This window comes from Thermanaeromonas sp. DSM 22490 (assembly GCF_056378755.1).
The window spans coordinates 57,672-104,783 of record NZ_JBJHHE010000009.1; the positions used below are offsets into that span (position 1 = coordinate 57,672).

The following is a 47,112-nucleotide window of genomic DNA, read 5'->3' on the forward strand; positions in this document are numbered from 1 at the left end:
ACCATTTCTACCCCGCATTCGGCCAGCACCGTCTCCAAGGCTATATCCAAAAGGCCCATTCCCGGCGCCCCTACTTTAAGCTCCTCCCTGCGCAGGGCAGGTACTGTAAAGGAACTGGAAGCGGCCTTATCTTCCGTTGGCTGGGATAACTGGGAGTCCCGCCTCAATACGCCATCTCCGCTGGTATCCAAGAAAGCCTCCAGCCGCGTGATAAATCCAGCTTCGCCGGTATGCTCGTCCACCGTTAAAAGAAGAAAAGGTATTCCTCTTTTTTCCGCCTCCATCTCCAAAAAGGATTCGACTACCGAAGCCGGCCCGCAGGAAAAAGCCTCCACCATGATCAGCTTACCCACCAAACCGCGGCGCAAAAAATACAGCCCTGCCCCCAGAAGGCGGGCTTCAAAAGCCCACATTTTTTCCCCTTCAAAAACAGTATTAACTTCCCGCAGAGCCTCTTCTTCGGCTATCATTTCGTAAGTTAAAACCTGGCCGTATTCTCGCAGGCGGTCTACCAGACTATGTCCTATTATATCGTAAAGTATATAGGGGTGACCTAGAACTCCTATAACTTGATGCGAGTTGTACTCGGCTAAAGGATCGAAGCGGCGTCTCCCTTTTCGGCTGTGCCCGGCCAATCTCTGATAAGCCTCAGGAACCGTAAGGCGCTGGCGTGTAAGTAGGTGATAAGCCTTCTGGCGCTCCTGACCAGCTCGGATGGCCATAGCCGCCATCTCTGGAGTGGCCCCCAGGCGCGCTGCTACTTCTTTTAGACTCTGTTCCCATAACCCCGGCTTTTCTCGCTCATTCCACTCCGGGGCCAGTAATCTCTCTTCCTCCAGCCCCAGACCGTTTTTAATCATGGCCGCTGCCCCGATCAATTTGGGACAGCAATAATTTTGTTTTTCCACACTAGATAAAACTGGAATGAATAAATAGTCCACTCCCATTTCCAACAGTCTTTTGGCATGGGCAAAATAAAGTTTTACCGAGACACAGGGTTCATCCGTAGGGCAATAAACCATATCCGCCAGGGTCTTCCCGTCGCTGGGCGGGGACACCACCACCTCGGCTCCTAAGGCCTTTAAGAAACCCTCCATAAATGGAAAAAAATAATAATACGCCAGCCCTCGGGGTATACCTACTCGGTAAGCCACTACTTGTCACCCCCTGCTAAGCTTAATTATACTCTTCCGCTACCATAAGGCAAGCATTGCCAAGGATGGTTATGTGTTTTTGAGTATTTCCCCCAGAACTACAATTTATACCCTGTACTTGATCCGGGAACAGGCCTCGCCTAAAATCTTTACCAGGTCAGAATTTTTACTTACCTCAAAGGGGGCCAACCGGATGGGCAATCTCTATCTAGGAACTAGCGGTTTTAACTATTATCACTGGCAGAGCCGCTTTTATCCCCCAGAATTACCCCGAAAAGAATGGCTTAAATTTTATGCCCTTCACTTCCCCACAGTAGAACTAAACGTCACCTTCTATCGCTTTCCCCGCCAGTCAACCTTTATTAATTGGTACCAGCAAACCCCTCCCCATTTTATCTTCGCCCTCAAGGGCCATCGCAGCATCACGCATTTTAAGCGCCTGCAAGGCGTCGAAACAGAGCTAGAAAAATTCTTTCAGCACCTCGCCTACCTCCAGAACAAACTGGGAATTATTCTCTGGCAGTTTCCGCCTGGCTTCAAGGTCCAAAGCGAGGTCCTTCTATCCTTTTTTAAGTTGCTACAGGAACACCCCATAGCCCAAAGAGCGCGACATGCTTTTGAATTCCGCCATAACAGCTGGTTTAATGACCATATTTTTTCCCTCCTATCCACCTTTAGTTTTGCCCTCTGTTTCGCGGACAGCCCTCGGTGGCCTAGAGTTTATGAAGTAACCGCTGATTTTGTATACTTGCGCTTTCACGGCAGCCAAAAACTCTATAGTTCATCTTACTCCCGGGAAGAACTGGAGGAGTGGGCAGAAAAAATAAAGCACTGGCTGGGGCAGGGCCTGGACGTCTATGCCTACTTTAATAATGACGCCCAGGGATATGCCCTCGCCAATGCTCGAGATTTATTAGCTCTACTAGCCTAACCGTTCCTCTGGTCTAACTGGTCCTGGCGTTTTTTCTAAGGATTACATGTTCCAACAAGATGCTGCTTAAAGTCCCCACAATCACACCATTGCTCAAGGCTCCAGCTGCCCAGGCGGGCACCTTTACCCAATGGGATAAAGGTAAAAGCATTACTCCTATCCCTATAAGAAGGCTTAAGCCTATTATAAAGGTTTCCCTTAAAGAAGTTTCCTCCCGTAACATATCCTTTAGGCCGATTACCGCTAGAGAACTACCTGATACCAGTAATACGGCCGCAGCTACCGGTTGGGGAATGCTCCCTATAACCCTCCCGAAAGGTGGAAACAGTCCCATAGCTATATACATTATACAGGCAAGGATAAAGGGCCGGGGACACTTGTTATCCGTAACGGATACCAGCCCGACAGAGATGGCAAAGGGAATAGTTCCGACGCTGCCCCCAAGCCCGCTCATAATGTTGGCCACACCGCTGGCGGCGAGCCCCCTGTCATATTTATTAGCGGGTAACCCATCGCCCGTAGCAGCTTCCCAGGCTGAAATGCTGCCTATTACATTAGGTACCAGCAGTATACCCAGCAGGACTAACGAAAATAGGGTTCCAAAATCAAAGGTAGGACTGCCCCAGGGGAAAAGAGACGGTAGGGAAATCAGACCCATATCCCTCATCCCCGGGAGGGAAGATGAGCCAGTTATCAGGCTCAATAGCCACCCCAGGGCCACACCTACTACAATAGCTCCTTGCTTTAGCATTCCTCTGCCGTTCAGGGTGAGATAGACCACCAGTACCAGGACCAAGAGGCCAATGATAAAGAGCTTTATTCCGCCGCTAACAATGCCCCTAACCCCTACGCCCCCAATCTGTAATCCTAATACCGTAAGGAGCACTCCCGTAATACGCGGTGTAAAAAGGGACCGCCACTTAGTGATTAACCCTGCCCGTCCCATTATGGCCAGAATAACCCCCACAGCGATCATGGCCCCTTCGATATCGGTCCGGACCTGTACCAGAGGCTTCCCCGTCCCGGCCGCCATACCAGCCAGAAGTATATAGGCAGCCCACCAAGGAGCTGCCGGTCCTTCCACTAGCAATACTCCGTGGCCGAACTTGACCTGAAGCAAACTGGCCAAGCCGGTTAGAAAAAAGGTTATCTGGCTTAATCTGGCTATCTCCAAAGCACTCATTCCCAGAGCGTTGCCCACGATAACAGGTACGGAAATAATGACTCCCAGGTGAAAGACAACCCACTGGAGGGCGTAAAGCCCAAGGCCTGATTTTTCCTGCAAAGTGCCCTGCCTCCTCATCAGGCTTCTGTATATCAATCTGCACTGATAACCCTGGGCTTTTTAACTATCATGAAAATAACGATGGCCAGAGCTATCCCATACATGACGAGGGAAATGGGCGAAGCTACAAAGATTGTAGGATCTCCCCGGCCCATAATTAAGGCCTGGCGCAAAGAACGCTCCATGATGGGCCCCATTACCAGGCCGATGAGAAGGGGAGCAGGATCATATTCGTATTTTCGCATTAAATATCCCACTACTCCCGCGCCCAGCATTACCCATACATCAAATATGTTATTGTTATCAGCATAGGCCCCTACAATGCAGAACAGCAAGACTACAGGCATCAGGTATTTGTAAGGAATGCGAGTGATGCTGGCCCATATTCCTACCAATGGTAAGTTTAGAATTAATAGCATTATATTGCCAATATACATGCTGCCAATTACTCCCCAAAAAGCATTCGGGTGTTCACGCAGGAATAGGGGGCCGGGTGTAACTCCCACCAAGAGCATACCGCTTAAAAGGACAGCAATGGCAGGGGAAAAAGGTATCCCGAGGGAGAGCAAGGGTACCATGGCCCCGGCGCTGGCAGCATTGTTAGCCGATTCCGGGCCAGCCACGCCCTCGATGGCTCCGTTACCGAACTCCCGTTTGTGTTTAGAAATACTTTTTTCTAAACTATAAGAAGCAAAAGAGGCAATGGTCGCACTTGGGCCCGGAATAAGGCCTATTAAAAAACCCAAAAAACTTCCTCGGAAGATAGGTGGCAATGCTCTCTTGATTTCTTCCTTAGTCGGATAAAGATCCCGCAGGCGAACATTGGCAACGAGTTCTACCTTCTCTTCTGGCTGGCTGGCTAACCATAAAATTTCGCCCACTCCGAACAAACCCGCAGCGATAGCAATAAAACTTAAGCCAGTACCCGCCAGAGCCTGGTTAAAGGTAAACCGGTTGACCCCACCCAGGGGATCCAGTCCCACAGTAGACAGCAAGAGCCCTAAAGCTATCATCAAAAATGCTTTTATACCGCCCTTGCCCGAAAGATTGGAAAGCAAAATAATACCCACTACAGTCAAGGCAAAGAATTCAGCCGGTCCAAAGGCCAGGGCTGCTTTAGCCAGAGGAGGAGCGAAGAGCTGCAATAGGATTATCCCAATAGTTCCAGCTACAAAGGAACCTATAGCGCTGACGGCCAGGGCTGCACCGGCTCTTCCTTTTCTGGCCATCTTGTATCCTTCTAAACAAGTAACTACACTTGCCGGCTCTCCCGGTACGTTTACCAGTATGGAGGTAGTGGAACCGCCATACATGGCACCATAGTAGATTCCCGCTAGCATAATCAAACCTGCTGTAGGTCCCATTTTTACAGTTAAAGGCAATAGAAGAGCCATAGCCGCAGCAGGTCCCAGACCCGGTAGGACCCCTGTCAATGTTCCCACCACTACTCCTATAAAGCAAGCGAAGAGGTTATAGGGAGTAAGGGCTATTTCCAACGCAGAAAGAAGCGACATAATCAACTAGTGCCTCCTTTAGATGAAAAGGCCTCTGGGAAACGAAACTTGCAGCCATAAAGCAAAAATTAGATATGCGCCCAAAACAGCACCTGCAGCTATTCCGATAGCTTTGCTCCATTCTTTAACTCCTAGCAATCTACAGCACAGGCATACTAAAATAAAACTACTGGTAAAAAAACCCACAAATTCCATACCCCAAAGTACGAGAGCGTTTAGCAGCACAAGAGTTATGATTTTGCCTTCAGCGCGCCCATTATCACTTTTTTCTTCACCCTGCTGTTGTGCTTTTTTAGTGAATATGTTAGTAATTAATAGCCAGCCTGCCATGGCTATAACCGCTATGGCTACAAGCAAGGGGAAAACGGCCTCTCCCGGAGAATCCAGGGTCCCTAAATCATACTGGAAAGAATAAATCAGAAAAAATATTCCAATACCCGCTATTACCAGGCTGCTGGCAACTCCCTTGCCCAATTTATCAACTCCCCCAGTTATCTTAGGGGGACACCCCCCTACAGGTGTCCCCCAACTTACATTACTAGAGTGCTACTGCTTCTTCATACCAATCTGTTCCATTAAGGCTGCCAGTTCCTTATCCTGATCAGCAATAAACTGGTCAAACTCTTTAGCTCCGCGGAACTCAATATTAGCGCCCATCTCTTCGGCAAATTTCTTGAACTCAGGGTTCTCTGCTACTTTCTTAAAGGCTGCCTCCAGTTTCTTAATAACCGGTTCAGGTGTACCGGCGGGTACCGCAATACCACGCCACAGGGAAAGGGTAAGGGGAATGCCTTTTTCTTTGAACGTTGGTACATCAGGTAAAATCTTAAGCCTTTCCTCTCCTGTAACAGCTAAAATTCTTACCTGACCTGCCTTCACTTGAGACATAATCTCTGCCGGTAATTGAACACTGGCTTCAATCTGGCCACCCAGAAGGTTAGTTACTGCCAGACCTTGTCCAAAAGGTACATGGGTAAATTTAGCACCCGTCTTATTTTCCAGCGCCACAGCCGCCAGGTGGGTAAAGCTACCTTTACCCGAATTGCCAATCCTGATTTTACCAGGATTTTTCTTGGCATACTCTACAAATTCGTTTATATCCTTCCAAGGCGCATCGGCTTTAACGGCTAGACTCACGGGTTCTGTAGTAAGTTCGGCTACCCCGCTAAAGGCGGTATAGTTGAAATTCATGTTACCGGCATGGTAGGCAGTGTTAATAGAATTGGAGTTCCACACCATTGAATAACCATCCGGTTTCTGTTCCTTCACATAGCTATATCCTACAGCGCCGCCAGCACCGGTCCGGTTGACCACGGCAATAGGTTGTCCCAGTTCTTTACCAGCCAGCTCTGCCACTTTACGAGCCAGCAAGTCAGCTCCACTACCAGGACCAAAGAGAACAGTCATTTCAATAGGCTTGGTGGGAAAATCTATTTTTTGTTCTTTAGCCTGTCCTCCAGGTGAAGCCTGTTTGCCTCCACAGCCGCTCAGTACGACTAAACCCGCTAGGAGCAGACCTGTTATTATCATCAGAAACTTTTTAGACATAAGCGTACCCAGACCCCCTTAAAGTAGTTTTAAAAACTTGAGTATGGCTTAAACTAAAAAACTTCTAGCTACCTATGGATTGATCACCACCTTCATAGCCCCGTCTTTGCGGTTTACAAAATAATCCAGACCCTTATGGAACTCCTCCAGCGGGAAGGCATGGGTCATTATGGGCTTAGCGTCAATTTTACCCTGGGCCATCAACGACAGGGCGCGCTGGCAGTTACGGTTACCTTCCCCGCGAACCGTTAATAGGCTGATCTGGTTTATAACCGCATAGTCCAAGTTGATCGTAACGGGTTCCTTATAGAAGGAAACAAGTACCACTACTCCGCCTTTTTTGGCCGATCTTATAGCCAGCTCTAGGCTCTCAGAATTTCCGGCACATTCAAAGACCCGCTCGGCTCCCTTGCCTCCGGTTATAGCCAGGATCTTATCTAGAGGAGCAGGCTCTTCGCGTACATTTATGGTATGGGTAGCACCGAGCTGACGCCCTTTAGCCAGGCGATCCTCCCTGGTTCCCACCAGGATAATCTTTTCCGCTCCTAAAGCCCGGGCGCCCTGGACTACAGATAGGCCAATGGGACCAGGACCGATCACCAGCACCGTGTCACCGGCAATGTATCCCCCGCTCACATCAATGGCGTAAAGGGCGCAACCTGCAGTAGTGACGTAGGTGGCTTCATTGAAAGAAATATTATCGGGAATTTTATAGACCGAATTAACATGCTGAACCGCGTACTCCGCAAAGCCGCCGTCTACAGTCATGCCAGAGGTCCGGTGACCCTTGTCCAACCGGCCGTAATTGAGACAAGCAGTATATTTGCCGTCGATGCAGTTTTCACACCGCCCGCAGCCTTTATGGGCTTCAATAGCCACCCGGTCACCTATCTTAAATTCATCCACTGTCTCTCCCAGCGCTACCACTGTGCCGGCCCACTCGTGACCGAAGGTGAACTCGCCATAGGGGGGCATCTTAGGCATACCCTTGGTAATGATCTTGACGTCTGTACCGCATATGCCGCAGGCAGCCACCCTGACCAAAACCTCTCCCGGCCCCGGCTTGGGCACTGGCTTTTCCACCAAGCGGACATCGTTAGGCCCGAACAATACCAGGGCTTTCATCTTTTCTGGAATTTTAAATTCCATAATAACACTACTCCTTTCCCATACAGGTTCTAGGTACTCGTAACTTAATTAACTCCCTGCCTGCATAAGGCGATCCAAAATGTTTACTGCCATATTCACGAACCCAGGGTCGTTAATGTTGGCATCTACCTTGACCAGGCTGATGCTGGGCGAGAGGTTTTTCTCCAGGGCCTTGACCAGGGCTGCATCCGCTTCCGGGTCATGGAGGGGACCGCCAGCCCGCCCGTTTTCGGACCAGCCTCGCAAGGGGATGAGGACCACTACCGGGCCGCGGGCCGCATTCAGTTTCTCTGCGAGCACCTTTCCCACCTGCTCCAACTCTTCGGCCGTAGCCCTGACATTAGTGTTATAAGGATTATGATAATGAGTGGGCCGGCCCCGGTACTTGGCCGGAATGGTCTCCGCCGGGCCAAAGCAGAAATAGTCCAGACCTCCCGGAGCAATAACCTGGGGAATTCCTTTCTTACCTGCTGCTTCCAGCCTGGGCCTTAAGGGAGTATAAATATCGTCTCCAAAAATTTCACCGATAAGCTCATGGGTGGTGAGGTCAAGTACACCCTGTACCCAGCCATCTTCGATAAGCTCTTCCATGGCCGACCCGCAGGCGCCCGAAGCATGAAAGGCGATTACCTCATAGCCCTTTTCTTCCAGGAGGGCCCTGGCCGTCGTAACAGCAGCATTGGTGTTACCGAAGGCCGTGGTAGCAATTACCGGTTTATCCCCTCGCTCAAGGGGCATGCCGTGCTGGGCCATACCGATGACTGCCGCTGCTGCATTGCTCAAAATAGTCCGGCTGACAGTGTTAGGGCCACCCAGCAAGTCAGCTACCGAGAAAAACATCATTATGTCTTTATACTGTACGTAGGGCCGCACATTGCCGGAGGCCACGGTAGAAACAATTACTTTGGGCACCCCTACCGGCAGGCTACGCATAGCTATAGAGGCGATGGCCGTACCCTGGTTGCCGCCGATGCCTAAAACACCCTTGAGTTCCCCTCTGCGATAAAGGTCCTGAAGAACCTGTGCCGCTCCCCGACCCATAGTCTCCATCATGGCGTCGCGGCGCAGTTTCCCCAGTTCAGCAAAATCCACCCCGCCCAATCTGCTTATGACCTCGCGCGGATATTCGGCCTTAAAGCTGTGAGGAAGGTAAGTACTTACATCCAGCACAGGAGCAGCAAATCCCCGGGCCGCAATGAATTCCTGCAAAAAACGCGCTTCCGCTTCTTTAGTATCCACTGTGGCTATGATAGCGATGGCTGGCATGGACATCAATTTATCCTCCTCAGGCCAGGGCCCAGGCTTCTTTAATTACTCGTTTGGCATTGGCTATAATTAATTGCGGAGTTTCACCCGGTAAAAGGGGGCGTACTTCTGCGCTAAGAACCGGCCGCTTGTCAGGACCAATCAACCCTAGATCTGCCAGCAAGCGGAAGTAGGCGCTTACTTCAGCTACGTCAATTTCCCCCTCTTCTACGCCGAAACGCGGCTGCAAGTCCCCATATATGGGGTGCCGTCGGTCCTTCATAACACAGTTGCCGATATGGAAGGCCATAAGGTAATCCTTCACCAGCGGCAAAGCCTCCTCCGGTTTCTCTCGCAAAAGGGGGAAGTGGGAGAGATCGGCCAGGAGCCCGAACTTGGGAAAGTCCGGCCTTAGCTGGCGGGCAACGTCCAGGGCATCTTTAAAGTGTCCAATCAAGGACTCCTTATCAATATCCCGGTCAAAAATCTTTAACGTGATGGCCGGATCCCCCATGTCCTTAGCGTACAAACAAATCTGGGCCAGGGAATCCACCAGGAGCTTCTTGGCCTCCTCCCTTTTTTCCGGTCCAGGATCCTTACCAGCCGGGATCCTGACAGCAGTGGCCCCCAGGTCCAGGGCTTCTTTGAGACAATTCAAAACCTGTTTGATAGCCCTTTTGCGCTCCTGAGGGTCAAAGGAATTAAGGTTTAATTTCTGGCTAAACATAGCCGGCTGGGTAGCATAGCACACCTCCATATGGGCTACTTTAAGCATGTGGGCAGCTTCCAGCCGGACTTTAACATCCCGGATCCACCCCACTTCCACGGCGGTAAAAAAGTCATCCTCAGCAATACGCTGTAAAGTTTCTAAAATGGGTCCCGTCCCGTTGACTGTTTCAGGAAAAGCTTTAAAATGTACAATACCTACTTTCATGTACCGGTAAATGGAGCCCTCCAACCCTTAACGCCCCCTTAATGTATATAACTTTCTTTATTCCCGCGAAATAACTGGCAATTCTGGACATATGTTATTCAATAAAAACTACCTTAAAGCCTTAAATTGAGCCATTAAGCATGCCACCCTGGCATTGTCCTCCAATACATCCGCCAGGTAATATGCTTTCCGAATATCCGGCCCCACTGTTACAAAACCATGCCGCAGAAGGACTGCTGCTTTGACATCCCGGTCCTTAAAGGCAGCAACTACCAAGCGCGCCAGTTCTTCCGAACCTGGAGGCTGGAACTCTACTACAGCTATCCGGCTTAAACCCGCTTCAGCTGCAGCAGTTACTACTGGCAGCTCGCCGAAGGTCGTGGCATAGGCGGTAGCATAAGGGGAATGGCCATGAATTACGGCGTTAACCTCCGGTCGCTCGCGATAGATGCCAAGATGAAATCTTATTTCTTTGGACGGACGGCCATCGCCCTCCAGTATATTCCCTTCTAAATCCACCAGCAAGAAATCCTTTTCCTCTACCTCACCAAAGCACCGCCCGCTACCTTTGATCAGCACCCTGTCAGGCACTCCAGGAAGGCGAGCGCTGGTATTACCGCTCGTACCGGAAGAGAGTCCTCGGTCATACAACTTCCGCGTTATGCTAACAAGTTCTTGTTTAAGCTGTTCCAATTCCCTGGCCAAAGACAACTTCGCACCCTCTCCTTGTACTCTCCTTGTATTCCTTTGTTCCCCGTGTCGTTATTGATTACGTTAAACGATCTCAATGTTTATGTGGGTAGGGCGCAGCCACGTTAAATCTATTCTCCGGCTGCGCCACAATTTCCCACAATTCCTCATTCTTTAAAGGCCTGCATGTGTTAAGCCCTTTCGGGGAAGTCGCGGTTTTGCACTTTGAAGGGGAATTTCTTAACTTCGTTGATAAAGGCGGCCAGGTGCTCCGCTTCTTTTTCAAAGAGCTTTAACCCTTTCTCCTTGGTGCCCCGGAAGGGATTACCGATGGTCGCATGATCGGAATACTCATGGTGTTCCATGGGCACTATGATGTTTTCGGAACCCCGGAATTTGACAGTGGGTGTGCCGTCAATCTTGGAAAATTCAGGTCCCATCCATCTGGGAGCGTGGGCAGTATCTTTAACTGCGCGGCTCATATCTACCAGGCTTTCATCATAAGCCATTACTTGGGCGGTTTCCATCTCACCAGCATGCCAGCCCGGTGTCTCCTCCGGTGGTCCTTCGAGGATGCCTTTAACCACTTCACACTCTCTTTCGGTAGGCGTCTTGTACCAGGCCACAAAGGCACCTGTTTGGTAGCGAATCTTGCGAAGGAGTTCGTCGATAGGTTTGGTGTTGGAACCATGGTGGGATACGTAAACTATCTTGTTAGCACCGTGGTAGATAAGGCTGCGGGCGATATCATAGAGGACGCGGCGGAAGGTTTCAGCTGCCAAGGTAATGGTGCCGCAACCTTCTCCTACTTCGCCCATGTGGTGGGGAGAATAGCCAAAGGGCAACAGCGGTGTGTAAGGAACGTTGGCCAATTTGGCCGCCCGTTCGGTTACTGAAATAGTGGTGAAGCTGTCCGTGCCCAGGGGAACATGGGCGCCATGTTTTTCACAGCTCCCCACCGGTACCAGGACTACATCTGTTTCTTTGAACCACTCTTGAGCTTCTACAAAGGAACATTCCAGTAGATTATGACGTTTGGCCATAACCAGAAACCTCCAAATTATTATATAGTTTTGGTTTTACAAGCAAATTTTGGCTAAATATTTACTAGCAGTTTTAACAAGAATAACGTAGTATTTATAGAGCTATGATATATGCTAGGCCGATTCTCTTACTACCAGCCCGGTAGGAAGGGTAGTAACAGCTGGTACCTCCCGGCCCGCAAGCAGGTCCTTAAGCAGGCGCATGGCGGTAACTCCTAAATCATATACAGGTACGGCGACAGTGGTTAATCGGGGCAATACATAAGACGCCAGGGGAATATCATCGAAACCGACTAAAGCTACATCTCGAGGTACTGCCAGACCATTATCAGTCAAGGCCTTTAGCGCTCCAATGGCCATTAAATCGTTGTGGGTGAAAATAGCTGTGGCTCTAAGGTCAGCAAGCCCAAGAAGTCGTTGCACTGCCTGGTAACCACCAGCCGGGCTAAAGTCACCTGTCACAACCAGTGCAGGATTATATTCTATCCCAGCTTCTGCCAGCGCCTTGCGGTAACCGTCTAGGCGGTCCCTGGCAGTAGTGGAAGTCTTCGGCCCGGCAATACAGGCAATACACCGATGACCACGAGAGATCAAATGGCTTACTGCTATCCTAGCCGCTTCCACATTGTTAATCTGTACCGACGGAAATTCAGCAGAATGGCGCCCGATCACTACTGTAGCTATTTCTTCCCGCCGGAAAAACCGGTCATGGCTGGCGTCTTCTACCACACCTCCACCGGTGAAGATAATGCCGTCTACCCTTTTCTCCCTTAAAACTCGCAGGTACCTCAATGTCCGTTCCCGGGAACGGTCAGTGTTGCAGAGGATAATAGTATAACCTTCTTCATGGGCTACATCTTCAATCCCCCGAACTATCCCCGGGTAATAGGGGTTCGCAATATCCGGCAGCATTAATCCTATGGTTTTGGTTTCATTGAGTTGTAGGCTACGCGCCGCGGCGTTGGGACAGAAACCTAGTTCAGCTACTGCTTCTAACACTCGCTGCCGCGTCTCGGGGCTTATAGGGTGGGGACTGTTGTTCAACACGCGTGAAACAGTGGTTACCGAAACCCCTGCCCGCTTGGCAACATCTTTGATGGTGACCATCGCTTCACTCCCAGGAAAACGTTTTCCTTAGTTGACAGTGTAACATGGTTTAAAATGACTGTCAATAACTAATTTTTAATGTGTTACCGGACTGTGATATTGTCATAGTGTAAGTATTATCCCATTTCGGAGAGAAAAGCAATAAGCCTACTACCAGGCCTAATAACGGCGATAAGTCTTCTATATTTTACATCCCCGCAAACCCTTGGTATTCTAGGATCTAGAAAATTAACTAGGGCAAGGGGGAAACAAAGGATGACCACCAAACCCCTTATGGCTGCAGGCATCAGCCAGGGCCTGGGTCTGGTGCAAGGCATGGTATTAACTTTGGTTTTGGCCCTCGTAGCCAAAGAACTCGCTACTCTGCCAGTCCTCGGTATCATGGGAAGCATGGTACTGGCAATTGTGTTAGGTTTTTCCTGGCGCTCTCTCATGGGGATACCGGAAGCAGCCACCGTAGGCATTAATTATACCAGTAAAAAGATACTGCGTTACGGCATTATCCTTATGGGACTGAGGCTGGATATTCCCAAAATCCTCGCTGCCGGGCCGCAGGTAATTTTGTTAGATATTTTGGCTATTCTGATTGCTATGACAGTTATTTCTCTCCTAGGTAAAAAAGTCGGCCTTAATAAAAGGCTAGCTACCCTAATTGCCGTAGGAACAGGTATTTGTGGTGCTGCTGCCATTGCAGCTGCTGCTCCTGTAGTCAAGGCGCGCGATGACGAAACAGCCATATCAGTGGCCATCATTGCCCTGCTGGGAACTTTATTTACCATTATCTATACGCTTCTTTATCCCTTACTTAACTTGACGCAGCTCCAGTATGGCCTTTTCGCCGGTAGTACCCTTCACGAGCTGGCCCATGTCATTGCTGCCGCCCAGCCCGGCGGCGTCGCCAGTGTTGATCTCGCCCTTCTGGTAAAACTTGGCAGGGTAGCTCTCCTGGTCCCGGTAGTCCTGTTGCTAGGAGTTATTTTTTCCTCTGACAATAAGAGGGAGGCCACCCGAAACTGGCGACAGCTACCAGTACCCTGGTTCATCTTGGGTTTTCTGGCCTTAAGCGCCATCAATACTGCCAACATCTTGCCGCCTTTCCTGACCGCGGCCCTGCTTCAGGGAGGGATTTTCCTCCTCACCATGGCCATGGCTGGCCTCGGGCTCAACGTTAGCCTGGACGTGATTAGAAAAGTCGGCACCAAAAGCCTGGGAGTTGGTCTCGCAGGTTCCTTGATACTTAGCATTACAGGCTGGCTGGTTATCTCCCGCCTGCTTGGTTAGGTTAATATTTACAGCCAGCCCCTAGGCCAAGCCACTAAGTTAATCCAATACTTTAAAAGCCTCCTTCGATAGTAAAAGATCTAAAAAAGCCTCAGCCGCTGGACTACGAAATTTATGACGGCTATAAGCCACGCGCAACATGCGTTTAAAATCCACTCCCTGCAATCTTAGTTCCCGGAGCAGGTTATTCCTGCTTTCTTTTTTAATAGCTAACCGCGAAATAATAGCTACCCCCAGGCCAGCTTCTACAGCTTCTTTAATGGCCTGAGTACTACCCAATTCCATGGCTACCTTCAAGGACCAGAGCTCCACCCCCACCTTCTTTAATCCTTCTGCAGCTACTTGCCGGGTACCAGAGCCTTCTTCCCGAAGGATAATACGTTCTGATTTCAATTCGTCGAGGGTAATCTCTCCCCGTTCGGCCCAAGGGTGCTGGGGTGAAACGATAATCACCAGTTCGTCCTGGAAAATATCTTCTTGAATTAGGTCGGGATGCTCTACCCGGCCTTCAATAACACCCAAATCTAGCTCGTGGGCCAAAACTCTCCGGATAATTTCCTGGGTGTTAGCGATCTGTAAGGTTATTTCCACTTCGGGATATTTCTGCTTGTAATAACCTGCCACACGAGGTAAAAGGTATTCACCAATAGTTAAGGTGGCGCCTATTATCAGTTTCCCCTTTATCTTCCCGCTGACCTCGGCTACCGCTTTCCTGGCTTCATCGTAAAGCCGGCCAAGTTGCACCGCATACTGGTAAAGTACTCTACCGGCTTCGGTAAGCGAAACATGGCGGTTGGTACGGTCCAGTAAACGGGTACCAAAGTAGTCTTCCAAGGTCTGGACATGAATACTGATGGCCGGTTGGGTCATATGCAGTACCCGGGCAGCCCGGGAAAAGCTCTTTTGTTCCACTACAGTCTTAAACACCAATAACTGAGTATCGAGCAAAGCTGATCACCCTGTACTAGCGGATAGTTAATTTACCAAAAAATAAAAAGGAGCCCACCTCTAAACAGTAAGCCCCTCCTCTTTCCTTAAATTGGTGATGTAAGCAAGAAGATTTAAACCTTTACGCCGTAAAAACTCTCCGCGCCCACACATTAAGTTTAGCACATTGAAATTCTTGCCGTCAAGGGGAAGACGGTCTGAGTTGTGATCCGTCTGTGATATTGTCAGGGTGAAATCCTTCAGTGAAAATGAAAGTCACGAGCAGGGAGAGGATTACTTTGTCACAGACAGAACTGAACCGCATCCAAGCTGTAGAACAAGCTTTAGGGGCCGAATTTAGCGCTTCAAACCTTACATCGGGGTTAGCAGACCGTAAAAACGCCTCTCCCTCTCAAGAGAGTCCTTTACCTCTAGCAGCCAGGCTAATATAAACTTCACTCTGTTTAAGGGCCTCGGTTAAGACATCATCTACTCGCTGTTGGCGGGCTGCTTTTTTAAGATATTCCAAGTCGATTTCCTCAGCATGAAGCGCCAGGAGCTTGGCAGCCCACTGAGCATCCACTTGGCTTTCCCAAAACTTCGCTGCAGCTAGCCTGTCCACTACCAGATCCTCAACGCCAATTATAAAAGCCTCCATACCGTTTATTTCCACAGTGACCAATTTATCCATGGAACCAACTAAAAACTCATCGGGAATTTCTAGGGCCAGGTCCAGCTCTTCATGATACCAATGCCGTTCACCGAACCGACGTAAAAAACCCATTTCTTCCAAAACAGCTTTGGCCTGCTCTCTCCCGTTAACCACCAGGTCCATATCTTTAGTGGCATATCCACCTAAAGTATAAAACTCCAGGGCTCGGCCACCTACTAGGATGGGTTTAATCCCCATAGGTTTGAGAGCTTCGGTTAGTACGGCTAATACCCCCAAGGATTTTTTCAGGGAATCTTTTTCCCGAATCAAGGTAGCCAGGATGTTTTTAAGCCGCTCGTTCATTTAAAGCGGTACCTCCGCGAGCCAACCTTTTCTATGCGGCCGCTAGCCAGGACCTTTTGCCAGCGCTGCTGGTCTAGCAAGAACAAGATAATATCTTCTTCCACATCGCGAGGTTTGCTCGAACGAGGGGTCTTGCCCATCCGCGCTGCCCAGCTAGTGTAAAGCTGTAATGATTTCTTTTTTAACCGGTTAATATAGTCATCATAAATTACCTTACGCAATTTTTTCGTTCCTTTACCCTCGGTATTCGTAAGCGAAGCAAATAGGCTTACAGGTATATTATAACCCTTCTGGAAAAAAGAACAAGCCAGTCTTCCCCTGGCGTATCCCCAGTTTTGTTCCGAGGCCTGCTTGGCTTCCGCTCGCTCCAGAAACCCTCGCGGGCCAAACTAGCGCTTGGCTCAAGGCTCCGGCAGGCTTCCCGGCAAATTCGGCCTCCTGCCTCAGTTGCCGGCCTCGGGCATCCATGCCCTCGGGCCTGCCTCCGCCTTTCGCCAAGCTTAAGTTTGGCTGCCGCTCGGGTTTAGTCGCTCGCTTGAAGCCTAAGCAGGCCACCCCAGCGAAAAGTGGGGATAACTCAGAGTCTTCCCATCTCAGGTTAAAGATATTGCTACGAGCCTATTTGCCAGCCGGCGTCAAAGGCTTTCAAATTGATTTCACATAATTGAGCTGGCACCGAAGCGGCCAGGGCTTCCTCCCAAGCTGCTCGCGCTATAGGCAACCGGCGTGCTAGCACCCCAAGGAGAACCATATTTAATGCCTTAACACTTCCCGCCTTCCGGGCCTCCTTTAGGGCTTCCACCACTATCATATTTTTTACCCTCTGGCCCAAAGCCTCCAAGAGGCCGGTTGGGTAGGTAGCTGCCCCAGTCAGGACTGGCAAGGGAGGAATTTCCTGGTCGTTTACAATTAGAACTCCTTGAACCTTAAGGTAAGGCAACCAGCGATAAGCTTCCAACTTCTCAAAGGCTACCAGGTAATCAGCCGTGGCTACTTCCACCACCGGCGCGTATACTTTGGGGCCAAAGCGTACCTGGGTCACGACGCTTCCTCCCCGCTGGGCCATACCGTGGATATCCGATACTTTCACCTCGCCGCCCAAGGACATGGCGGCGCGAGCAAGAACGCGGCCAGCCAGCACCGTACCCTGGCCACCCACGCCCGCCAACAGAATACTGGTAACTTCCTTGTTCATTGATTCTCACCTGCCTTGGAAATGGCTCCTGCCGGGCACACTTGTGAACACAGGCCACAACCATTGCATTGCACCTCATCAATGACCGCTGTTTCCTCTTTAAAAGAGAGGGCAGGACAGCCCAAGTCCAGACAGGACCGGCAGGATATGCAGTACATGGATTCTACCCGGTAGGTACCTGTCCTTTTAGCCAGCAGAGCGCAGTCCCGCCGGGCGATGATCACCGAAGGTTCCGGAGCGGCCACCTCTTGACTTATGGCCTCCCGGGTCTGGGCCAGGTCATAGGGGTCCAGTATTTTAACTCGCTTAACTCCCAAGCCCCGGACTACCTGTTCCAGGTCCGCTTTACAAGTAGGAGTGTGGGAGGCAGTAAACCCGGTGCCCGGGTGATCTTGATGGCCGGTCATGGCCGTAGTACCATTGTCCAGGATAATTAGAGTGCCTGTACCCTGGTTGTAGACCATATCTAATAGGCCCGTCATCCCCGAATGCAAAAAGGTAGAATCCCCTATAACCGCCACCAGCCGGCGGCCAAATTCTACCCCGCGCGCTTTTTCCATTCCCAGGGCCACGCCTAAACTCGCCCCCATGCAGATGCAAGTATCCATAGAATTCAGGGGAGGTGAGGCACCTAGAGTATAACATCCTATATCCCCGGCCACGTGCAGCTTTAGTTGGCGCAAAATATAAAATACGCCCCTATGGGGACAACCCGGGCACATAAGGGGCGGGCGCCCGGGGAGGTTGGCAGCCGCTTTTACGCCTGGCTCTTTTAAGAGTTCAGTCTCCACTAAAGTAACGTCTATCTCCGCCACCTTAGCTCCTATTTTCTCGGCCACTATACGGGGGCTGAGCTCTCCCACCCGCGGGAGCAGATCTTTACCTGTAACTGACAAGCCCCAGGCCCGAATTTGGTCTTCCAGGAAAGGCTCCAATTCTTCTACCACAAAACACATTTCCACTGCCGCTACAAAATTGCGGATCAATTTCTGCGGTAACGGATAAACAAGGCCCAGCTTCAGGACCGAAACTCCCGGCAGGGCTTCCTTTACGTACTGGTAAGCCATACCCGAGGTGATAATACCTACCCGCCGATCTGCCCATTCTATCCTGTTTAGGGGCGTTGTCTCGGCATAGGCTTCCAGTTTCTTGCGCCTTTCCTCCACCACCTTGTGCCGCTCGCGGCCGAAGGCCGGCAGCATTACGTATTTGGCCGGCTGTTTGGTGTATTCTTTGAGGGCAACATCTTGGCGTTCACCTAGCTCTACCAGGCTCTGGGAATGAGCTACCCTGGTAGTGAGGCGCAGCATTACCGGCGTATCAAAAGTTTCACTCAAAATAAAAGCCTGCTTTACCATCTCCTTGGCTTCCTGGCTGTCGGCCGGCTCCAGGCAGGGGATTTGGGCAAAGCGAGCATAAAACCGGTTATCCTGTTCGTTCTGGGAGCTGTAAAGGTTCGGATCATCGGCCGAAACCAGTACCAGGCCGGCATTGACGCCAGTATAAGCCAGAGTCATAAGGGGATCCGCTGCCACATTTACCCCTACATGTTTCATGGCCGCCAAGGCCCGGCCGCCGGCAATGGCCGATCCTATGGCTACTTCCAGGGCTACCTTCTCATTTACTGCCCATTCCGCATATACTTCCGGATACCGGGCTAAAGCCTCAATTATCTCTGTACTCGGTGTACCGGGATAGGCCGCCGCTACCCGCACACCTGCTTCCCAGGCGCCGCGGGCTACAGCGTGATTCCCCAGCATAAGATCGCGCATAAATTTAGTTCCACTCCTCTCTTTAACCCAGGACCAGTCCGTATTAAACCTACTTTAATTTAACCCGGGTGACCTATTTCGCCATAACATAATTAAATTCCTCCTCAATCCCACCAAATAGAAAGGTCCGGAAAGCCGGACCCTTGCTTTCATTCTCCGCTGAAATAACCTTACTTGGACCTTAAATCTATTATGCGCTGGGCTTTGCCTTCGCTGCGCGCTATAGAGCGGGGCTCCACCAGGCGAACCCGAGCTTTTAGCTGGAGCACCGTGTAAAGCCGTTCAGCTATTTTTTCCTCCAGTGCCTCCAACTCCCGGAAACGATCGGTGAAAAAGCGCTCGTCTACCTCTACCCGCACTTCCAGTTCATCCAAAAAGCCGCGGCGAGAAACTACCAGCTGGTAGTGGGGGGCCACTCCTTCTATCTCCATCAAGACGCTCTCCACCTGGGAGGGGAACACATTTACTCCCCGGATAATCAACATGTCATCAGTACGGCCCATTATTTTGGCCAGGCGAGCAGTCGTGCGGCCACAGCGGCAGGGTTCGTAATTAAGGGAAGAAATATCCCGCGTGCGGTAGCGTAACACCGGAACAGCTTCTTTGGTCAGGGTGGTGATGACCACCTCGCCGGGTACCCCTGGCGGGCAGGGCTCCCCTGTAGATGGATCAAGGATTTCCACCAGGAAATGGTCTTCAGCTATGTGCTGGCCGTCCCGGTATTGGCACTCGCCGGAAACACCAGGCCCCATAACTTCTGAAAGACCGTAATTATCAGTAGCCAGTAGGCCCCACCGCCTTTCGATCTCCTGCAGCATCTCCCGGCTAGAGGCTTCACCGCCGAAAAGCCCCAAACGGACCGGAAGAGAGCGGGGGTCCACGCCTTCTTCTTCGGCTACCTCAGCCAGGTGAAGGACGTAAGAGGGTGTACCCACCAGCACGGTGGTACCAAAATCCTGCATGAGCATGATATGTCTCCTAGAATTACCGGCCGCCGCCGGGACCACCGTAGCCCCTACTCGCTCTAGGCCATAATGCAAGCCAAAGCCTCCAGTGAAAAGCCCATAGCTAAATACTATTTGGGCTACATCCCTATCTGTCACCCCGGCACAAGCAACCATCCGCGCCACCACTTCGGTCCATATCTCCATATCCCGGCGCGTATAGCCCACCACCACCGGCTTGCCCGTGGTCCCCGAAGAAGCGTGCAGGCGCACCACTTCCTTTAAAGGAACGGCAAACAGGCCAAAAGGGTAATTATTCCGGAAATCCTCTTTAGTGGTCATGGGCAAAAGTCTTACATCTTCCAGAGTGCGGATATCGCTAGGCCGCAGGCCCCTCTCATCAAGGGCCTGCCGGTAAAAGGGTACTCGCTCGTAAACATATTCTACTATAGCTTTAAGCCGTTCCAACTGCAAAGCCTTAATATCTTCTCGTGGACGACACTCGTTTTCGGGGTCCCAGATCATTACTCAACCTTCCTTTAAATCTAAAAATCTCCTTACTCTAAGTCCAACCCGGCTGCTGGCTTCTGGGCCCACCCCCTGGCAGCTGCCGCTGACTTGCCGCTGTCTTTCCCAAAAACGCGCTCCAAATGTTCCCTGGAAAAAGCTGGAGTAAAAAGACTTACCAGGGGTACCACTCCCAAAGGTAAAATCATGGCTAGGGAACCGATGGCAGGGATCAGGCTGCTGTCCAGGCGGTAATAAAAAGATAATCCCAGGGAAATGGCTACCCCGCTTAAAAGGCCCGCCCAGGCGCCAGCTTTAGTGGTCCGCCGCCAGTAGAGGCCATAAAGATAGGGCGCCAGGAAAGCGCCAGCCACAGTACCCCAAGAAAGGGACATGAGCACCAGGATAATGGTGGGTCTCAAAGCTATATAAATGGAGAGGCCGATAAAGGCCACACATAAAAAGCGTAACCAAAATAACACCGCCCTTCGGGAGACTTGCGGTACCACCCCCTGTAAAAGATCAATGGCCACCGCCGAGCTGGAAACCAGTACTAGTGAGGCCAGGGTGGACATGGAAGCAGCTAAAACTAAAAGGATAAGCATTAAAGCTACACCCTCCGGGAGGAAGCGGTCAATGATTAAGGGCATAATAAGATCGGGGTTTGGTTTCCCGTTTAAAAGGGGCATCTGGTTGTTAAGGAACAGGCGGCCAAAGGCCCCTGTGAAGTAAGCGCCGCCAGCAATAATCAGGGCAAATAAGGTGGAAACTACAGTCGCCGGCCAGATGGAGCGCTCATCTTTTATGGCGTAAAACTTTTGTACCATTTGGGGGAGCCCCCAAGGGCCCAGGCTGGTGAGGGCTACAAGGGAGAGCAGGGCTACCCAGTTGGGACCTACAGGCGAGACCAGCCGTGGATCAATGGCTTGTAAACTCCGTATCCCTTGCAGCAGCCCCCCTACCGGGGCAGCAGTTACCACATAAAAAATAAGAAGAAATACTCCCGCCAGCATAATCAGGCCCTGAATAAAATCGGTCAAAGTAACAGCAAAATAGCCGCCCATCACCAGGTATACTGCCGTAAGTCCTGCCATTAGAAGCAAGGCTATATTAAAGTTTACCTGAAAGACTTGCTCAAAAAGATAGCTTAGACCCATGTATACAGAAGCAGAATAAGGAACTAAAAATACAAAGATAAGCAGGGCCGCCACTGTTTTTAATCCTGGGCTGTCGTAGCGTGCGGCCAAGAACTCCGGCATGGTCATGACGTTGAGTCGCGCGGTCATGGCCCGGGTAGGACGTGCCAGTACCTTCCAGGCCAGAAAAGTTCCGATCAGGGCATTTCCGATGGCAATCCACAGGCCCGACAATCCAAAGCCCCATCCCACTTTGCCTGCATATCCGATAAAAATTACAGCAGAAAAATAAGTAGTACCGTAAGCAAAGGCCGAAACCCAGGGGCCGATGGTGCGATTGCCTAAAAAAAAGCCGCCGACATCTTGCGAACGCTTGAGGCTCACAAGGCCGATGGCCAGCATGGTCATTATATAAAGGCCTAAAATCAAAAACTTCATCCTACCGTCCTCCCGTCCTTAAAATGTTTAATAGCTTAACATATTCCACAAAGAAAATAAAATTCCTGCCCGTTGGCCATATTTTCTGGCCTGCTCTACCCTTCCGCTGCCAACAACGCCGCTCCCAGGGCCCCCATGATTTGGGGCTCTTCCGGTAAGCGTAAAGAGGTACCCAGTTTTTCTTCCAGGCTCCGGACCACTCCTATATTTTTAGCCACCCCGCCCGTCATGGCTACGGGCTCCTGCCAGCCCACACGTTCTGCCATGGCCGCTACCCGCTCAGCTACTGAATCGTGCAGGCCGCGTATAATCTCCACTACCGGCCTGCCCTCGGCCAGGAGCGATACCACTTCTGATTCGGCAAAGACTGTACAGGTATTGCTTATGGGCGCGCTTTTTTTAGCTTTTAGGGAAAGCTCTCCCATCCTTTCTATTTCTACCTCCAGGGCCCGGGCCATTACCTCCAGGAAGCGTCCCGTTCCTGCAGCACACTTCTCGTTCATGACAAAGTCAACCACTTTTCCGCTAGGCCCCAGGCTGATAACCTTGCTATCCTGGCCGCCGATATCAATAACGGTAGCCGTATCCGGCCATAAGTGGTATACGGCCCGGGCATGGCAGGTTATTTCCGTTACTTTGCGGTCGGCAAAGGGCACGCTTACCCGGCCATAGCCGGTGGCCACGATAGCTTGAATATCAACTCGCCTTAAGCCAGCCTTGACCAGAGCTTCCTCCAGGGCCTTTTCGGCCACGGCAGGCCCCCCTCTGCCAGTGGGTACCACCGCAAAGGAAATTAACTTTCCCTCCCGGACTATAACCGCTTTAGTGGAGAGGGAACCCAAGTCCAGCCCCGCTGTTACTGTCATTAACTTAACCTCCCATTAGGTTAACCAGACTGCTGCTATCCCAATAACTCCAAAAAGCCCTCCAGCCGCGTCCGCACCGCGCCTTCGGCATATTTTTGTAAGTCCACACAATCGCCATCCAGGTTTAAAAAGGCCACCCCTGCTTCGCGCAAGGCTTCCCGGAGAAGGAATAGGCCGGCACTGCTCTGGCGGCAGCCCCAGTGGGCAAAATGGATTACCCCGTTGGCCTTATAGTCTTCCACCATTTTTAAAACCGCTTTTACGCGCCGCTCCATGGGGCCCAGCCCATGGTGGCTTAGCACCTTGCGCGCCAGGCTGAAGAAGGGGCGCTCTGGAGCCAGTTCCTCCCAGTAAACATAATTCATCTCTTCAAAAACTACCACCGCGCCGCCTTCTTCTTCCAGTATCCTGAATATCTCATTGGGGTAATAGGGACGCAGGTGGAGCCAGAGAAGCCTGGCCCTCTCTCGAGGAACCGCCCATTTTTTCTGCTGGCGGCAATTATTCAGTTCGGTGTATAGTTGGTCATATATTTCTCCGGCAAAGGGCGCTCCGAAACTGGTTAACATAAGATAAACAAAGCCATGGGCTTCATCCCCCCGGATTACGGCGGGTGGTTTCCGGCGTATTTCCGAAATGCGCAGCAAGCCCTCCCGGGCCTTATTGGAATGCACCAGAGCCGACTTAAGCCTATCTATGTCCGGCTCTAATTTTAAATGCTCGGCCAGGGAGAAAAATATATGTTTTAGCTGGCGGGCCACATAAGAGGCTTCGGCCGCTCCGTCCCGCTGAGGGACGTCCAGCAGATAAAAGGGGCGCTGCAGACGGTACGCGGTGTAGGCCAGGGACTGAGGCGCTATATCGCACAGGTGGGAGCTGCAAACCACAGCATCCGGCCGGGGGAAATAACCGGCCAGCTCGCAACCCACGGCCAAACGATGAAAAGAGCAGCCATCACTGCTAAACCAGTGGCTTTCGGCTGCCCGAAAAGCTTCGCCCGCCAGGCCCAAGCCCACAGCCACGGCCGCCGCCGCTTCCGGCGCAAAAGGTATAACACCCAGGCCGTAGAGCAATTCGGAAGGAAAGAAGACATTGTGCCATACCACGGGGCCGCGCCTAAGATAGGCATCCGCCGCCTGGTCTATGGCTTTAAGGGCCAACTGCCGGGCAGCCTCCCAGGGAAAGGGTCGCCTCTGGGAAGCTATAATCTGCTTCACTATTTTGATCACCCAGGGCGAATGGAGGGCCTTGCGGCGCAAAGGCTCGGCCAGAGCTGAACGCAACTTCTGGTAAAGGTCCACTCTTTTTGCCACCTCACAGCATCTCCCGGAAAGCTTCAATACGGGTGGCCCATTGACCCCGGTTGCCGCCGGTATAATCGCCTTCCAGCTTGAGCAGCGGTACCCCCAGCCCTTCCAGTTCCTTTTTTACCAGCGCTAAGTCCACCATAGCTACATCGCAAAATTTCATTACGTGATAGATGGCTCCTTCAATCCTGTATTTATTTACAATTTCCCGCAAGTAAGCCCTTCTCCGGTCCTTGTCGCTAATCATACGCGGGCAGGGAGGCTTATGTAAATAAGCTTTCGCCAGGTAAGCGTAGGGCTCGGATTCTTTTTCCGCTGTTACCCCCAATAGGCGCCGGCAGTTGCAGGCATCTTCATAAACGCTGATCATTCCTGCTTCCTCGATAATTTCCAGAAGGGCTTCGGGCAAAACACTCCCTATCAATAATAACCTGGGCCGGGATAAGTCACTGCTTAAGGTACCCGATCTTGCCTCTTCCAACGACCTTGGGTCTCCGTGGTTTACCAGGAACAGGAGTTCTCGGCTCTTCAGGGACAACCGGCCGGCCGCTCTCTCTTCCAACAGTTTCTCACACAAACGGCGTCTCCGGTTTTCTTCTTCAATGGCCGACCACAAGGCCTCTTCATCTATAGGCCGGTTAAAACAGCTCGCTAGTTCAACTGCCAGTTCCTTAAGGCGTTCTGTCCAATACCTGACCGCTAGTGAATCGCTCCCCCGGGGCACGTCCAGGGTAAAGACCCGCTCGGATAGTTGGAGGCGTCGCCAGATGTTGTAAAGATGTATCATGGCGTTGCAAGAAGAAATAAAAATCACTCCCGCCAGGGGAGGATAATGGCCGCCCAAGGCATTTTCTAGAATCGCCTTAACATAAGGACAAACGTTGCCGGTAAAATAAGTATCGGCCCGCGGAGTTTTACCCGGCGGGGGTAGTAGACGGTAGGGCGTAAACTTAAGCGCCCGGATAATCTCCACCGGGGTATAGCTGCAAAACCAGCCGAGTAAATTGCTGCTAGTTTCTCCCATAAATATTATCCTCCGCCCTCATGCTACTCGAGCCTTACCGCTTTTGTCAACGTTTTTTCGCTAAATCTATTTCGCTAAACAGCGGAGACCATCTCCGCTTTCACTCCGCTTCCACTCCCCTTTTAGTCCAGTCGTAGCGAAAGATATTTTCGTAAATATTAGGTCTCGGGCCAAAAGGGCAAGGATAATCATAAGCGCTGGGCCAGAAGCTTCCGGGCACGCTGGATGGCCTTTTGGACAGCTTCCTGGGCCGGGCCGCCCGGTAGATCGCGCCGGGCCACACAGCTTTCCACTGCCAAATAATTAAAAACATCCTCTTCAAAAACCGGTGAAAAGGACTTAAGCTCCTCCAGGGTCAAATCCTGAATAGCACAGCCCCGCTCCAGGCAATGGAGCACCAGGGCGCCCACCACCCCATGGGCCTCGCGGAAAGGGACTCCCTTCATGACCAGGTATTCGGCCACATCGGTGGCATTGCTAAAGCCCTGTTTTGCCGCCACCCGCATGCGCTCTTCTTTGAACTTGGCCGTGGACAGCAAGGGGGCCATAACCATAAGGCAACCTTTTAAAGTGTCAACCGTATCAAATACGGCTTCTTTATCCTCCTGGAGGTCTTTATTGTAGGCCAGAGGAAGCCCTTTCATTACCGTTAAAAGTGCTAAGAGGTGGCCGTAGACCCGGCCGGTTTTTCCCCGCACCAGCTCGGCCACATCGGGATTCTTCTTCTGGGGCATCATGCTGGAGCCCGTGCTGTAGGCGTCGTCTAGCTCCACAAACCCGAATTCTTCCGTACACCAGAGAATAATTTCTTCGCTCAAGCGGCTCAAATGCATCATAATGAGGCTGGCAGCGGCCAGGAATTCCACGGCAAAATCGCGATCGCTCACCGCATCCAAAGAATTGGCCGAAATATCCTTAAACCCCAACTCCCTGGCCACCATCTCCCGGTCTATGGGCAGAGTGGTCCCGGCCAGGGCGCCGGAGCCTAAAGGCGAGATATCCAGACGCTTCAGGCAATCTTCCAGGCGTCCCTGGTCCCGTTCCAGCATTTCAAAATAAGCCAGGAGGTGGTGGGCCAGGGTGACCGGCTGGGCCTTCTGCAGGTGGGTATAGCCCGGCATGATGGTAAAAAGATGCTTTTCGGCCAGATCCACCAGTACCTGCTGTAGATTGGCCAGGAGGCGGGCTATTTCCCGGATCTCATCTTTCAGGTAGAGGCGCAGGTCCAGGGCCACCTGGTCGTTCCGGCTGCGGGCGGTATGTAACTTTTTACCAGCCTCGCCGATCTTCTCCGTAAGGAGCTTTTCAATATTCATGTGAATATCTTCCGCGCTTATATCGAAAGATACCCGGCCGGCTTCTATATCTTTAAGGATTTCCTCCAGTCCCTGGATTATTTGCTTGGCTTCCTCCTGGCTGATAAGCCCTACGGCAGCCAGCATCCGGGCGTGGGCTATAGAGCCCTGGATGTCCTGGCGATAAAGCCGTTGATCAAAAGAAAGGGAGGAATGAAAATCCTCCACTAACCTGTCGGTTTCTCTGCGAAAACGTCCTCCCCAGAGTTTCATACTTTCCTCAATCCCGTTCTGGCCTCCATCATCGCTCTGACTTTAAGGGGCAGTCCGAAGAGATTGATAAATCCGGTAGCATCCTTGTGATCGTAGTCCCCGCCGGCCCCAAAGGTGACCAGTTCTTCACTGTAGAGGGAATAGGGAGATTTAATACCTGCGACGGTGCAGTTGCCTTTATAAAGTTTTAAGCGCACCGTGCCGGTCACGGTCTCCTGGGTGCTGTCGACAAAGGCATCCAGGGCCTTCTTCAAGGGAGAATACCAGTTGCCATCGTAGACCAACTCGGCGTATTTAGAGGCTACTATCTCTTTAAAGTGCATGGTCATGCGATCCAGGGTAAGGCGCTCCAGTTCCTGATGGGCGATATAGAGGACGGTACCACCGGGGCATTCGTAAACGCCGCGGGACTTCAAACCCACCAGCCTGTTTTCTACTATGTCGATAATGCCCACGCCATTGGCCGCGGCCACAGCGTTCAGTTTCTCCACCAGGGACACGGGGTCCAGCCTCTCGCCGTCGACAGCCGCCGGCACCCCTTTTTCAAAATCAATAGTGACATAAGTGGGTTTATCCGGTGCCTTCTCCGGCGGAGTGATGATTAGGTAGAGGTCTTCCTGGGGTTCATTCCAGGGATCTTCCAGGTCGGCGCCTTCGTGGCTCAAGTGCCATAAGTTGCGGTCCATGCTATAAGGCCGGTCTTTGCTTACCGGTACCGGAATACCCCGCTCCGTAGCATAATCGATGGCTTCCTCCCGCGAGCGTATAGACCAGAGGCGCCAGGGAGCAATTACTTTCAGTTCGGGCTTTAAGGCTTTAACGCTCAGTTCAAAGCGCACCTGGTCGTTGCCCTTGCCGGTGGCGCCGTGGGCCACGGCTGTAGCCCCTTCCTGCTCAGCGATCTCCACCAGGCATTTGGCAATAAGGGGCCGGGCAAAGGAGGTTCCCAATAAATATTTTCCCTCATAAATAGCTCCCGCTTTGAGGGTGGGCCAGATAAAATCCTCTACAAACTCCCGTTTTCGGTCCAGGATGTAAACTTTGCTGGCCCCGCTTTTTATAGCCTTTTCTTCCAAATTATCCAGCTCTTCCCCCTGACCCAGATCTACAGCCACTGCAATTACTTCATAGCCATAAGTTTCTTTAAGCCAGGGGATGATTATCGACGTATCCAAGCCCCCGGAGTAGGCCAGCACTACCTTTTCCGCCACAACTAAAGCCTCCTCTTTTTTAAAATATGGTTAAAGCAAAGCCGCCAAAATAGCTTTATGGGCGTGCAAGCGGTTTTCGGCTTGGTCCCAGACAGCCGATTGGGGCCCATCCATAACCTCGTCGGTAATTTCTTCTCCCCGGTGGGCAGGCAAACAGTGAAGCACCATAGCATCTGGTTTGGCCATTTTAAGGATTTCCATATTGATCTGGAACCCCCGGAAGGCCTGGCGCCTCTTTTCCGCTTCGGCCTCCTGTCCCATGCTGGCCCAGACATCGGTATAGAGGATATCAGCGCCCGCGGCTGCCTCGCGGGGATCGTTAGTCACCGCAATGTGGCTGCCGTTGTCCGCCGCCATCCTCCTGGATTCCTCCACCACCTGAGGTAAGGGCTCGTAGCCTGAAGGGCAGGCGATGGTGATATTGAGACCCACCCTGGCCCCGCCGTACATCAGAGAATGGGCCACGTTATTGCCGTCGCCAATGTAGGTCAAATTCAAGCCTTTAAGTCTCCCTTTCCATTCCCGGATGGTCAACAGGTCTGCCAGTACCTGGGTAGGATGGAGAAAATCGGTCAAGCCGTTGATTACCGGTATGGTGGCATAACGCGCCAGTTCTTCTACCTCGTCGTGGGAATAAGTTCTGATCATGATCCCGTCAAGATAACGGGATAATACCCGGGCCGTATCGGCAATGGTCTCGCCCCGGCCCAGCTGCAGGTCATTTTTGTTCAAGTAAAGGGCATAACCGCCCAGCTGGTACATGGCTACCTCAAAGGCTACTCGCGTACGGGTAGAGGGTTTGGTAAAGATCATGCCCAGGGTCTTGCCCGCCAGTAAAGGATGGGGTTCCCCGCGTTTTTGCTTGGCTTTAAGATCCGCAGCCAGGTCCAGAAGATAGAGTATCTCTTCCGTAGTAAAATGCTTCAGGGAGATAAAATCGCGCCCTTTTAAGGAAGAGGCCTGTTCCTTCACCCCTACAGCTCCTTTCTTCATAAGCTATTGACATTATTTTACTCTCAGTCAATGAGCTTGGCAACATGGACAATCATTGGCGCAAGCAATCCCTCAAAGCCGTCTTAAGTATCCTCAACGCCGCATCAATTTCTTCTCGTTTTACTGTAAGGGGGGGCAAGAAACGTAAGATCCGGCCATGGATGGCATTTATAAGGAGCCCCCGCTCCAAGCAAATTTTGGCTATTTCCTCCGCAGGGCCGTCTATTTCCATGCCCACCAGTAGTCCCCGGCCCCGGACCTCTACTACCTGGGGAAACTCCATAGCCAGGGATTTTAGTTGTTCCATCAGGTATTCTCCCTCGTCCCGGGCATTATCTATCAGGCCCTCTTCTAAGATGGTGCGCAGGGCAGCTATCCCGGCCGCCGTGGCCAGAGGATTACCGCCGAAGGTGGAGGCATGATCGCCCGGGGCAAAGGCGGCGGCCACTTCCTCCTTGGCCAACATGGCTCCGATGGGGACCCCGCCAGCCAGAGCTTTAGCCAGGGTCATGATATCCGGCTTCACCCCATAATATTGATAGGCAAAGAGATACCCGGTGCGACCTAAGCCACACTGGACTTCGTCAAAAATTAAAAGAATCCCTTGTTTATCGCATAATTCCCGAACAGCTTTCAGGTACTCCGGGTCCGCAGGGTAGACGCCCCCCTCTCCCTGGACCGGCTCCAGCATTATGGCACAAGTGCGGCCATCCACAGCGTTCCTCAAGGCGTCCAGGTCGTTAAAGGGTACATAGCGGAAACCGGTCGGCAGGGGTTCGAAGCCCCGGTGAAACTTTTCCTGCCCGGTGGCGGTAAGGGCGGCCAGAGTCCGGCCGTGGAAGGAGCGGCGCATGGTGATTATCTCGTAACAGTCCTCTCCTTTGTGCAACTTGGCATATTTCCGGGCCAGTTTAATGGCTGCTTCATTGGCCTCGGCTCCACTGTTGCAAAAGAAAACTTTGTCCAAGTCCGAGTTTTCCACTAGTATTTTGGCCAGCTCCACCTGGGGCTCTATCCAGTAAAGGTTGGAAACGTGGAGGAGCCTGCCCGCCTGTTCCCGAATGGCCTCCACCACCCGGGGATGGCAATGGCCCAGGGAGTTGACCGCCAGCCCCCCTACAAAATCCAGGTATTCGCGGCCGTCGGCATCCCACACCCGGGTGCCTGCGCCTCGCACCAAGGCGATGGGATAACGGCCGTAAGTGCGCATAACATATTGTTCACCTAAGGCGATAATCTCGGCGTTAGTCATAAAACCGCCCCTCTCCTACGATTAAACTCCATGTATACTCTTTAAGGTACCACCATGGTGCCGATGCCCTTATCCGTGAAAATTTCCAGCAAGATGGCATGGGGAAGGCGGCCGTCAATGATATGGGTGGTGGCCACGCCCCCCTCCAGGGCCCGTATGCAACACTGCACTTTGGGTATCATACCCCCGGAAATGATGCCGGCCTCAATGAGCCCCGGCACCTTGCTCACCTCTACTGAGGAGAGAAGGGAGGAAGGATCTTGGGGATCCGCCAGTATACCTTCTACATCAGTGAGAAGCACCAGCTTGTGGGCCTTTAAGGCTACGGCCAGCTCTCCGGCTACATAATCAGCATTGATGTTGTAACTTTCTCCTTCCGGCCCTACGCCTATGGGGGCCACTACGGGTATGTAGCCTTCAGCAATAACCGTTTCAATAATGCCGGGGTTTATTTGTTTTACCTGGCCCACGAAGCCCAGGTCGGCTCCATCTTTAACTTGTTTTACGGCCTCGATGAGATTCCCGTCTTTGCCGCAGAGGCCTATGGCTTTGCCTCCAAAGCGATTGAGCTGGGCCACGATTTCTTTATTGATTTTTCCCACCAGGACCATCTCCACGATCTCCATGGTTTCCGCATCCGTTACTCGCTGGCCCTGTATAAATTCCGATTTTTTGCCCAACCGCTCCAGCATCTGGGTAATCTCCGGCCCCCCGCCATGGACCAGGACCGGCCGCATACCAACTAGATGCATCAACACTATATCTTGCATAACCGCCCTTTTTAGCTCGCAATTTAGCATGGCGTGGCCGCCGTATTTTATGACCACGGTTTTACCATAAAACTTGCGGATATAGGGTAAAGCTTCGATAAGGATACTGGTTTTCTCTAAAGGGGAAAGTTCCAAGGCCAAGGCACCTCGCTCCGCCCAAAAATAAAAGAAATTTATGTCCGGTAAGAAGCATTAATCTTGACATAATCATAGGTGAGATCGCAGCCAAAAGCCTCGGCTTTCGCCTGCCCCAGGTTCAGATCCACTATGATCCTCACTTCCTCGGCCGCAAGTATAGCGCTAGCCTTTTCTTCACTGAAAGGTGCCGGCTGTCCTGCGGCAGCCAGCTGTTCCCGGCCAGCAGCACTTTCAATGAAAATATCCACTTTCTCTGGGTCCAGGTCGGCCCCGGAATACCCGGCAGCACAGAGGATACGACCCCAGTTGGCATCGGCGCCGAAAACAGCGCTCTTCACCAGGTTAGACCCGGCAATGGCCCGGGCAATTTTTTGGGCATCCTCCTCGGTCTTACCCCCGCGCACTTCTACTTCGATAAGCCGGGTGGCTCCTTCTCCGTCGCGGGCAATTAGCCTGGCCAGGTAGCGGCAGACATATTCCAGGGCACGAGTAAACAATTCATATTCAGCCTCGTCTACCGGCCCCACACCGGCCTGACCGTTGGCTAAAATAACTACCATGTCATTGGTGCTGGTATCGCCGTCTACCGTCACCATGTTGAAGGTGGTGTCCACCGCCGCCACCAAAGCCTTCTTTAGCTTCTCAGGAGGCACTTCCGCATCGGTAGTCAAAAAGGCCAGCATAGTGGCCATGTTAGGATGGATCATCCCCGACCCCTTGGCAATACCGCCTATAGTTACCTCTTTACCTCTCAAAGGAAAGCGCACGGCGATCTCTTTAACCCGCACGTCAGTGGTCATAATAGCCTCGGCCGCAGCCAGGCTCCCGTCCGGAGATAGCTCCTGCGCTGCCTGGCGGATACCGGCTGTAACCTTCTCCATGGGTAGGAGCACGCCGATAACCCCTGTAGAGGCTACTACCACCTCCTCCGGCCAGCAGCCCACCGCTTCGGCTGTAATTTCCGCCATGCGCCGGGCATCCCTCAACCCCTGCTGGCCAGTACAGGCATTGGCATTGCCGCTGTTTACTACAATAGCTCTGGCCTTACCATGGATAAGGTGCTCCCTGGTAACCTTCAAGGGCGCTGCCTGGACTTTATTGGTGGTGTACACGGCGGCGGCGGAAGCCACATTATCGCTCACAATTAGGGCTAAATCTCTTTTGGCCTTTTTTAAACCGGCATGAACTCCGGCTGCCCGGAAACCCCGGGGAGCCGTTATACCGCCCGGTATAATTTCCCATTCCATGGAGTTGTTTTCATCTCCCTTCCCAATAAGCCTCCCCTCAACAAATTGAGGGGGATTGCTGCCCCCTTGGCGCTCTCCCTTTTCCCAAATTTACGGGCAGAGGCCCGGGTAGTCCAGCCCGGTGGTTTCCGGCCAGCCGAACATCAGGTTTAAGTTCTGAATGGCCTGGCCGGAAGCCCCTTTGGTTAAATTATCAATGGCTGAAGCCACGATCACCCGGCCAGTCCGCCGATCCACCGCCAAATTTAAATGGCAGAAGTTGCTGCCGTAAACCCAGCGGGTATGGGGCCACTGGCCCGGCGGGAGCAACTTCACAAAGGGCGCCTCCCGGTAAAATTCCCGGTAAGCCTGGCGCAAATCTTCTTCCCGCACTTCCCCTTTTAAGTTTACATAAATAGTGCTCAAGATGCCCCGGCTTATGGGCAGGAGGTGGGGAGTGAAGGATACGCGTACTGCTTCACCGGCCAGCCGGCTCAATTCCTGTTCGATTTCCGGCGTATGGCGGTGGACGGTCACGCCGTAGGGATGAATGTTCTCATTGCATTCCACAAAAAGGCTAGTAATCTGCGCTTTGCGCCCGGCGCCGGAAACTCCTGATTTGGAATCAATTATGATGCTCTGCGGATCTACATAACCCGCTTTGAGCAAAGGGGCCAGGGCCAGGATGACACTGGTAGGATAGCACCCGGGATTGGCCACCACCCGGGCAGAGGCAATTTCCCCTCTATAGATCTCCGGGAGCCCATAAACCGCCCGGGCCGCGAGTCCCGGGTTGGTATGCTTAATGCCGTACCATTCCTCGTACACCCTGGCATCCCGAAAGCGCAGATCCGCCCCCAGGTCGATGACCCGGATACCCCTTTTCTCCGCCTCTTCTGCTACCGGGACCGCATGCCCGTGGGGGAGGGCCAGGAAAACAACTTCCGCCCGCGATAGCACTTCTTCCGGGCTTAAATCCTCGCAAATAGCCTCGCTAAAGCCCTGCAGAGAAGGGTACACGCCAGCCATGGCCTGGCCGGCAAAGTTCTGGGAGGTGAGGGCCACCAATTCAATATGAGGGTGGCGCACCAGGAGGCGTACCAGCTCCGCCCCTGTATAACCTGTGGCACCGATAATGCCTGCTTTAACCATCGGGGACACTCCTTTAACCCGCTTGCTGTATAATTATACGCCTATAGTGCATAAAAATGCAATAGGAAATTTGACGGCTTTTTTCGGGACAAAACCCACTTGGCCTCCGGCCGTCTTTACGCGGTAATAATCAGCAGCTGGCGTCTTATCCAGACCCCAAACCTCTTCTTCATCCAGGATGGCCAGCTTCTCCCCCACCGCCAGCTTTTCCCGGGGTATATATTGGGTACCCTGCCTTATGTGCAGAGCGGTCTCCTCCTGGACCTCCCCTTCCCCTAAAATTATAGCCTTCCAACGGGGTTCCCAGCGGTAAACGCGGGCCAGGGATCTTTCCCTACTGGTAAGGGGCGGTGCCCCGGGATCCGGTCCCTCCCAAAATATGCGTTTTTCCCTAGTCTTGATGACCAGCCGTCCTTTTTCCCGGGTAAAATCTACTTCTACTTTATCTTTAACGCCCTGCCAGCCTTCGCCCTGACCCAGCCATTTTTTCTGCCAGCGCTCCTCATTATTTAAAACCTTGCGCCATATCTCCTGATAAGCGCCGTCCTGGTGAAGATAGATAGTGTAAAAGCTAGTACAGAAATAGGCGCCAAACCTTTCGTCCAGAAGTTCCCGGATTAAAATGCCCTGTCGGCCGGGTTCCAGTTGGATGACCTTGAGTTCCTGTAAGGGCAGGGTAGAAAGCCGCGCCAGCAAACGGGGCTGGCCTCCCGCCAGAGAAAAGATACCCAAGATTCCCTGATCTTTAGAAAGGCTTACCCCGATAATAACCTCCTGGCCGGGCTCCGGTGCCACATCCCCTTCGGCTCTGAAATGATAAATTTCGCCCTTCTCTCCCTTAAGGAGCTGGTGCAGAAGATCCTCTGCCTCCACCTCCTTGAAAGCCATCACAGCCAGGGCCCAGGCTTCATAGGCTGTGGGCAATATTGTCAGGGGTTTTGGTCCAGAAAAAGGCCCGTAAAAAATAATAAAGGCCAGGCAAACAAGGCCGACCACTACAATCACACCTCTTTTACCCATAGAGGCTCCCCCCAGTCCGGCTTTCCGTAGTCCTCTCCTCCTAAAGAATATGTATTCCGGCAACAGGGTAAAAAGGATATTTCTTTTACCACCACAACCCGCGTAAATGCCGGGGGTAGAGGCTCTTTAAATGGCCTCCTTCGGCCCGGGCCCAGCCCAGGGGAAATCCCTCTACCGTGACCAGAACCCAGCCCTTCTCCCAGGGACCGGCAATCGGTTCCCCCCTCAAGTAGGCCCGGAGTTCCTGGCTTTCCACCGGCAGGTGCCAGACGCGGAGAGCCTGTTCCGCTCTTAAGCCCATAGCTAGAGCATGGTCCGGCTCAAAACGCCCTTTCCGCAAGTTACCTAACCACCAGCCCGGCCGCAAGACCCTTAAGCCTTGCCAGGCGCCGGAAGGGAGGGGAACCCTAAAAATTTGGCCGCCTCGCTCCCAAAGTCCATCTTGGGCGGGAAGATCCTTAAGGTTATGGCGGCAGAATTCCTCATATAGCTGCCTAACCTCGGGTACTAACCTATCAGCCTCCCACGGGCGCACCGGTACCTCCTCGCCCTTTCGCCGCAACAAGGCATAGAAATGCCCCTGCCCCGGTCCCCGGTGGGGCCAGAGCCGCACAGCCTTCTTGAGGCGTGCATCAGCTCCCTCTATCCACTCCGGGTGGCCGGAATCGAAAAATTCGTTCCCGGGCGGTTCCACCACCTCAAAATCTTGGCGGCTGGACAAAAAGCGGGAAACCACCCCTTCATTTTCCTCGGGGGCAAAGGAACAAGTAGCGTATAAGAGCCACCCGCCAGGCCTTACCAGGTCGGCAGCTTCCTTAAGGATAGTCAATTGGCGCTGGGCAAACCGCTTTACCAGGTTAACGCTCCAGCGGCGAACTGCTGCGGGATCTTTGGCCAGTACAGATTCGCCCGAGCAGGGCGCATCCACCAGCACCCGGTCGAAATAGTTTGGCCACTTCAAGGCTAGGTTCCTCGGCGTCTCGTTTAGTACTATAGCATTGGTAACGCCTAGGCGCTCCAGGTTCATGGCCAGCACGGAAGCCCTGCGGGGATCTACTTCGTTGGCTACCAGCGCGCCCGTATTTTGCATGCGGGCCGCCAAGTGAGTGGTTTTTCCCCCAGGCGCGGCACAAAGATCCAGGACCCACTCGCCAGGCCGGGGATCTAACAACACCGCCGCCGCCATGGCCGCCGGGTCCTGCAGGTAGTATAGACCTGCTGCATGGAAGGGGTGCTGGCTGGGTTTTGCGCTCCGATCCCGCAAAACAAAACCCTCCGGGCACCACGGAACCGGTGTTACCCCGAAAGGCGTAAGCCGCAGGAACTCTCCCGGTGCAAGTTTTAGAGTATTTACCCTCAGGCCCAGGCCCGCGCCTACCTCCAAGGCCCGGCAAAAATCTTCAAACTCCGGCCCCAGCCAAACCGCCAGGCGCTGATAGAATACAGCTGGTAAATCATTTTTTCCCATCTTGGCAAAACAAGAACTCCTCTCGGATTTTAGCCAGAAGCTCCGCCTTTAGAAGCACATCAACCGCTGTCCAGGCCAGGGCTTTAGCGGCCAAGAGAACCAGCTTCTTCCCCGCTTCCCCCCGGGCTGCCTGGGCAAATTCCCGGGTATGGGGAGCCAGTTTTCCCGGGCCCAGGGCTAAATAGGGATGAATGGCCGGTACCACGCGGCTGACATTGCCCATGTCCAGAGAACCCCGGATGCGGCGAGGCGGTTCAAACGCAGTTATACCTAAGGCCAAAAGATTTTCTTTAAAAGCCTCGGCCAAGGCTTTATTAGTAACCATGGCCTCATAGGATAGCTCGTAATTCCTATAGGTGAAGGTGGCTCCTGTAGCCAGGCTGGCGCCCCGGGCGCAATTTTCCACCCGCCGGATTACTTCTTGTAAAGCCTGCCGGTCCTCCGCCCGGATATAAAAGCGGGCTACCGCCCGCTCCGGAACAATGTTAGGCGTTAGTCCTCCCTCTACGATGATCCCGTTGATTTGATCATTATTTTTAAGATAAGGCCTCACGCTATTGATACTAGTAAAGAACTGGATTACAGCCTCCAGGGCATTGATGCCGGCCTGGGGGCTGGAAGAAGCATGGGCCGCCCGGCCGCTAAAAACAAATTCCAGGGCCTCCAGGGCCAGAGAAGATACTTCCATCACGTTGGCATCCCCGGGATGAAACATGAGGGCCGCATCTACTCCCTCGAAGGCCCCCTCTTCTACCAGGACCACCTTGCCTCCGTTGCTTTCCTCAGCCGGCGTACCAAAGACCAGGATTTCCCCTTTCAATGCTTCTCTTACCGCTTTAAGGCCCAGGGCCGCCCCTACGACCCCCGCTCCAATTAAGTTATGGCCACAGGCATGGCCCAGCTCAGGTAAGGCATCGTATTCCGCCAGCAAGGCTACCCGGGGTCCCGGAGCATTGCATTTTAAAACAGCGCGAAAGCCGGTGGGAAGCTTAGGCAAAGGATAGGTTACCTCCAAACCATACTTGGCCAGGGTTTGGGTCAGGAGGCCGGAGGCAAAGAATTCCTGATGGCCTATTTCCGGATGATCGAAAATTTCTTCCGCCAGCCGGATAATTTCTTCTTTGGAGGCTTCAATGGCTTGGGCTATGCGGTTTTTTAAGGTACCCATAGGATATCTCCTTTGTTCCTCTGGGCATACTATGCTCAGGGCATTTCCAGGAGGTGATAAAGGGCTATGCCTTTAGTAATTTGCGACTGCCAGTGCAGCTTTGGCCGGGATGGCCAGTGCGAACTGGATAAAGTTCTGGACTTGGGGCTACCGCCTTTTTGCCCTTACAGGCCAAGCCGCCCCCACACTAACAGGGGCAACCCCCAGCACGACCCTATATTTTAGACGCTCCTTTACCGGTGGATATTCTTACATTATTATAGCTAATTTTTCTCCGCACTGGCGGCAAGAAGCCTTTTCTGTTAACCCCGTCGGGGAAACCACATAACCCTTCCGTCTGATCACCAGGTTGCCACAGGCTGGACAATAGGTATTACTGGCCCGGGGATCCTCTACATTCCCCAAGTAAACATAGGGCAGATAGCGCCGGGCCATTTCCCAAACCCGCTGCATGGTCTCCAGAGGAGTAGGCGGCTGCCGCAGCTTATAGCGCGGGAAATAACGAGAAAAGTGTAAAGGCGTGTCCACCCCTAGCTCAGCCCTCACCCATTTCACCAGTTCTTCCAACTCACTCAGATCATCATTCAAGCCCGTCACTAGCAAGGTAGTTATCTCTACATGACAGCCCGCCTTTTTGGCCTGGACGGCTGTGCGCAGGACCGGCTCGTAGTCGCCGTGGACCACGCGCCGGTAAAACTCCCGGTTTAAGCCCTTGACATCAATATTTAAAGCATCGATTACCGGCAGGAGCTCCTGCAGGGGCTCCGGCTGAATAAAGCCGTTGGTCACCAGGACGTTTTTTAAACCCTTCTCCCGGGCCAGCCTGGCCGTATCCAGCACAAATTCAAACCACACTATAGGCTCCGAGTAAGTATAGGCCAGGCCTATGCACTTTATTTCCTGGGCCTCCTCCACCAGCAAGTTAGGGCTTAAAGGGAGTACTTCCGGTTCGCCATGGGCTATCTCCCAGTTCTGGCAGAACTCGCACCCCAGGTTGCATCCCACGGTGCCCGCGGAAAGGATGAGACTCCCGGGGTAAAAATGATAGAGGGGTTTCTTTTCAATGGGGTCTACGGCCAGGGAGGAGCAGAGGCCGTAATTGCGGGTATAAAGGCGCCCTTCCCGGTTTTCCCTTACCCGGCAAAGGCCCCGGCGACCGGGAGTTAGGAGACAGGTATGGGGGCAAAGGCGGCATTCCACTCTTCCCTCTTCTAACTTTACATAATGTCTGGCCTCCTGCATAAACTTCACCCCCTGTGACCTTGTAGTTAATACTTTTAGCGATACCGGGTGACGCGGAAGCGCTCTATCCGGCAGGGCTCGTCCGGACCGATACCCGCCTTGCGCTTGGCAATGGCCAGCTGTTCTTCAGGGGTATCTATTCCTTCCAAATCGGGTAAAAGCAAACCTCGCCTGCGGCCGCGGGAAACAATCACGCCGTAGGTGCGCGGGTCCAGATCTTTAAGTCCCTCCACCGGTTCCGGCTCGCTCAAGATATCCACCGAATACTCCAGAAAAGGCAACTCTTCTTCCGTTACCGGTGGGAAGCGGGGGTCTTCCAGCCCAGCGCTTAAAGCGTTGTAGATAATTTCTTCCCCTATGTTGGCCCGGGTGGGGCTGATGGTACCGATGCATCCCCGGAGTTCGCCGAACTTCTTAATGGACACAAAGACCCCCGCCCGGCCTCCCAGCTCTGGAGGTAGAGATTCTGGTACCGGGAGAACTTGTCCCGTGCGCAAATAATACTCCAGGCTCTCTTTAGCCAGGCGTACAGGTAAGGGCATCTCCCGCTCCCCTTTGGGCCCTTTATCCTTAAATAAGCTGCGCGAGGGATCCTCTTCCCCGGGGATAATGCGGGCTACTAGATATCCCACTCCGAAAGGACCTTCATAAGAAAGAACTTCTCCGGTAATCTTATAACCATCCACGGCCCCCAGGGCCATAATAAAGGATCTCAGGCCGCACTCTCCGGCCCGTTCAGCCAGGTCTTCGGGCAGGGCGAGCAAACCCTCTACATCCAGGGCAGCCAGCAATTCTTTGACCCGCCGGTCAAAAACTTCTCCTTGGGGATCATAACCCGCCGGTGCCCCGGGCAAGAGGCGGTGGGAAAGATCTCCGCTGGCCACCAGCAAAACCCGGCGCCGGCTGGCCTTTACCGCTCGGTTTAAGGCCATGCCGAAAGTATAAAGCTTCTGCCGGTCCATCAAGGCCATGCCCAAAGCCACCAAGGGAACATTAATGCCCGCCTGGCGGAGATAATAAAGAGGCACCATCATGCCGTGATCCAGCTCTGGAGTTAAACCATAACGTTGACTGGCCTTTTCGTCCAACCACACTACGGGGACACCGGCCTGCCGGGAGGCGTCAACCACAGCGCGGCTGAACTCCAGGTCCAGGCGGTAGCTGAACTTTACTTCCCTGGCCCCAAATTGTGCCAGGCTGCCCCCCAACTCCGGCGTAGCCCATATTCCTACAGCATCCCGAAAAATTGGCCCATGGGGAGAAATGATAACAACTACCTCGGGCTGGCGAGCTGCCAGTTTGGCTGCCAGCTCTTGGGCAGCCGCCACCGTAGCTGCAATCTTCGCCAGCTCCCCCCGCCCTACTTCCGGCACCATAATGGGCGGGTGGGGCATAAAGGCCACGTCCAGCAATTGACCCATTTCCATCACCCCTCTTAATATGGCTCGAGAGCCCACCTTTAATGTAAGTACTTCCAGGTTTACTTTACCACATTTCCCAGCAATCGGGCAGGGGGAGGAACTTAAATGTCCTCGGCCAGATATTTGGCAATACCGGTATAGATAGCCAAGGCCATCTGGCGCTGGTAAGAGGGAGTGGCTAAAATCTTTTCCTCGTTGGGATTAGAAATGAAGCCTACTTCTACAATAACGGCCGGAATTTTTTGTGTGCGCAGCACAAAGGCATCCAGGCCTAAGGCCTCTCTTTCGGTGTTCTTAAGCAGGCGGCGGATTTCTTCCTGTATAGCTATGGCCAGTTTCTCGCTTTTTTTCGAGCCAGGATTAAAAAAAACCTGTGCCCCGTGTTCCCGAGCATCAAAGGCATTTGCATGGATGGAAACAAAAAGATCCGCCTTAACCCTTTGAGCTAGCCGTACTCGTTCCACCAAGTCATCTCCGCTTTCCCCTTCCGGGGCACTGGCATCCTGGCGCGTGAGGAAAACCCGGGCCCCGCCCTGGCGCAAAAACTCGGCCAGCCGCTGGCTTATGGCCAGGACAATATCGGCTTCCTTGGTGCCGTGGGGGCCCCTGGCACCAGCATCTATACCTCCATGCCCGGGATCCACCACCACTACTTGATTGGCCACGGCCCAGGAGAGGGCTTTTACCGCTTTCCTGGCCTGGTAGTATCGCCAGGTATAACTCCCGGCAAAAATAAAAATCCCTATAGTTAGCAACATTCCTATCCCCGCAAAGACCATTCGCCTGCTCCTGCCCGCCATGCCTTACCCTCCCCTCCCTTATGCATATGAAAAAGGGCAATCCCTTAGGCCAGGCAACAATTTCCTCTTTTTCCCCGGTCACTCCTCCTTTAATTAAATCCTTGACATTCGTCTAATATAAGCCTACAATAAAAGTGGTCGTACCACTGACCTCATATACCCTTATGTGAGGATAAATAATTTTTGGGGAGAGGGGGAGCCTAAGTGGAAAAATTTTTTGTACACGCCAAAGAAGACACAGTCGGTGTAGCTGTAACGGACATTCAGGCTGGTGAGAAAGTAACCGGCTGGGTAATGGATGATGACACCATTGTTGAAGTCGAAGCTAAAAGCAACATCCCGCTCGGCCACAAAATCGCCCTTAAGGACATAGTTCCCGGTGAGACGGTAATTAAATACGGCGAGCCCATAGGCAAAGCTGTCGCTCCCATCGTCAAAGGCGAGCATGTTCATGTGCATAATCTCAAGACTGCGAGGTGGTAATAATGATCAACACCAAATTCCTGGGTTACCGGCGGGAAAACGGCACTGTAGGCGTACGCAACCATGTAGTAATCCTGCCTTTGGATGACCTTTCTAATACCGCCGCCGAAGGAGTTGCCAAACTAATAGAGGGTACTATAGCTTTACCGCACCCCTATGGCCGCCTCCAGTTCGGCGAGGACCTGGAACTCTTCTTCCGTACCCTCATCGGGACTGGATCCAATCCTAATGTGGCTGCCTGTATTGTCATTGGTATCGAACCTAATTGGACCAACCGGGTAGTAGAGGGTATTGCCAAAACGGGCAAACCCGTAGCCGGCTTTAGCATCGAAGGTTACGGCGATCTCAAGACCATAGAGAGAGCAGCGCGGCAGGCGGTAGAGTTCGTCCAGTATGCCACCGAGCTGCAGAAAGAAGAGTGCGACATATCCGAACTGATCCTGAGCATTAAGTGCGGCGAATCCGACACCACCTCCGGCCTCGCCGGCAATCCCTCTCTGGGTAATGCCGTGGACCGCCTGGTGGACATGGGCGCGACCGTGATCTTCGGTGAAACCTCGGAACTCACCGGAGGTGAGCACCTGGTAGCAGCGCGCTGCGCCACCCCTGAGGTTCGCGAAGCCTTCATGAAGAGCTTTAACTCTTATAACGAGTTTATAGTTTCCCAGGGCGTAGACCTTCTCGGTTCGCAGCCCACTGAGGGCAACATTAAAGGCGGGCTGACCACGATTGAGGAAAAAGCTCTAGGCAACATTCAAAAGCTGGGCAAGCGCTCTCTCATTCAGGGCACCCTGGCGCCGGCAGAAAAACCGCCGGGTAAAGGCCTATATTACATGGAGACCTCTTCGGCCGCAGCGGAGTGCATTACCCTGCAGGTAGCGGCCGGTTCAGTGCTGCACTTCTTCGTGACCGGGCAAGGCAACATAGTCGGTCACCCCATCACACCGGTGATAAAGATATCCGCTAATCCCAAGACAGTGACTACCATGAGCGAACACATCGATGTAGACCTTTCCGGCCTCCTGCGGCGCGAAATGAATCTGGATGAAGCCGGCACCAAAATCCTGGAGTGCATGCTACGCACCTTAAACGGCCGCTTTACCAAGGCCGAAGCCCTGGGCCACAAAGAATTCGTTCTCACCAAGCTCTACCGCAGCGCCTAAAATTTTATAGACTTCCCAAGTAATAACGCGCCAGACGAAAGGATCTGGCGCTTTTTATTTTATCATTAACAGCTGGCGCCGGCTATTTTTAGAAAGTCAAGTTTAGTTTATAATGATATTTGATGTTAAATTAAGGGGTGTATCTTAGGTGAAAGGAGGCACTCTGTTGGCGCAACGAGAAACTTCCTGGTCATCGGAGCCGAGCCGCAAGGCTGATATAATCATCAAACTCTCCGAGTTTGAGATCCCACCCACCCAGGATATCCTGCTCGTGGGTAAGAAAGCACCTATCGGTCCCGAAGCGGCAAGGCGAATGGTAGATGCAGTATCTCCAGAACAATACGAAGTAGTCCGCCTGGACCATGGGGTCTTTGAAGCCGTAGTAGTAAAAAAATCCCTTCTCAAACTTCTCCCTAAGGAAAAGCTCTTGCCGGTAGTGATCGATGAGGGAAACCGGATAGCAGATGCCAGTATGGTGATAAAGGCTCAAGTGCACGTGTCTATCCAAGTTACCAGGACGGTGGACCTCTAGTGTCTGCTGTTAAAGACCTACTCGGCACAAAACTTTACACCATCGACCCCTGGTCTAGTGTGAAACAAGCGGCTACAATTATGGAAGGCCACGGCATCGGTTGCCTGCCTGTAGTGGAAGAAGGAAAACTGGTAGGCATAATAACCTCCAGGGATATAAAGAAATCTCATCCCAACAGACTGGTAGCCGATGCTATGACGAGAGAGGTAATAACCATAAAACCTTCGGCTTCCTTATGGGAAGCACAGAATTTAATAAAAACCTATAAAATCGAACGACTGGTGGTTGCCGATGGAGATAATGTTATCGGCATCGTTACCAATACCCACATTATGTCAGAATTAGCTAAACATGTCGATATTCTTACCGGTCTCAATAAAGCTGAACTGTTCTATGAGGAAGCTGCACATTTGTTAGAAGAAGGCCACGAAATTGCTATAATCTTCCTGGATTTAGATAATTTTGGCTTAATTAATAAGAAATACGGCCATGTTTACGGAGATAAAATCCTCTGTCAAACCGCCGAATTTTTAAAACGGGTTGTGGATAATAACCGCACTACTTTATGTCGTTATGCCGGTGACGAATTCGCCATCCTCACCATCCAACCCCTAGCAGAAGCCGAAGCACTGGCCAACCATATAGTTAAGGCTTTTAAAAATAAAAGATGGCCCTTGGATATAAAACTTACCATTTCTGCCGGAATAGCCGGCGGTCGCCGCTCAGGGGTTCGCGATCCCAGTAATGAACCAAGTTGTATCGTTAGAAATTTGGTAAATTTGGCCAGTTTAGCTTCAGCCAAAGCCAAAAAACTAAAAATACCAGTAGTACTCGCAGATCCCGTCAAGTTCAGGAAAAACTATAGCCACTCCCACGGATAGCCCCAGGCGGAGGGAAATATATGGCTACAATAATTGAAGTAGAAAACTTGAGAAAGGTCTTTGGGTCCCTGGTAGCGGTGGATAATATCTCTTTTACGGTAGAAGAAGGCGAAGTCTTCGGCTTTTTGGGGCCGAACGGCGCCGGCAAGTCCACTACTATAAAAATTCTCTGCACTTTACTCAGGCCCACCAGCGGCCAGGCGTGGCTGGCAGGTTATGACGTGGTGCGGAATCCCGATGCCGTACGGCGATCTATCGGCATCGTGTTCCAGGAAAATTCCCTGGATGACCGCCTGACAGCCCAAGAAAACTTATATCTGCACGGACTCCTCTATGGCGTACCCCGACAGCTTTTAAAACGGCGCATGAATGAGGTTCTGGATATGGTAGGCTTATCGGGCCGGCAAAGGGACATAGTCCGCACTTTTTCAGGCGGTATGCGCCGCCGGCTGGAAATCGCCCGAGGCCTTCTCCACCAGCCCAAGATCCTCTTCCTGGACGAACCCACCGTAGGTCTGGACCCTCAAACCCGCAAGGCCATCTGGGAATATATTCAGTGCTTGCGGAGAGAAAGAAATATAACCATTTTCATGACCACACACTATATGGATGAAGCTGAAAACTGCGACCGCATCGCTATCATCGATTACGGCCGGATTCAAGCCCTGGAGACACCCGATAATTTGAAACACCAAGTGGGCGGTGATGTTTTGATCATTGTTCCCATAGATGGAGTCGACCTGGTCCCCATAATCGCTGAGCGCTATGGCCTAAAGGCCCAAGTAAGCGATGAAGGCCTACGGTTAAAGGTAACCAATGGTGCCGCTTTCATCCCCCACTTGGCGGCCGATCTGCGCGGCCAGATTAAGAGCATCAACTTGCGCCGTCCTACCCTAGACGATGTTTTTTTACACCTCACAGGCCGCGCCATCCGGGAGGAAAAGGCTTCCACCACAGAACGTATTCGCTTAAGCCCTCATGGTCGTTACCGTCGTCGCTAAACACCCTTTACAGGAGGAGCATTTTTCGCTTATGCAGACAGCCCTAAGAGCCATATACACCATCTGGTATCGTGAAGTTTTACGCTTAGTACGGGAGCGGAGCCGCATCATAGGCATGATAGGTCAACCGCTGCTCTACCTGCTGATTGTGGGGCAGGGCATCTCGTCCGCCATGGGGTTCCGGGGCGCACCGCCAGGGCTACCCCTTAATTACGTCCAGTTCATGTATCCCGGCATCCTAGCTATGTCTGTGCTTTTCACCTCGGTTTTCTCTGGTATCTCTATCATTTGGGACCGCGAGTTCGGGTTTTTGAAAGAAGTCCTGGTGGCTCCGGTGCCTCGCTGGGCTACAGCGGTGGGCAAGGCTTTAGGAGGGAGCACTGCGGCTATGGTCCAGGCCAGCATACTTCTCATCTTAGCCCCTCTAGCCCAGGTTTCTCTTAACTTTCTTATGGTAGTTAAACTCCTGGCCACCCTTTTCCTCATCTCCCTAGCCCTTACCTCCTTCGGTGTAGCCATTGCCAGCCGTATGGAGACCATGGAAGGTTTCCAGATGATCATGAATTTCCTTATTATGCCCCTTTATTTCCTAAGCGGAGCCATGTTCCCCATGCAAAGTGTACCCCAATGGATGGCTTTCTTGATGCGCCTGGATCCCCTAACCTACGGTGTCGATGCTTTAAGGAGCATTCTATATACGGGTGCCGATCCCCAGATACTGGCCTTCCTGGTGCGGTATGACCTGAAGCTAGATCTCTTAGTTCTAATCATGGTGACTTTAACCTTGGGAATCTTCGGTGCCTGGTCCTTCAGCCGGCAGGATTAACTTCGACTACTTACGCTCCTCCTAGAAGCCACCCCCCTTCCGTCCACTACAGACTAAGGTTGGGAACCTTTAGTTCCCCATAATCCTTTTCTTCCCTCTCGCGCCTCCTTTTGTAACGTACTAAAAAGCTCGGCATATTTAACGTTGGGGGGAACGGTCATTACCTGGGCATAGCCGTTAAGTAAGAGCTCAGCATTAAACATCTTGGACCGCACTTCACTCTCAGAACTATCTTGAGGCCGCTCCAGCCATACGTAGGCCAGAAGGCGTCCATATTTATCTCGTTCACCTACGTCTAGCTCCAAATAAACGGTCCTGCCGCCTAAGCGCTTCTTAGTATAGGCTGCTGCTTCTTTGCCGTAGGGTTCTACCTTCCCCATGCTTTCGGGAGAATTCACGCCTATAAAGCGGACCTTTTCCTCCCGGCCATCAGGCAGGCGCACGTGAATAGTATCGCCATCAATCACCTCTACAACCGCGGCAGGGATAAAGTCCTTTTCGGGCGCTTTTCCCGTCAAGAAGGTACTGTAACTTATCAGGCCCAGTACAGTAATTAGCAAAAATATGGGAAATGGGGACTTTAAAACTCTCGCCTTCCCACTTCTATAACTCCTTTTACCCATAAGATTTGTTCTGCTTCTCCCTTCCTTTCGCAGCTCCCTGTTGGTGGGCTATCAGCACTAAAATAAGTAACACTATTTCCCTTTACGGGTATAACTGCAGAAACCTCCATAGATGCTGCTCACTTCATGAATTACTACAAAAGCTTGGGGATCCCAGCATTTTACCTGCTCCTGTAATTCTGGTAACCTCTTACGGGGAAGGCTTAAGTTTAAAATAAGATGCACGCCTTCTAATCCATACCCTTCTGTAACCGTAACCCCGTAACCAGCTGTCCGGAGGGCTTCAGCCAGTTCTAAGGGATTATGCAAAGTAATTACTTGCACTGTTACCTGGCCTAAGGCCACCTTTTCCTCAATAAAGCTACCCACAAGATTACCTGTAGCAAAGCCCAAGGCGTAAAAGAAAATGCTTACAGGATCGCTCAGTCGCTCCATAACATATTTTAAAGTCGTCACATAAATAGTAACCTCAAAAAGCCCTATGCCAGCTGCGTAAAAACGTTTTCCCCGGACGATCAATAACATGCGTAGGGTAGCCATACTAACATCGGTTACCCTGGCCAAAAACATAATAAAATAACCCCCCAGCACAGCCCACACCTGTGTCTCCCCCTTACCGCTATAAGTCATCCTATAAGGAGGTATTCACTCCGAAAGAAATAAAATCCTTCCATCTACCCCTATCTTAACCTGGTAAAATGTTGCTTTGGAAAACCTCCGGGCAAGGGAAACACTGGCAGGATTTTCTTTCCACCTGGCGAATTTTATCTTATAAACTCTGCCCGTGGAGGAATAGGCTAGTGGCCGAGAACGCTAATATTATAGATATGCTTCGTACCGTTATTCGCGACGAACTAAAACCGATAAACGATCGTTTAGACCGCCTAGAACAGGGCCAAAAGGAGCTCTCCCAGCACTACCAAGAGCTCGCCCAGGGCCAACAACAACTATTCCAAGGCCAAAAAGAGCTGTCCCAGCGCCAGGAAGAGCTCGCCCAGGGACAACAACAGCTATTCCAGGGCCAAAAAGAGCTGTCCCAGCGCCAAGAAGAGCTCGTCCAGGGCCAACAACAACTATTCCAAGGTCAAAAAGAGCTGTCCCAGCGCCAGGAAGAGCTCGCCCAGGGACAACAACAGCTATTCCAGGGCCAAAAAGAGCTGTC

The 47,112-nt window shown here is 52.2% G+C and carries 45 protein-coding genes and 1 pseudogene (1 of these 46 cut by a window edge); 10 read left to right on the top strand and 36 right to left on the bottom strand.

What is annotated here, in order from left to right:
• Nucleotides 1–1,154: the 5' portion of an acyl-CoA dehydratase activase-related protein gene (locus tag AC1BI1_RS07655; RefSeq protein ID WP_476716702.1), read on the bottom strand. Its footprint begins 1,060 nt before the window's first position; 1,154 of the gene's 2,214 nt are visible here — the first part of the coding sequence; the start codon lies at nucleotides 1,152–1,154; its stop codon lies off the left edge, out of view.
• Nucleotides 1,155–1,347: 193 nt separating this feature from the next.
• On the opposite strand from AC1BI1_RS07655, the gene AC1BI1_RS07660 reads away from it, so the two are divergent.
• A complete protein-coding gene (locus AC1BI1_RS07660) occupies nucleotides 1,348–2,085 on the top strand; it encodes a DUF72 domain-containing protein (RefSeq protein ID WP_476716703.1) in 738 nt (245 codons plus the stop codon).
• Between the two features lie 13 nt (nucleotides 2,086–2,098).
• Here the strand turns inward: AC1BI1_RS07660 and AC1BI1_RS07665 are convergent, their stop codons facing one another.
• From AC1BI1_RS07665 to AC1BI1_RS07710, 10 genes are all read right to left on the bottom strand, one after another.
• On the bottom strand, nucleotides 2,099–3,370 hold the full coding sequence (locus AC1BI1_RS07665; protein ID WP_476716704.1) for a uracil-xanthine permease family protein: 1,272 nt from the start codon (nucleotides 3,368–3,370) through the stop codon (nucleotides 2,099–2,101).
• Between the two features lie 32 nt (nucleotides 3,371–3,402).
• Nucleotides 3,403–4,884: a tripartite tricarboxylate transporter permease gene (locus AC1BI1_RS07670; RefSeq protein WP_476716705.1), complete on the bottom strand. Its 1,482-nt coding sequence runs from the start codon at nucleotides 4,882–4,884 to the stop codon at nucleotides 3,403–3,405.
• An 18-nt stretch (nucleotides 4,885–4,902) separates the two neighbouring features.
• The gene (locus tag AC1BI1_RS07675) at nucleotides 4,903–5,358 is read right to left on the bottom strand and encodes a tripartite tricarboxylate transporter TctB family protein (protein ID WP_476716706.1); all 456 of its coding nucleotides are present in this window, start codon (nucleotides 5,356–5,358) and stop codon (nucleotides 4,903–4,905) included.
• 72 nt (nucleotides 5,359–5,430) lie between these two features.
• Nucleotides 5,431–6,432 (bottom strand): tripartite tricarboxylate transporter substrate binding protein, encoded by a 1,002-nt coding sequence (locus tag AC1BI1_RS07680; protein WP_476716707.1) that lies wholly within the window; start codon nucleotides 6,430–6,432, stop codon nucleotides 5,431–5,433.
• A 72-nt stretch (nucleotides 6,433–6,504) separates the two neighbouring features.
• Nucleotides 6,505–7,581 carry a zinc-dependent alcohol dehydrogenase gene (locus AC1BI1_RS07685; RefSeq protein WP_476716708.1) on the bottom strand — a complete coding sequence of 359 codons (1,077 nt, stop codon included), beginning with the start codon at nucleotides 7,579–7,581 and terminating at the stop codon, nucleotides 6,505–6,507.
• A gap of 48 nt (nucleotides 7,582–7,629) precedes the next feature.
• Nucleotides 7,630–8,853 (bottom strand): Tm-1-like ATP-binding domain-containing protein, encoded by a 1,224-nt coding sequence (locus tag AC1BI1_RS07690; RefSeq protein WP_476716709.1) that lies wholly within the window; start codon nucleotides 8,851–8,853, stop codon nucleotides 7,630–7,632.
• 13 nt (nucleotides 8,854–8,866) lie between these two features.
• Complete coding sequence (locus tag AC1BI1_RS07695; RefSeq protein WP_476716710.1) at nucleotides 8,867–9,784, bottom strand: sugar phosphate isomerase/epimerase family protein; 918 nt, start codon at nucleotides 9,782–9,784, stop codon at nucleotides 8,867–8,869.
• A gap of 84 nt (nucleotides 9,785–9,868) precedes the next feature.
• A complete protein-coding gene (locus AC1BI1_RS07700) occupies nucleotides 9,869–10,471 on the bottom strand; it encodes a class II aldolase/adducin family protein (RefSeq protein ID WP_476716711.1) in 603 nt (200 codons plus the stop codon).
• Between the two features lie 170 nt (nucleotides 10,472–10,641).
• A complete protein-coding gene (locus AC1BI1_RS07705; protein WP_476716712.1) occupies nucleotides 10,642–11,493 on the bottom strand; it encodes a creatininase family protein in 852 nt (283 codons plus the stop codon).
• 114 nt (nucleotides 11,494–11,607) lie between these two features.
• On the bottom strand, nucleotides 11,608–12,600 hold the full coding sequence (locus AC1BI1_RS07710) for a LacI family DNA-binding transcriptional regulator (RefSeq protein WP_476716713.1): 993 nt from the start codon (nucleotides 12,598–12,600) through the stop codon (nucleotides 11,608–11,610).
• 255 nt (nucleotides 12,601–12,855) lie between these two features.
• Here AC1BI1_RS07710 and AC1BI1_RS07715 point away from each other — a divergent pair, with 255 nt between their 5' ends.
• A complete protein-coding gene (locus AC1BI1_RS07715) occupies nucleotides 12,856–13,881 on the top strand; it encodes a YeiH family protein (protein ID WP_476716714.1) in 1,026 nt (341 codons plus the stop codon).
• 39 nt (nucleotides 13,882–13,920) lie between these two features.
• On the opposite strand, the gene AC1BI1_RS07720 is transcribed toward AC1BI1_RS07715, so the two are convergent.
• From AC1BI1_RS07720 to AC1BI1_RS07815, 20 genes are all read right to left on the bottom strand, one after another.
• Nucleotides 13,921–14,829 (bottom strand): selenium metabolism-associated LysR family transcriptional regulator, encoded by a 909-nt coding sequence (locus AC1BI1_RS07720; protein ID WP_476716715.1) that lies wholly within the window; start codon nucleotides 14,827–14,829, stop codon nucleotides 13,921–13,923.
• A gap of 391 nt (nucleotides 14,830–15,220) precedes the next feature.
• On the bottom strand, nucleotides 15,221–15,823 hold the full coding sequence (locus AC1BI1_RS07725; RefSeq protein ID WP_476716716.1) for a nucleotidyltransferase family protein: 603 nt from the start codon (nucleotides 15,821–15,823) through the stop codon (nucleotides 15,221–15,223).
• The gene (locus tag AC1BI1_RS07730; protein WP_476716717.1) at nucleotides 15,820–16,044 is read right to left on the bottom strand and encodes a hypothetical protein; all 225 of its coding nucleotides are present in this window, start codon (nucleotides 16,042–16,044) and stop codon (nucleotides 15,820–15,822) included. The genes AC1BI1_RS07725 and AC1BI1_RS07730 overlap by 4 nt, the downstream gene beginning before the upstream one ends.
• Before the next feature lie 389 nt (nucleotides 16,045–16,433).
• Entirely contained in the window at nucleotides 16,434–17,018 is a 585-nt protein-coding gene (locus AC1BI1_RS07735; RefSeq protein WP_476716718.1) for an indolepyruvate oxidoreductase subunit beta, read from the bottom strand.
• On the bottom strand, nucleotides 17,015–18,790 hold the full coding sequence (gene iorA / locus AC1BI1_RS07740; RefSeq protein ID WP_476716719.1) for an indolepyruvate ferredoxin oxidoreductase subunit alpha: 1,776 nt from the start codon (nucleotides 18,788–18,790) through the stop codon (nucleotides 17,015–17,017). The genes AC1BI1_RS07735 and iorA overlap by 4 nt, the downstream gene beginning before the upstream one ends.
• A gap of 170 nt (nucleotides 18,791–18,960) precedes the next feature.
• Nucleotides 18,961–20,259: a phenylacetate--CoA ligase family protein gene (locus tag AC1BI1_RS07745; protein ID WP_476716720.1), complete on the bottom strand. Its 1,299-nt coding sequence runs from the start codon at nucleotides 20,257–20,259 to the stop codon at nucleotides 18,961–18,963.
• A 32-nt stretch (nucleotides 20,260–20,291) separates the two neighbouring features.
• Nucleotides 20,292–21,815, bottom strand: a complete 1,524-nt coding sequence (locus tag AC1BI1_RS07750; RefSeq protein ID WP_476716721.1) for a sodium:solute symporter family transporter — start codon at nucleotides 21,813–21,815, stop codon at nucleotides 20,292–20,294.
• Between the two features lie 95 nt (nucleotides 21,816–21,910).
• Nucleotides 21,911–22,681, bottom strand: coding sequence for an acyl-CoA dehydratase activase (locus AC1BI1_RS07755; RefSeq protein ID WP_476716722.1), 771 nt, complete (start codon nucleotides 22,679–22,681; stop codon nucleotides 21,911–21,913).
• Nucleotides 22,682–22,716: 35 nt separating this feature from the next.
• The gene (locus AC1BI1_RS07760; protein WP_476716723.1) at nucleotides 22,717–23,994 is read right to left on the bottom strand and encodes a 2-hydroxyacyl-CoA dehydratase subunit D; all 1,278 of its coding nucleotides are present in this window, start codon (nucleotides 23,992–23,994) and stop codon (nucleotides 22,717–22,719) included.
• Nucleotide 23,995: 1 nt separating this feature from the next.
• Nucleotides 23,996–25,012: a 2-hydroxyacyl-CoA dehydratase subunit D gene (locus tag AC1BI1_RS07765; protein ID WP_476716724.1), complete on the bottom strand. Its 1,017-nt coding sequence runs from the start codon at nucleotides 25,010–25,012 to the stop codon at nucleotides 23,996–23,998.
• A 188-nt stretch (nucleotides 25,013–25,200) separates the two neighbouring features.
• The gene (gene argH, locus AC1BI1_RS07770) at nucleotides 25,201–26,580 is read right to left on the bottom strand and encodes an argininosuccinate lyase (RefSeq protein WP_476716725.1); all 1,380 of its coding nucleotides are present in this window, start codon (nucleotides 26,578–26,580) and stop codon (nucleotides 25,201–25,203) included.
• The gene (locus AC1BI1_RS07775; RefSeq protein WP_476716726.1) at nucleotides 26,577–27,791 is read right to left on the bottom strand and encodes an argininosuccinate synthase; all 1,215 of its coding nucleotides are present in this window, start codon (nucleotides 27,789–27,791) and stop codon (nucleotides 26,577–26,579) included. The genes argH and AC1BI1_RS07775 overlap by 4 nt, the downstream gene beginning before the upstream one ends.
• Before the next feature lie 30 nt (nucleotides 27,792–27,821).
• Nucleotides 27,822–28,763: an ornithine carbamoyltransferase gene (argF, locus tag AC1BI1_RS07780; protein ID WP_476716727.1), complete on the bottom strand. Its 942-nt coding sequence runs from the start codon at nucleotides 28,761–28,763 to the stop codon at nucleotides 27,822–27,824.
• Nucleotides 28,764–28,836: 73 nt separating this feature from the next.
• Entirely contained in the window at nucleotides 28,837–30,036 is a 1,200-nt protein-coding gene (locus AC1BI1_RS07785; RefSeq protein WP_476716728.1) for an acetylornithine transaminase, read from the bottom strand.
• Nucleotides 30,037–30,077: 41 nt separating this feature from the next.
• Nucleotides 30,078–30,941, bottom strand: coding sequence for an acetylglutamate kinase (gene argB, locus AC1BI1_RS07790; RefSeq protein WP_476716729.1), 864 nt, complete (start codon nucleotides 30,939–30,941; stop codon nucleotides 30,078–30,080).
• Between the two features lie 38 nt (nucleotides 30,942–30,979).
• Nucleotides 30,980–32,191, bottom strand: a complete 1,212-nt coding sequence (argJ, locus tag AC1BI1_RS07795; RefSeq protein ID WP_476716730.1) for a bifunctional ornithine acetyltransferase/N-acetylglutamate synthase — start codon at nucleotides 32,189–32,191, stop codon at nucleotides 30,980–30,982.
• Nucleotides 32,192–32,281: 90 nt separating this feature from the next.
• The gene (gene argC, locus AC1BI1_RS07800; protein ID WP_476716731.1) at nucleotides 32,282–33,322 is read right to left on the bottom strand and encodes an N-acetyl-gamma-glutamyl-phosphate reductase; all 1,041 of its coding nucleotides are present in this window, start codon (nucleotides 33,320–33,322) and stop codon (nucleotides 32,282–32,284) included.
• A 33-nt stretch (nucleotides 33,323–33,355) separates the two neighbouring features.
• On the bottom strand, nucleotides 33,356–34,342 hold the full coding sequence (locus AC1BI1_RS07805; protein WP_476716732.1) for a hypothetical protein: 987 nt from the start codon (nucleotides 34,340–34,342) through the stop codon (nucleotides 33,356–33,358).
• Between the two features lie 85 nt (nucleotides 34,343–34,427).
• Nucleotides 34,428–35,810 carry an RsmB/NOP family class I SAM-dependent RNA methyltransferase gene (locus tag AC1BI1_RS07810; RefSeq protein WP_476716733.1) on the bottom strand — a complete coding sequence of 461 codons (1,383 nt, stop codon included), beginning with the start codon at nucleotides 35,808–35,810 and terminating at the stop codon, nucleotides 34,428–34,430.
• Entirely contained in the window at nucleotides 35,797–36,978 is a 1,182-nt protein-coding gene (locus AC1BI1_RS07815; protein ID WP_476716734.1) for a M20 family metallopeptidase, read from the bottom strand. Before AC1BI1_RS07815 ends, AC1BI1_RS07810 begins: the two co-directional genes overlap by 14 nt.
• A gap of 66 nt (nucleotides 36,979–37,044) precedes the next feature.
• On the opposite strand from AC1BI1_RS07815, the gene AC1BI1_RS07820 reads away from it, so the two are divergent.
• On the top strand, nucleotides 37,045–37,203 hold the full coding sequence (locus AC1BI1_RS07820) for a hypothetical protein (RefSeq protein WP_476716735.1): 159 nt from the start codon (nucleotides 37,045–37,047) through the stop codon (nucleotides 37,201–37,203).
• Between the two features lie 24 nt (nucleotides 37,204–37,227).
• Here AC1BI1_RS07820 and amrS read toward each other — a convergent pair whose 3' ends face one another.
• From amrS to AC1BI1_RS07835, 3 genes are all read right to left on the bottom strand, one after another.
• Nucleotides 37,228–38,220: an AmmeMemoRadiSam system radical SAM enzyme gene (gene amrS, locus AC1BI1_RS07825; protein WP_476716736.1), complete on the bottom strand. Its 993-nt coding sequence runs from the start codon at nucleotides 38,218–38,220 to the stop codon at nucleotides 37,228–37,230.
• 35 nt (nucleotides 38,221–38,255) lie between these two features.
• Complete coding sequence (gene amrA / locus AC1BI1_RS07830; RefSeq protein ID WP_476716737.1) at nucleotides 38,256–39,641, bottom strand: AmmeMemoRadiSam system protein A; 1,386 nt, start codon at nucleotides 39,639–39,641, stop codon at nucleotides 38,256–38,258.
• Between the two features lie 101 nt (nucleotides 39,642–39,742).
• On the bottom strand, nucleotides 39,743–40,441 hold the full coding sequence (locus AC1BI1_RS07835) for an N-acetylmuramoyl-L-alanine amidase family protein (RefSeq protein ID WP_476716738.1): 699 nt from the start codon (nucleotides 40,439–40,441) through the stop codon (nucleotides 39,743–39,745).
• A gap of 204 nt (nucleotides 40,442–40,645) precedes the next feature.
• On the opposite strand from AC1BI1_RS07835, the gene AC1BI1_RS07840 reads away from it, so the two are divergent.
• The 6 genes from AC1BI1_RS07840 to AC1BI1_RS07865 all read left to right on the top strand — a co-directional run bounded on the left by AC1BI1_RS07840 (nucleotide 40,646) and on the right by AC1BI1_RS07865 (nucleotide 45,327).
• On the top strand, nucleotides 40,646–40,924 hold the full coding sequence (locus AC1BI1_RS07840; RefSeq protein ID WP_476716739.1) for a UxaA family hydrolase: 279 nt from the start codon (nucleotides 40,646–40,648) through the stop codon (nucleotides 40,922–40,924).
• 2 nt (nucleotides 40,925–40,926) lie between these two features.
• Nucleotides 40,927–42,087 carry a UxaA family hydrolase gene (locus AC1BI1_RS07845; RefSeq protein ID WP_476716740.1) on the top strand — a complete coding sequence of 387 codons (1,161 nt, stop codon included), beginning with the start codon at nucleotides 40,927–40,929 and terminating at the stop codon, nucleotides 42,085–42,087.
• A gap of 163 nt (nucleotides 42,088–42,250) precedes the next feature.
• On the top strand, nucleotides 42,251–42,619 hold the full coding sequence (locus AC1BI1_RS07850; protein WP_476716747.1) for a hypothetical protein: 369 nt from the start codon (nucleotides 42,251–42,253) through the stop codon (nucleotides 42,617–42,619).
• The gene (locus tag AC1BI1_RS07855; protein ID WP_476716741.1) at nucleotides 42,619–43,500 is read left to right on the top strand and encodes a CBS domain-containing protein; all 882 of its coding nucleotides are present in this window, start codon (nucleotides 42,619–42,621) and stop codon (nucleotides 43,498–43,500) included. Before AC1BI1_RS07850 ends, AC1BI1_RS07855 begins: the two co-directional genes overlap by 1 nt.
• Nucleotides 43,501–43,520: 20 nt before the next feature.
• On the top strand, nucleotides 43,521–44,501 hold the full coding sequence (locus AC1BI1_RS07860; protein ID WP_476716742.1) for an ATP-binding cassette domain-containing protein: 981 nt from the start codon (nucleotides 43,521–43,523) through the stop codon (nucleotides 44,499–44,501).
• A 31-nt stretch (nucleotides 44,502–44,532) separates the two neighbouring features.
• Nucleotides 44,533–45,327: an ABC transporter permease gene (locus AC1BI1_RS07865; protein ID WP_476716743.1), complete on the top strand. Its 795-nt coding sequence runs from the start codon at nucleotides 44,533–44,535 to the stop codon at nucleotides 45,325–45,327.
• 53 nt (nucleotides 45,328–45,380) lie between these two features.
• Here AC1BI1_RS07865 and AC1BI1_RS07870 read toward each other — a convergent pair whose 3' ends face one another.
• A complete protein-coding gene (locus AC1BI1_RS07870; protein ID WP_476716744.1) occupies nucleotides 45,381–45,950 on the bottom strand; it encodes a thermonuclease family protein in 570 nt (189 codons plus the stop codon).
• A 72-nt stretch (nucleotides 45,951–46,022) separates the two neighbouring features.
• Nucleotides 46,023–46,550 (bottom strand): DUF2179 domain-containing protein, encoded by a 528-nt coding sequence (locus AC1BI1_RS07875; RefSeq protein WP_476716745.1) that lies wholly within the window; start codon nucleotides 46,548–46,550, stop codon nucleotides 46,023–46,025.
• A gap of 200 nt (nucleotides 46,551–46,750) precedes the next feature.
• Between AC1BI1_RS07875 and AC1BI1_RS07880 the strand changes: the two are divergent.
• A pseudogene (locus tag AC1BI1_RS07880) lies at nucleotides 46,751–47,112 on the top strand (hypothetical protein); the annotation flags it as partial.

Bases quoted from the DNA above. Each gene is read 5' to 3' on its own strand.
- AC1BI1_RS07660 (WP_476716703.1), top strand. From the start codon at position 1,348: ATGGGCAATCTCTATCTAGGAACTAGCGGTTTTAACTATTATCACTGG.
- AC1BI1_RS07670 (WP_476716705.1), bottom strand. From the start codon at position 4,884: ATGTCGCTTCTTTCTGCGTTGGAAATAGCCCTTACTCCCTATAACCTC.
- AC1BI1_RS07680 (WP_476716707.1), bottom strand. From the start codon at position 6,432: ATGTCTAAAAAGTTTCTGATGATAATAACAGGTCTGCTCCTAGCGGGT.
- AC1BI1_RS07685 (WP_476716708.1), bottom strand. From the start codon at position 7,581: ATGGAATTTAAAATTCCAGAAAAGATGAAAGCCCTGGTATTGTTCGGG.
- AC1BI1_RS07690 (WP_476716709.1), bottom strand. From the start codon at position 8,853: ATGTCCATGCCAGCCATCGCTATCATAGCCACAGTGGATACTAAAGAA.
- AC1BI1_RS07705 (WP_476716712.1), bottom strand. From the start codon at position 11,493: ATGGCCAAACGTCATAATCTACTGGAATGTTCCTTTGTAGAAGCTCAA.
- AC1BI1_RS07710 (WP_476716713.1), bottom strand. From the start codon at position 12,600: ATGGTCACCATCAAAGATGTTGCCAAGCGGGCAGGGGTTTCGGTAACC.
- AC1BI1_RS07715 (WP_476716714.1), top strand. From the start codon at position 12,856: ATGACCACCAAACCCCTTATGGCTGCAGGCATCAGCCAGGGCCTGGGT.
- AC1BI1_RS07725 (WP_476716716.1), bottom strand. From the start codon at position 15,823: ATGAACGAGCGGCTTAAAAACATCCTGGCTACCTTGATTCGGGAAAAA.
- AC1BI1_RS07735 (WP_476716718.1), bottom strand. From the start codon at position 17,018: ATGAACAAGGAAGTTACCAGTATTCTGTTGGCGGGCGTGGGTGGCCAG.
- iorA (WP_476716719.1), bottom strand. From the start codon at position 18,790: ATGCGCGATCTTATGCTGGGGAATCACGCTGTAGCCCGCGGCGCCTGG.
- AC1BI1_RS07745 (WP_476716720.1), bottom strand. From the start codon at position 20,259: ATGATCTGGGACCCCGAAAACGAGTGTCGTCCACGAGAAGATATTAAG.
- AC1BI1_RS07750 (WP_476716721.1), bottom strand. From the start codon at position 21,815: ATGAAGTTTTTGATTTTAGGCCTTTATATAATGACCATGCTGGCCATC.
- AC1BI1_RS07755 (WP_476716722.1), bottom strand. From the start codon at position 22,681: ATGACAGTAACAGCGGGGCTGGACTTGGGTTCCCTCTCCACTAAAGCG.
- AC1BI1_RS07765 (WP_476716724.1), bottom strand. From the start codon at position 25,012: ATGGGAGAAACTAGCAGCAATTTACTCGGCTGGTTTTGCAGCTATACC.
- argH (WP_476716725.1), bottom strand. From the start codon at position 26,580: ATGAAACTCTGGGGAGGACGTTTTCGCAGAGAAACCGACAGGTTAGTG.
- AC1BI1_RS07785 (WP_476716728.1), bottom strand. From the start codon at position 30,036: ATGACTAACGCCGAGATTATCGCCTTAGGTGAACAATATGTTATGCGC.
- argJ (WP_476716730.1), bottom strand. From the start codon at position 32,191: ATGGAATGGGAAATTATACCGGGCGGTATAACGGCTCCCCGGGGTTTC.
- argC (WP_476716731.1), bottom strand. From the start codon at position 33,322: ATGGTTAAAGCAGGCATTATCGGTGCCACAGGTTATACAGGGGCGGAG.
- AC1BI1_RS07805 (WP_476716732.1), bottom strand. From the start codon at position 34,342: ATGGGTAAAAGAGGTGTGATTGTAGTGGTCGGCCTTGTTTGCCTGGCC.
- AC1BI1_RS07810 (WP_476716733.1), bottom strand. From the start codon at position 35,810: ATGGGAAAAAATGATTTACCAGCTGTATTCTATCAGCGCCTGGCGGTT.
- AC1BI1_RS07815 (WP_476716734.1), bottom strand. From the start codon at position 36,978: ATGGGTACCTTAAAAAACCGCATAGCCCAAGCCATTGAAGCCTCCAAA.
- AC1BI1_RS07820 (WP_476716735.1), top strand. From the start codon at position 37,045: ATGCCTTTAGTAATTTGCGACTGCCAGTGCAGCTTTGGCCGGGATGGC.
- amrS (WP_476716736.1), bottom strand. From the start codon at position 38,220: ATGCAGGAGGCCAGACATTATGTAAAGTTAGAAGAGGGAAGAGTGGAA.
- amrA (WP_476716737.1), bottom strand. From the start codon at position 39,641: ATGGGTCAATTGCTGGACGTGGCCTTTATGCCCCACCCGCCCATTATG.
- AC1BI1_RS07835 (WP_476716738.1), bottom strand. From the start codon at position 40,441: ATGGCGGGCAGGAGCAGGCGAATGGTCTTTGCGGGGATAGGAATGTTG.
- AC1BI1_RS07845 (WP_476716740.1), top strand. From the start codon at position 40,927: ATGATCAACACCAAATTCCTGGGTTACCGGCGGGAAAACGGCACTGTA.
- AC1BI1_RS07860 (WP_476716742.1), top strand. From the start codon at position 43,521: ATGGCTACAATAATTGAAGTAGAAAACTTGAGAAAGGTCTTTGGGTCC.
- AC1BI1_RS07865 (WP_476716743.1), top strand. From the start codon at position 44,533: ATGCAGACAGCCCTAAGAGCCATATACACCATCTGGTATCGTGAAGTT.
- AC1BI1_RS07870 (WP_476716744.1), bottom strand. From the start codon at position 45,950: ATGGGTAAAAGGAGTTATAGAAGTGGGAAGGCGAGAGTTTTAAAGTCC.